General features: G+C 34.7%; 59 protein-coding genes (2 of these 59 cut by a window edge). 39 read left to right on the top strand and 20 right to left on the bottom strand.

Annotation, left to right across the window (positions count from 1 at the left end):
• From ACMGGO_RS16245 to ACMGGO_RS16225, 5 genes are all read right to left on the bottom strand, one after another.
• A protein-coding gene (locus tag ACMGGO_RS16245) for a response regulator transcription factor (RefSeq protein ID WP_115673491.1) crosses the window boundary here: on the bottom strand, nt 1–31 show its 5' portion. The gene continues 689 nt to the left of window position 1, outside the view; 31 of the gene's 720 nt are visible here — the first part of the coding sequence; its start codon is at nt 29–31; the stop codon falls past the left edge of the window.
• Between the two features lie 32 nt (nt 32–63).
• Nucleotides 64–762, bottom strand: coding sequence for an ABC transporter permease (locus ACMGGO_RS16240; protein WP_420282055.1), 699 nt, complete (start codon nt 760–762; stop codon nt 64–66).
• 18 nt (nt 763–780) lie between these two features.
• Nucleotides 781–1,653 carry an ABC transporter ATP-binding protein gene (locus ACMGGO_RS16235; RefSeq protein ID WP_328012145.1) on the bottom strand — a complete coding sequence of 291 codons (873 nt, stop codon included), beginning with the start codon at nt 1,651–1,653 and terminating at the stop codon, nt 781–783.
• A 159-nt stretch (nt 1,654–1,812) separates the two neighbouring features.
• A complete protein-coding gene (locus ACMGGO_RS16230; RefSeq protein WP_328012143.1) occupies nt 1,813–2,829 on the bottom strand; it encodes an ABC transporter permease in 1,017 nt (338 codons plus the stop codon).
• A complete protein-coding gene (locus ACMGGO_RS16225) occupies nt 2,826–3,554 on the bottom strand; it encodes an ABC transporter ATP-binding protein (RefSeq protein ID WP_420282054.1) in 729 nt (242 codons plus the stop codon). Before ACMGGO_RS16225 ends, ACMGGO_RS16230 begins: the two co-directional genes overlap by 4 nt.
• Nucleotides 3,555–4,889: 1,335 nt before the next feature.
• On the opposite strand from ACMGGO_RS16225, the gene ACMGGO_RS16220 reads away from it, so the two are divergent.
• The 9 genes from ACMGGO_RS16220 to ACMGGO_RS16180 all read left to right on the top strand — a co-directional run bounded on the left by ACMGGO_RS16220 (nt 4,890) and on the right by ACMGGO_RS16180 (nt 13,146).
• Nucleotides 4,890–5,804: a 5-dehydro-4-deoxyglucarate dehydratase gene (locus ACMGGO_RS16220; protein ID WP_112117602.1), complete on the top strand. Its 915-nt coding sequence runs from the start codon at nt 4,890–4,892 to the stop codon at nt 5,802–5,804.
• A complete protein-coding gene (locus ACMGGO_RS16215) occupies nt 5,801–7,231 on the top strand; it encodes an aldehyde dehydrogenase family protein (RefSeq protein ID WP_313871575.1) in 1,431 nt (476 codons plus the stop codon). The genes ACMGGO_RS16220 and ACMGGO_RS16215 overlap by 4 nt, the downstream gene beginning before the upstream one ends.
• 9 nt (nt 7,232–7,240) lie before the next feature.
• The gene (locus ACMGGO_RS16210) at nt 7,241–7,717 is read left to right on the top strand and encodes a RidA family protein (RefSeq protein WP_328016431.1); all 477 of its coding nucleotides are present in this window, start codon (nt 7,241–7,243) and stop codon (nt 7,715–7,717) included.
• Entirely contained in the window at nt 7,714–8,715 is a 1,002-nt protein-coding gene (locus tag ACMGGO_RS16205; protein WP_112117605.1) for an aminopeptidase, read from the top strand. The genes ACMGGO_RS16210 and ACMGGO_RS16205 overlap by 4 nt, the downstream gene beginning before the upstream one ends.
• Nucleotides 8,716–8,782: 67 nt before the next feature.
• Nucleotides 8,783–9,799, top strand: coding sequence for a TRAP transporter substrate-binding protein DctP (dctP, locus tag ACMGGO_RS16200; RefSeq protein ID WP_112117606.1), 1,017 nt, complete (start codon nt 8,783–8,785; stop codon nt 9,797–9,799).
• A 10-nt stretch (nt 9,800–9,809) separates the two neighbouring features.
• Nucleotides 9,810–10,286 carry a TRAP transporter small permease gene (locus tag ACMGGO_RS16195; protein WP_112117607.1) on the top strand — a complete coding sequence of 159 codons (477 nt, stop codon included), beginning with the start codon at nt 9,810–9,812 and terminating at the stop codon, nt 10,284–10,286.
• Nucleotides 10,287–10,290: 4 nt separating this feature from the next.
• On the top strand, nt 10,291–11,598 hold the full coding sequence (locus ACMGGO_RS16190) for a TRAP transporter large permease (RefSeq protein ID WP_420282053.1): 1,308 nt from the start codon (nt 10,291–10,293) through the stop codon (nt 11,596–11,598).
• Between the two features lie 25 nt (nt 11,599–11,623).
• The gene (locus tag ACMGGO_RS16185; RefSeq protein ID WP_233436316.1) at nt 11,624–12,298 is read left to right on the top strand and encodes a FadR/GntR family transcriptional regulator; all 675 of its coding nucleotides are present in this window, start codon (nt 11,624–11,626) and stop codon (nt 12,296–12,298) included.
• Between the two features lie 251 nt (nt 12,299–12,549).
• Complete coding sequence (locus tag ACMGGO_RS16180) at nt 12,550–13,146, top strand: TetR/AcrR family transcriptional regulator C-terminal domain-containing protein (RefSeq protein ID WP_420282052.1); 597 nt, start codon at nt 12,550–12,552, stop codon at nt 13,144–13,146.
• Nucleotides 13,147–13,186: 40 nt separating this feature from the next.
• On the opposite strand, the gene ACMGGO_RS16175 is transcribed toward ACMGGO_RS16180, so the two are convergent.
• The 4 genes from ACMGGO_RS16175 to ACMGGO_RS16160 form a co-directional block, all read right to left on the bottom strand.
• On the bottom strand, nt 13,187–13,984 hold the full coding sequence (locus tag ACMGGO_RS16175) for an ABC transporter permease subunit (RefSeq protein WP_175400711.1): 798 nt from the start codon (nt 13,982–13,984) through the stop codon (nt 13,187–13,189).
• Nucleotides 13,985–13,986: 2 nt separating this feature from the next.
• Entirely contained in the window at nt 13,987–14,868 is an 882-nt protein-coding gene (locus ACMGGO_RS16170; protein ID WP_233436359.1) for an ABC transporter ATP-binding protein, read from the bottom strand.
• Between the two features lie 21 nt (nt 14,869–14,889).
• Nucleotides 14,890–15,525, bottom strand: a complete 636-nt coding sequence (locus ACMGGO_RS16165; RefSeq protein WP_374805601.1) for a TetR/AcrR family transcriptional regulator — start codon at nt 15,523–15,525, stop codon at nt 14,890–14,892.
• A 137-nt stretch (nt 15,526–15,662) separates the two neighbouring features.
• On the bottom strand, nt 15,663–16,562 hold the full coding sequence (locus ACMGGO_RS16160; protein WP_048391199.1) for a hypothetical protein: 900 nt from the start codon (nt 16,560–16,562) through the stop codon (nt 15,663–15,665).
• A gap of 285 nt (nt 16,563–16,847) precedes the next feature.
• Here ACMGGO_RS16160 and ACMGGO_RS16155 point away from each other — a divergent pair, with 285 nt between their 5' ends.
• The 5 genes from ACMGGO_RS16155 (at nt 16,848) to ACMGGO_RS16135 (ending at nt 21,074) form a co-directional block, all read left to right on the top strand.
• A complete protein-coding gene (locus tag ACMGGO_RS16155; protein ID WP_420282051.1) occupies nt 16,848–17,213 on the top strand; it encodes a hypothetical protein in 366 nt (121 codons plus the stop codon).
• 451 nt (nt 17,214–17,664) lie between these two features.
• Nucleotides 17,665–18,237, top strand: coding sequence for a class I SAM-dependent methyltransferase (locus tag ACMGGO_RS16150; protein ID WP_054550638.1), 573 nt, complete (start codon nt 17,665–17,667; stop codon nt 18,235–18,237).
• Nucleotides 18,237–18,824, top strand: coding sequence for a DedA family protein (locus ACMGGO_RS16145; RefSeq protein ID WP_420282050.1), 588 nt, complete (start codon nt 18,237–18,239; stop codon nt 18,822–18,824). The genes ACMGGO_RS16150 and ACMGGO_RS16145 overlap by 1 nt, the downstream gene beginning before the upstream one ends.
• 53 nt (nt 18,825–18,877) lie before the next feature.
• Complete coding sequence (locus ACMGGO_RS16140) at nt 18,878–19,579, top strand: response regulator transcription factor (RefSeq protein WP_048391196.1); 702 nt, start codon at nt 18,878–18,880, stop codon at nt 19,577–19,579.
• Nucleotides 19,563–21,074 carry a sensor histidine kinase gene (locus ACMGGO_RS16135; protein WP_054550640.1) on the top strand — a complete coding sequence of 504 codons (1,512 nt, stop codon included), beginning with the start codon at nt 19,563–19,565 and terminating at the stop codon, nt 21,072–21,074. Before ACMGGO_RS16140 ends, ACMGGO_RS16135 begins: the two co-directional genes overlap by 17 nt.
• Before the next feature lie 4 nt (nt 21,075–21,078).
• On the opposite strand, the gene ACMGGO_RS16130 is transcribed toward ACMGGO_RS16135, so the two are convergent.
• Complete coding sequence (locus tag ACMGGO_RS16130; RefSeq protein ID WP_048391191.1) at nt 21,079–21,384, bottom strand: hypothetical protein; 306 nt, start codon at nt 21,382–21,384, stop codon at nt 21,079–21,081.
• A gap of 279 nt (nt 21,385–21,663) precedes the next feature.
• Here ACMGGO_RS16130 and ACMGGO_RS16125 point away from each other — a divergent pair, with 279 nt between their 5' ends.
• Complete coding sequence (locus ACMGGO_RS16125) at nt 21,664–23,265, top strand: Na/Pi cotransporter family protein (RefSeq protein ID WP_181574679.1); 1,602 nt, start codon at nt 21,664–21,666, stop codon at nt 23,263–23,265.
• An 85-nt stretch (nt 23,266–23,350) separates the two neighbouring features.
• On the opposite strand, the gene ACMGGO_RS16120 is transcribed toward ACMGGO_RS16125, so the two are convergent.
• Nucleotides 23,351–24,229: a LysR family transcriptional regulator gene (locus tag ACMGGO_RS16120; protein WP_112117615.1), complete on the bottom strand. Its 879-nt coding sequence runs from the start codon at nt 24,227–24,229 to the stop codon at nt 23,351–23,353.
• 100 nt (nt 24,230–24,329) lie between these two features.
• On the opposite strand from ACMGGO_RS16120, the gene ACMGGO_RS16115 reads away from it, so the two are divergent.
• Complete coding sequence (locus tag ACMGGO_RS16115) at nt 24,330–25,493, top strand: YbfB/YjiJ family MFS transporter (protein ID WP_420282049.1); 1,164 nt, start codon at nt 24,330–24,332, stop codon at nt 25,491–25,493.
• Nucleotides 25,494–25,534: 41 nt separating this feature from the next.
• Here ACMGGO_RS16115 and ACMGGO_RS16110 read toward each other — a convergent pair whose 3' ends face one another.
• Together ACMGGO_RS16110 and ACMGGO_RS16105 are read right to left on the bottom strand one after the other, a co-directional pair.
• Nucleotides 25,535–26,395, bottom strand: a complete 861-nt coding sequence (locus tag ACMGGO_RS16110; protein WP_048391185.1) for a YitT family protein — start codon at nt 26,393–26,395, stop codon at nt 25,535–25,537.
• A 32-nt stretch (nt 26,396–26,427) separates the two neighbouring features.
• On the bottom strand, nt 26,428–26,967 hold the full coding sequence (locus tag ACMGGO_RS16105) for a transcriptional regulator (RefSeq protein ID WP_048391183.1): 540 nt from the start codon (nt 26,965–26,967) through the stop codon (nt 26,428–26,430).
• Nucleotides 26,968–27,150: 183 nt separating this feature from the next.
• On the opposite strand from ACMGGO_RS16105, the gene ACMGGO_RS16100 reads away from it, so the two are divergent.
• From ACMGGO_RS16100 to ACMGGO_RS16085, 4 genes are read left to right on the top strand one after another with little or no spacing between them, the layout of a single operon-like run.
• Entirely contained in the window at nt 27,151–27,402 is a 252-nt protein-coding gene (locus ACMGGO_RS16100; protein ID WP_016994843.1) for a PLD nuclease N-terminal domain-containing protein, read from the top strand.
• Nucleotides 27,386–28,288: an ABC transporter ATP-binding protein gene (locus ACMGGO_RS16095; RefSeq protein WP_257961710.1), complete on the top strand. Its 903-nt coding sequence runs from the start codon at nt 27,386–27,388 to the stop codon at nt 28,286–28,288. The genes ACMGGO_RS16100 and ACMGGO_RS16095 overlap by 17 nt, the downstream gene beginning before the upstream one ends.
• Before the next feature lie 6 nt (nt 28,289–28,294).
• On the top strand, nt 28,295–29,074 hold the full coding sequence (locus tag ACMGGO_RS16090) for an ABC transporter permease (protein WP_048391181.1): 780 nt from the start codon (nt 28,295–28,297) through the stop codon (nt 29,072–29,074).
• 21 nt (nt 29,075–29,095) lie between these two features.
• Complete coding sequence (locus ACMGGO_RS16085; RefSeq protein ID WP_066036643.1) at nt 29,096–29,494, top strand: GntR family transcriptional regulator; 399 nt, start codon at nt 29,096–29,098, stop codon at nt 29,492–29,494.
• Nucleotides 29,495–29,534: 40 nt separating this feature from the next.
• Here the strand turns inward: ACMGGO_RS16085 and ACMGGO_RS16080 are convergent, their stop codons facing one another.
• Nucleotides 29,535–30,932, bottom strand: a complete 1,398-nt coding sequence (locus ACMGGO_RS16080; protein ID WP_066036644.1) for a hypothetical protein — start codon at nt 30,930–30,932, stop codon at nt 29,535–29,537.
• 285 nt (nt 30,933–31,217) lie between these two features.
• On the opposite strand from ACMGGO_RS16080, the gene ACMGGO_RS16075 reads away from it, so the two are divergent.
• From ACMGGO_RS16075 to ACMGGO_RS16060, 4 genes are all read left to right on the top strand, one after another.
• Nucleotides 31,218–31,823 carry a TetR/AcrR family transcriptional regulator gene (locus ACMGGO_RS16075; RefSeq protein WP_420282048.1) on the top strand — a complete coding sequence of 202 codons (606 nt, stop codon included), beginning with the start codon at nt 31,218–31,220 and terminating at the stop codon, nt 31,821–31,823.
• 91 nt (nt 31,824–31,914) lie between these two features.
• The gene (locus ACMGGO_RS16070; protein ID WP_066036645.1) at nt 31,915–32,892 is read left to right on the top strand and encodes a serine hydrolase domain-containing protein; all 978 of its coding nucleotides are present in this window, start codon (nt 31,915–31,917) and stop codon (nt 32,890–32,892) included.
• 548 nt (nt 32,893–33,440) lie between these two features.
• Nucleotides 33,441–34,079: a GntR family transcriptional regulator gene (locus ACMGGO_RS16065; RefSeq protein WP_048391171.1), complete on the top strand. Its 639-nt coding sequence runs from the start codon at nt 33,441–33,443 to the stop codon at nt 34,077–34,079.
• A 19-nt stretch (nt 34,080–34,098) separates the two neighbouring features.
• Nucleotides 34,099–35,148, top strand: a complete 1,050-nt coding sequence (locus ACMGGO_RS16060; protein WP_054550650.1) for a 2,3-butanediol dehydrogenase — start codon at nt 34,099–34,101, stop codon at nt 35,146–35,148.
• Nucleotides 35,149–35,267: 119 nt separating this feature from the next.
• Here ACMGGO_RS16060 and yiaA read toward each other — a convergent pair whose 3' ends face one another.
• Both yiaA and ACMGGO_RS16050 read right to left on the bottom strand, forming a co-directional pair.
• Nucleotides 35,268–35,738, bottom strand: coding sequence for an inner membrane protein YiaA (gene yiaA, locus ACMGGO_RS16055; RefSeq protein ID WP_048391167.1), 471 nt, complete (start codon nt 35,736–35,738; stop codon nt 35,268–35,270).
• Between the two features lie 431 nt (nt 35,739–36,169).
• Nucleotides 36,170–37,588 (bottom strand): PLP-dependent aminotransferase family protein, encoded by a 1,419-nt coding sequence (locus ACMGGO_RS16050; protein ID WP_259949955.1) that lies wholly within the window; start codon nt 37,586–37,588, stop codon nt 36,170–36,172.
• A 113-nt stretch (nt 37,589–37,701) separates the two neighbouring features.
• On the opposite strand from ACMGGO_RS16050, the gene ACMGGO_RS16045 reads away from it, so the two are divergent.
• The 5 genes from ACMGGO_RS16045 to ACMGGO_RS16025 all read left to right on the top strand — a co-directional run bounded on the left by ACMGGO_RS16045 (nt 37,702) and on the right by ACMGGO_RS16025 (nt 42,278).
• A complete protein-coding gene (locus tag ACMGGO_RS16045; RefSeq protein ID WP_066036647.1) occupies nt 37,702–38,625 on the top strand; it encodes a DMT family transporter in 924 nt (307 codons plus the stop codon).
• 29 nt (nt 38,626–38,654) lie between these two features.
• A complete protein-coding gene (locus ACMGGO_RS16040) occupies nt 38,655–39,308 on the top strand; it encodes an MBL fold metallo-hydrolase (RefSeq protein ID WP_066036648.1) in 654 nt (217 codons plus the stop codon).
• 226 nt (nt 39,309–39,534) lie between these two features.
• Complete coding sequence (locus ACMGGO_RS16035; protein WP_048391161.1) at nt 39,535–39,744, top strand: hypothetical protein; 210 nt, start codon at nt 39,535–39,537, stop codon at nt 39,742–39,744.
• 385 nt (nt 39,745–40,129) lie between these two features.
• Nucleotides 40,130–41,062: an EamA family transporter gene (locus ACMGGO_RS16030; protein ID WP_054550654.1), complete on the top strand. Its 933-nt coding sequence runs from the start codon at nt 40,130–40,132 to the stop codon at nt 41,060–41,062.
• A 274-nt stretch (nt 41,063–41,336) separates the two neighbouring features.
• On the top strand, nt 41,337–42,278 hold the full coding sequence (locus tag ACMGGO_RS16025; RefSeq protein WP_420282330.1) for an alpha/beta fold hydrolase: 942 nt from the start codon (nt 41,337–41,339) through the stop codon (nt 42,276–42,278).
• 189 nt (nt 42,279–42,467) lie between these two features.
• Here the strand turns inward: ACMGGO_RS16025 and ACMGGO_RS16020 are convergent, their stop codons facing one another.
• Nucleotides 42,468–43,088, bottom strand: coding sequence for a flavin reductase (locus ACMGGO_RS16020; RefSeq protein WP_420282047.1), 621 nt, complete (start codon nt 43,086–43,088; stop codon nt 42,468–42,470).
• A 72-nt stretch (nt 43,089–43,160) separates the two neighbouring features.
• Between ACMGGO_RS16020 and ACMGGO_RS16015 the strand changes: the two genes are divergently transcribed.
• The 4 genes from ACMGGO_RS16015 (at nt 43,161) to ACMGGO_RS16000 (ending at nt 45,945) form a co-directional block, all read left to right on the top strand.
• On the top strand, nt 43,161–43,430 hold the full coding sequence (locus tag ACMGGO_RS16015) for an opine metallophore biosynthesis dehydrogenase (protein ID WP_305210566.1): 270 nt from the start codon (nt 43,161–43,163) through the stop codon (nt 43,428–43,430).
• Between the two features lie 265 nt (nt 43,431–43,695).
• Complete coding sequence (locus ACMGGO_RS16010) at nt 43,696–44,523, top strand: helix-turn-helix transcriptional regulator (RefSeq protein ID WP_048391153.1); 828 nt, start codon at nt 43,696–43,698, stop codon at nt 44,521–44,523.
• A gap of 82 nt (nt 44,524–44,605) precedes the next feature.
• Nucleotides 44,606–45,592: an ABC transporter substrate-binding protein gene (locus ACMGGO_RS16005; protein ID WP_103117685.1), complete on the top strand. Its 987-nt coding sequence runs from the start codon at nt 44,606–44,608 to the stop codon at nt 45,590–45,592.
• A gap of 41 nt (nt 45,593–45,633) precedes the next feature.
• A complete protein-coding gene (locus tag ACMGGO_RS16000) occupies nt 45,634–45,945 on the top strand; it encodes a cupin domain-containing protein (RefSeq protein ID WP_048391149.1) in 312 nt (103 codons plus the stop codon).
• A 93-nt stretch (nt 45,946–46,038) separates the two neighbouring features.
• Here the strand turns inward: ACMGGO_RS16000 and ACMGGO_RS15995 are convergent, their stop codons facing one another.
• Nucleotides 46,039–46,779, bottom strand: coding sequence for an SDR family oxidoreductase (locus ACMGGO_RS15995; RefSeq protein ID WP_420282046.1), 741 nt, complete (start codon nt 46,777–46,779; stop codon nt 46,039–46,041).
• Between the two features lie 133 nt (nt 46,780–46,912).
• Here ACMGGO_RS15995 and ACMGGO_RS15990 point away from each other — a divergent pair, with 133 nt between their 5' ends.
• On the top strand, nt 46,913–47,449 hold the full coding sequence (locus ACMGGO_RS15990) for a TetR/AcrR family transcriptional regulator (RefSeq protein WP_048391146.1): 537 nt from the start codon (nt 46,913–46,915) through the stop codon (nt 47,447–47,449).
• Between the two features lie 676 nt (nt 47,450–48,125).
• Nucleotides 48,126–50,597, top strand: a complete 2,472-nt coding sequence (locus ACMGGO_RS15985; RefSeq protein ID WP_420282045.1) for an S-layer homology domain-containing protein — start codon at nt 48,126–48,128, stop codon at nt 50,595–50,597.
• A gap of 757 nt (nt 50,598–51,354) precedes the next feature.
• On the opposite strand, the gene ACMGGO_RS15980 is transcribed toward ACMGGO_RS15985, so the two are convergent.
• Both ACMGGO_RS15980 and ACMGGO_RS15975 read right to left on the bottom strand, forming a co-directional pair.
• Nucleotides 51,355–52,482 (bottom strand): acyltransferase, encoded by a 1,128-nt coding sequence (locus ACMGGO_RS15980; RefSeq protein WP_281216762.1) that lies wholly within the window; start codon nt 52,480–52,482, stop codon nt 51,355–51,357.
• Between the two features lie 288 nt (nt 52,483–52,770).
• Entirely contained in the window at nt 52,771–53,763 is a 993-nt protein-coding gene (locus ACMGGO_RS15975; protein WP_420282044.1) for an NADPH:quinone oxidoreductase family protein, read from the bottom strand.
• Between the two features lie 126 nt (nt 53,764–53,889).
• On the opposite strand from ACMGGO_RS15975, the gene ACMGGO_RS15970 reads away from it, so the two are divergent.
• From ACMGGO_RS15970 to ACMGGO_RS15955, 4 genes are all read left to right on the top strand, one after another.
• Nucleotides 53,890–54,477: a TetR/AcrR family transcriptional regulator gene (locus ACMGGO_RS15970; RefSeq protein ID WP_420282043.1), complete on the top strand. Its 588-nt coding sequence runs from the start codon at nt 53,890–53,892 to the stop codon at nt 54,475–54,477.
• Between the two features lie 375 nt (nt 54,478–54,852).
• Nucleotides 54,853–55,758: an arginase gene (gene rocF, locus ACMGGO_RS15965; protein WP_048389666.1), complete on the top strand. Its 906-nt coding sequence runs from the start codon at nt 54,853–54,855 to the stop codon at nt 55,756–55,758.
• A gap of 268 nt (nt 55,759–56,026) precedes the next feature.
• Nucleotides 56,027–57,454, top strand: coding sequence for an amino acid permease (locus tag ACMGGO_RS15960; protein WP_004232450.1), 1,428 nt, complete (start codon nt 56,027–56,029; stop codon nt 57,452–57,454).
• A gap of 202 nt (nt 57,455–57,656) precedes the next feature.
• Nucleotides 57,657–57,671, top strand: partial view of a DUF817 domain-containing protein gene (locus ACMGGO_RS15955; RefSeq protein WP_066038245.1) — the start only. Its footprint extends 786 nt past the window's final position; the window shows 15 of its 801 coding nt (coding positions 1–15); it begins with the start codon at nt 57,657–57,659; the stop codon falls past the right edge of the window.

The raw sequence follows: 57,671 nt of genomic DNA, 5'->3' as shown, positions 1-57,671 counted from the left end.
CAATTAGTACTTTGATGTTCCCGTTGCTCATACATACTATCTCTCCTTAGTAAGATGTCTAAATCATTTTCTTCGGTTGACTAGGAAAAAAAACAAACCAATGATAAGGAATGCATAAATTATAATCCATGTGTATTGCCAATAAAAAACGTTGGGTATAACTTCAATTTGATCGCCCACACTCATCATTTTTAATGAAAAATGAAGAGGGGGAAGTAACCAAAGAAGTCCAGTTAGAATAGAATCTTTTAAAGTAGCGATCACGACAGAAATAATAAGGATGCCTATTACACCCCACCACGTATTTCGCCTATTTTTCACGAGTTCCCTAGTAAATAAAGCAGTGAGTGCAATGGCAAGTAACGATAAACTAAAATGAGACAAGAAACCTAGTAAAATATGTAATAGTTTGGGCTTCTCAAAAAATGCCTCTATTAGGATTGGATAGATGACAGAAACACAGCTTAGGCTAAAGGCAAGCAGCCCACAAATGATGAATATCCCTAAATTGTAGTCTATTGTTTTTCTCGTATGAAGGGTAGTAATCATTTTTTGTCCTTCATCTTCAGCATGAAATAATGTAACAGTAAACCAGCCCATTAAAAAAAAGAGCACAAGAGATGTAAATGAATAACTATCTAATATTGGATTAGGGACAAAAGTATAATTAACGATAAGACATAGAATGAAGATTGTAAAAGGTGGAACGTATTGATAGGTTCTTAAATAATTTATCAATTGATAACGTACTAAACTGCTCATCTTTTTCGATTCCTCCTTTCAAAAATGAGAAGAGAATTGTTCTTTTTTGTAGTGGACAGTAGCTAAATATTTAATTGAAGCATTGTGTTGTAATAATTTCAGTAAAATTTGATCTGAATCCTTTGCTGGAACAATCGTCACTATTTCATAATGTCCATTCACTAAAAGTTGTTGTTGTTGAATCTCTATCGAAGGTATGATTTCATCGAGTAATGATAGGCTAGCAATCTCAAAAATTAATCGATGCGTTGGATTGCGATCGAAACCCTCTATCTGAATGATCGTATTCTCTTGAATAAGTAAAACGGAGTCTACAAGGTTTTCGAGTAATTTGGTTTCATGACAGGTTAAGAGGATACTGAGTCCTTTGCTTCTTACTCTAGCTAAGATTTGTTCGAAATCATTTTGTGCCTTGGCATCAAGTCCTGACAATGGTTCATCCATTATCAGTAGATCAGTTTCTTCTAGCATCGCCTGCATAATCATCACCTTTTGCTTCATCCCTTTAGAGAAATGGACAATCCTTGTATCTTTTTCCTCTTTTAGTTGAAACATATCAAGTAATTCTTCTATCTTCTGCAAAAGCTGCTTTTTAGCCATACCTCGTATACAGCCCATGTGATAAAGATATTCTTGAGGTGTAAATAAAATATGAGAAGGAGTTGTTTCTGGTACATAGCCAACTTTTAAAGACGTTTTATGCTTCACAATAGAACCACTGTCTGGTTTAATGAATGCTGCAATAATCTTGAGTAAAGTGCTTTTTCCAGAACCATTTTTCCCCACTAGAGCAATGATTTGATTGGACGCAATTGAAAACGATACATTCTCTAAAATTTTTTTCCCATTGTATTGTTTACAGATGTTTTGTACTTCCAAAATAGTAGTCATCTTCACACACCTTTATTTTTGGATAATTCTTTTCCATAAAATAATTATAATGAAAATCGACCATTCACTTCAATTAAATTGGTTATATTTCCTGTTTTTAGTTATTTCAGTTACATAAAAAAGCTCTGCTTTTTAAATAGCAGAACTTTTAAGGATTGATTACAACGAACGATATTTTTTTAAACTGATAATATTTAACATAATGAAAACAATGGCAAAACAAGCAAGAATGCTGAGATTCACTATAATATCAGAAAGTGAATAACCTTTATACATCACACCATTCAATGCGTCCGCAGCATAGTATAGAGGCATGATACGCCCAATGTTTTGAAGCCATTCCGCCATACTATCCAGCGGGAAAATACCCGAGAAGAACACTTGAGGAACAATAACAAGCGGAATAAATTGCATCATTTGAAATTCTGAAGCGGCAAAGCTAGATAGCAACGCACCTAAGGATAACGAGACAAGAGCGACCATCATATTGATGAGTAGGACAAGCCAGATGGAGCCTACATGGACAATATCGAGCACATAAATACCAAACAGGACGATAATAATTGTTTGCAGGAACGCAAATAAACCATAGCCAACCATATAGCCTGCTACAATTTCTGAACGTTTAATCGGTGTCGCTAGTAAACGCTCCAATGTTCCAGAAGTACGCTCCTTTAATAAGGCAATGCCCGTAATTAAAAAAACAAAGAAAAAAACAAAGAAGCCAATGAGCATAGGACTAAATATATCAAAAATAGCCGTATCCTGATCACCATAAACATAGTCCGTTTTCATACTGCCTATAGAGGCTTGTGTAGGCTGTAAGATTTGAGCAAGTTGCATCGTTAAAGCCTTTGCCAGAGAAGGATCATCATTTAATAAAGTTAACTTACTAACATTTTGCTCTACTGCTAGCCAACCATTATACTCTTTATCTTGTAGCTGTTTTTTTGAAAAATCATTGTCCACGATAATGGTAAAATCAGTCTCTTTTAATTTGTCGATCAATGGGGCGGGCGCATTAGAGACCACAAGTGTGACGGAAGCCTCTTCACTATTGAAAATAAAATACATTAAGGATAAGACAAGAAGTGGGGCTAAAAATAATAAAGCAAGTGTCCGTCTATCTCTTTTCATTTGTTGGATGATTCTTGTGATGATAGCACCTATTCTCATTGAACGTCACCTCCAGCTTTTACAAACACCTCATCAAAGTCTTTTGCTTGATATTGTTCTTTTAACTCTTGTGGGGTACCCTGTGCAATAATATGTCCACTTCTCAGCATGGCCAATTGATCACATCTTTCCGCTTCATCCATCGCATGCGTCGTCACTAAAATGGTTTTTTGTTCTTGATCTTTTAAACGAATAAGTTCTTGCCAAATTTCCTTTTTTAAGACAGGATCTATCCCCACCGTTGGTTCATCCAAAATGAGTAGTTTAGGATTTTGAATAAGGGCAATAGCAAGAGATAATCGACGTTTCATTCCCCCCGAATAATTTTCTACTTTTTGTCGTAAGTCATCTGTTAAACGAACGAGGCTTGCCGCATAGGCTACTCTTTCTATTCGTTCCGCTTTAGATAGTGAATAAAGCTTTGCAAAAAAATGTAGATTTTCTTCTCCCGTTAAATCTGTATAAAGTGCATCTGATTGTGCCATATAGCCAATGTCATTTAATAATTGTTTATGAGGAACATTCAAATCTAATACTTGAATAGTACCACTATCAGGTTTCAGCATGCCCATAATCATTTTGATTAGTGTTGTTTTACCACAGCCTGACGGACCGAGTAAGCCCATTAACTGTCCCTTAGGAACATCCAAAGAAAGGGGAGCAATAACTTGCTTATGTTGAAATCGTTTTTCGAGAGACTTAATAGAGATTACCTGGTTGCCCATATGGTCCTCACTCCTTCACTGAACACAATGTCGATTTGATAAAAATTTTACGGTAGCATGTGAGCAAATACAATCAACAGTTTGCCAGCAAGTGTTAAGTAAATGGAGGGAAATATGTGTCTGTGCATGAAAAAATGAATTTTGATTAAATAATTCTAAATAAGTATTTTATATTACAAAATTTATCGAAAAGTGATGATATGTGATCTATCTCATTTAGTACCTCATTTTGATTCTTTCAAGTGATGTGTACTATGAGAGGTTCAGTGTATACAAATTCAATGGTACACGTCGCCTGTTATGATAGGGACAGAAAAGGTATTCTAATAGATGCATTTAAAAACAAGTAAGTAAATTGTACAATAGCTAAAATTGTTTAAAGTAAGTTTCAATCGCCCAGCATTCATTATAATGATCTAGTATTTTGGGTGGCAATTTTGTATTAGTACTTAATAACAATGCATACGTTTATGTTGCTTTTCTTTGTTCACAGGCCAGTGCAATACGATAACGCCAGATTCAATATCATTTAATACCTTCATATCAATTCGCACGGTATTGTTCTTGGCCGATCATCACTAGATCAGTATCTTGTTCGTTCCTCTATATAATTGGCAAATTGTTTTACCTGTAGGGGAACGCCTGCTTGATAAATGATGAGTTTCGTTTTAAGTGCAACGATGACATGTATGCCACATGTTAATGACGTCTCAGCGATAGTATGTAATGTTTATCAGCTATTTCACAATAAATCGGTTAGTTGTTCATAAGAGACAAGCTTTTATTAAATCTATAAACCGTTGGATTTTACTAGCCGTTTTTCTTTTTAAAGAGACGACAATTACTTTGAAAGACTTTTGTGACAGACTGTATAACAGTTGTATCCTTGAACAAAAGTGAAACCACATCCCTTAAGAGGTAAAGTAATACGGGATTGGGAATGTAAAAAGGTAACTAACTATCATGAATGTTGTTATGTGACAAGCTATATAATCAGATAGACGACCATTGGTAATTGGTTGTATAAAAACTTACATTCTATCCAAATGGAATCATTCTGTCTTTTTATTTTACTTGATGGTAATTAATTAAAAGAAGTTTACTCATCCTAAGTAAAACGAAATATGGATTTGGAAGTTAAACAATTTCCGAATTCTTTTTTTTTTGGAGTTATTATTTTAATAGCATCACTTCTTTAAAATTAAATTTATAGACAGCTTGAATATTAAATTAAATAGATAAGTAAAAAGTAGGGTTATAATAATCAGAATATTTTTAAATTATTATTGACTTAATTTATAATTGTATTACAATTAGAAAAAAGGAGGATGAAAGATGAAAAATAGTATTTTAAAAGGTATTTTAGGTTTCCCAGTAACACCTTTCAATAAGGATAATAGTATTGATATTATTTCTTTTAAGGAAAATATGGATTTTTTAATTGAGAATGGCATTACGACTATTTTTGTAGCATGTGGTGCAGGAGAATATAATTCTCTTACAAATTTTGAGTATGAAAAGTTGTTAGAGGTTGGTTCTAGTTACCGAGATGAAAAGATTAAAATTTTCGCTGGAATTGGTGGAAATGTCCAAGTTGCACAGGAGCAAATTTTAATTGCGGAAAAATATAATATTGATGGATTCCTAATGATGCCACCGTATTTGATTTCACCGTCAAGAGAAGGTCTAAAATTATATTTAGAAAATTTAATTCAAGCAACTAGTTTAGATGTAATAATTTATCATCGAGATAATTGTAGGGTTGATATACAAATGCTGAATGAATTATCTAAATATGAAAATCTAGTTGGCTTCAAAGATGGTGTAGGGAAAATTGAAGAAGTATTAGAATATGTTCACACATTTGGAGATCGCTTTGAATGGATTAACGGTCTTCCACTAGCCGAAGTAACTATGTCAGCATATTATAAAATGGGATTTAAATCGTATTCTTCAGCAATTTCAAATTATATACCAAAAATTTCCCGATTACATTTTGATGCTATTATTAATGGTGATTCTGAAAAAGAAAAACATATTTATGAAAATTTTATTTTACCAATTCATCGAATTAGAACAGCTGAAAAAGGATATGCAGTATCTCTAATCAAAGCTGGTATAAATATTATTAATCCATCAATAGGATTAAATGTTCGAGGTCCAATTAGCTCAGTTAAGGACAAGCATTATCAACAATTAAAAGAGGTTGTTGAAGCTGCTAATATTTATGTAAGTAAGGTGAGTGTATGATCAAACAAAATTATCTAAATGGACAATGGGTGACAAGCGACTCAAAAGAAACTTTATATAATGTTAATCCATCGAATATTAAGGAAGTGCTTGGCGAATATCAAAATTCTAATGAAGCAGATGTAAATGCTGCATTCAATTTTGCAAATGAGGCGAAGAAAAAGTGGAGAAGGTTGTCGTATTTACAAAGAGCAGAATATTTATATAAAACTGCTCAAATTTTATTAGAAAAAGCAGATGAAATAGCCGCTTTACTTTCAAAAGAAGTCGGTAAAACAATTGATGAATCAAAGGGTGAAGTAATTAGAGGGGTAAATATTTTAAGATACTTTGCAGGGGAAGGATATCGAGCAATAGGGGAGAATATTCCCCCTTCAGATGCAGATGGTACAATGTATACTATGAGGGAACCATTAGGGGTTGTTGGTATCATTTCACCTTGGAATTTCCCTTGTGCAATTCCATTATGGAAAACTGCACCAGCTCTAATCTTTGGCAACACCGTAGTTCTGAAGCCAGCAAAGGAAGCATCATTAACTGCTATTAAAATTGTAGAGTGTTTTGATGAAGCGGGTTTACCTGAAGGAGTACTAAATTTAGTTACTGGTGAGGGGAGGGTAATAGGGGATTTAATACTTAACAATCAGCATTTAAATGCCATTTCTTTTACAGGTTCAAATGGTGTTGGTAAACATATCGGTAAAATTTGTAACGAGAGAGGCATTAAGTGCCAGCTTGAAATGGGAGGAAAGAACCCAATAGTAGTTTCAGAAAAAGCTAATCTTGAGCTAGCTGTAACTGGAATTTTAAACGGTGCATTTAAATTTACAGGTCAGAAATGTACTGCTTGTAGTAGAGTTTATGTACAATCATCAATTTATGAAAAAGTAAAATCATCTATATTGACAAAGATAAAAAATATTAATGTGGGTGATGCTATAAATCCAAATAGTTGGATGGGTCCGAGTAGTAACTTAAATCAATATGAAACTGTAAAAAAATATGTAACAGAAGCTATTTCGAATGGAAATACCTTACTTGTAGGAGGAAACTTTGAAGATACAAAAGGATATTTTTCTGAACCAACAATTTTTGAAATCTATAATAACAAAGAAAAAATAGTACAAGAAGAAATCTTTGGTCCTGTTTTAGCACTAATGAAATTTGAAAATCTAAACGATGCAATAGAACTTTGTAATGATAGTATTTATGGGTTAAGCGCTTCACTTTATTCAGAAAACATTAATGAAATTCTGATGTTTATCCGTGATATTGAATGTGGTATGGTCCGAATTAATTCAGAAACTTCAGGAGTTGAATTACAAGCTCCGTTTGGAGGAATGAAGGAATCTAGTTCCCATTCACGCGAACAAGGACGAGCAGCCGTTGAATTCTATACGTCAATAAAAACTGTTTTTGTAAAGTGAGGACCACAAATGAACATAGAAGCTAAAATTAAACAATTGGGATTTGACTTAACAAATTATAAGCGGGATGGTAACAAAAAATTTGCAGCTATTATTACTGACATAGATACAATATATGTATCAGGGCATGCTGCAAAATATAAAAATGAATTACTTTTTCCTGGTATTGTTGGCAGAGAAGTAACAGTGTCTCAAGCCAAAGAAGCGATGGTCTGTGCTTTATTTAATTGTTTAGCTACAGTAAAAGATGAGATTAAATCATTAGATAACATTAAATCATTTCTTCATATTAAATGTTATGTAGCAATTGAAGACTCTTTATATAATGAATTACCTGAAATTTCGGATTATTTGACAGATAAATTGTATGAAATTTTCGAGGAAAAAGGTACTCATACTAGAACAACAGTTGGTGTCAATGTTTTACCAGGAAATACGTCAGTAGAAGTAGAAATGATATTAAAAATTTTGGAGGAGATTGAATGATTGAAGTAAAAAACCAATTAACGACGATTCAATTTGAAGAGGATGTGCCAGTAGGTATAAGACAATTATTTACTAGTGTTACGAATTTACAGCCAAACGAAAAAGTATTAATCATTACTGACGATAATAAATTAGAAATTGGTCAATTTGTCTATAAATTTGCTAAACGCTATTTTGATACTTCAATGATTATTATGGAGGCAAGAAGTGGGCATGGTGAGGAACCATCAGAACCAGTTCGAGGTGCATTGGAAAATTGTGATGTTGCATTTGGCGCAACCACTATGTCACTGTATCATTCAAAAGCAAGATTAGATACTAGTAAGAAGAATAGATTACGCTGGGTAGGATTACAAGATTATGCATTACACATGTTTGAAAAAGGTGGATTAACAGCAGATTTTAATGAAGTTGAAAGAGTCATTAATAGGGTATCAGAACATTATCAAGGAAAAACATTTAAATTAACCTCAACAGGAGGGACAAACCTAGTTTGTAGCATAGAAGGGAGAAAACCAGTTTTTGATTATGGAACATCCAAAACTCCAGGTTCTGCTTCATTTCCACCAAATGCTGAAGTAGCTTTAGGTCCTGTAGAAGATACTGCTAACGGGTTAATCGTAATTGACGGAAGTATTCCACATCCGAGGTTGAATTTAATTAAGGATCCAATTTATTGTGAAGTAAAAGATGGTTATATTATAGAAATTTCTGGTGGGAAGGAAGCAGAAATTTTAAAAGAAATGTTAGATTCTTATAATGATCCATCTGTTTATAATATTGCAGAACTAGGTTTAGGTTTAAATGACAAAAATTATCTATGTGGTCATATGGCTCCTGATGAAGGTTCTTTTGGTAATATTCATATAGGCATAGGAAAAAATTTGAATTTTGGTGGCGTAATTGACTCCCCTTTACATTTAGATATGGTTATGAAAGAAATAACAATTGAAATCGATGGTAAACTCATTATGGAAAAAGGTGAACTGAGAGTTTAATTTGTATTTGTTAATAAGGCACAATGTGAATCATTGTGCCTTTATTTTATAACTAGGAGGATATTTGATGGGTGGAATAAAGAAATTTCACATATTTGTAAGCGCTTTATTAGTAGTATGTGTGTTATTAGTAGCTTGTTCAAATGAAAAAGCAATAGAAAATTCAAAGGGACCAATAATTATCCGAGTAGCAACTGTCCAACCGGACAATCATTCAATCACAATCGCTTTAAATAAAATGAAAAAATATATTGAATCCAAAAGTAATAATAAATATGAAGTTCGAATTTTTGGAAATGGCGTCATGGGAGGAAATAGTGAAACTTTAGAATTATTACAGTTTGATACATTAGATTTGGTAGCAACAAGTGGCAGTAATTTGGAGTTATATTCTGATGCTTATAAAATTTTTGGAATTCCATACTTATTTAAAGATGAGAGAAGTTTTCGGAAAGTTATGCAAAATGAGGACTTCGTAAACAAAATTTATAATTCCACATTAAATGCAAATATAAAAGGGGTTCAATGGTTTGCGAATGGTGTAAACAATTTTTATTCCCCAAAGAAAATTGAAAATGCAGAAGACTTAAAAGGTTTAAAAGTTCGTGTCCAAGCAAGTGAAGCAAATGTGAATATGGTTAGAGGTTTTGATGCAGCAGCAGTTGTTCTAGCATATGGAGAAGTATATACGGCATTACAAAACAAAGTTATAGATGTAGGAACGAATCCAGAAACAGCTTTAGTACAAATGAAACATGGAGAAGTGGCAAAATATTATTCAAAAACAGAGCACCAAATTTTCACAGATATCCTTATTGCAAACACAAAATTTTTGGATCGTATTAAAGAGGACGAAGATCTTTTCAAGAATGCCTATAAATTAGTTAATGAAGTTCAAGTGAAAGAATGGGATAAACAAATCCAAAATTTACGTGCAGAAGCTATTGAAATGGGTGTTGAATTTATCGATGTAGATAAGACTTCATTTATAGAAGCTCAAAAACCGGTTAGAGACAAGCTTCTAGCCTCAAGTGAAGAACTCCAAAATTTATTTAAGTTGGTACAAAAGATTCAAGGTGAATAGGAGGTAATTTATGAAGATAAATAATGTAATTAACAAAATAATGTCTTATGTTTTAGGTGTATTATTTATTTTTATGACACTTTTAGCTACATATCAAGTTGTTGCAAGATATGTTTTCAATGCTCCAAGCACAATTTCAGAGGACCTACTTAGTTATTCGTTTGTTTGGCTTTCTTTAATAGGTGCTACTGTGCTATTTACAGATAAAGGGCATATGAATATTGATTTTCTTTATGACAAAATGAGTTCTAAAATACAAAACCTTTTTGACATTATTACTAATATACTAGTGTTAGTTACTAGTATATTAATATTCATTTATGGAGGGGTTAAGCTAATCGACGTTGGTAGTTTGCAAATATCACCTACTTTAAATATACCTTTAAGTTACGTATATTCTATTTTTCCCATTATGGGCGTAATTTTGTTAATCATATGTATTTGTAATATTTACGAGACTATCACAAAAAAATTAAAACAGGGGTGATAATGTGACAATTTCGATTATAACTTCCATAATAATTTTACTATCATTACTAATATTATTGTTAATTGGTACGCCAATTGCAGTAGCAATATTAATTTCATCTTTACTGGGGATAATTCAATCTATAGGATTCAATGGTGCATTACCAGCTTCAACTTTAAAAGTTTTTCAAGGAATAAATATTTTTACCTTATTAGCAATTCCATTCTTCATACTAGCAGGAAATATTATGAGCAAAGGTGGGATTGCTGAAAGGCTCATTAATTTTGCATCTGTATTAACTGGTAAGATACCTGGTTCGTTAGCTCATACAAATATTGTTGCAAATATGTTATTTGGTTCTGTATCTGGTTCTGGAACAGCAGCAGCTTCGGCAATGGGTTCAGTGCTTGGACCAGTACAAAAAGAAAAGGGTTATGATGAAGATTTTTCGGCAGCTGTAAATGTTTCTACTGCGCCAACTGGTTTATTGATTCCACCAAGTACAGCATTAATTACATATGCCTTGGCTAGTGGAGGTACTTCGGTTGCTGCGTTGTTTTTAGGGGGAGTAGTACCTGGCATATTATGGGGAATTAGCTGTATTATAGTTGCCTATTTTATTGCTAGAAAAAAAGGCTATGTTCAAATACAAAAACATTCGGGGAGTGAAATATTATCAGTATTTATTAAAGCTATACCTAGTTTAATGCTAATAATTATTATAATTGGTGGGATAATTTCAGGGATTTTTACTGCAACAGAAGCTTCGGTTATGGCTGTTATTTATAGTGTTATTTTGTCACTTTTCTTTTATAAGACGATTAATTTAAACGAATTATTTAACATTTTTATTGATAGTGCAAAGTTATCTGCTGTAATTATGTTTTTAGTAGGTACATCTGGCGTATTAGCATGGGTGATGTCATATACTCAAATTCCAGCACTGTTATCAAATATAATGTTAGGAATATCAGAGAACCCACTAATTATCTTAATTTGTATCAACATTTTGCTTTTAATTGTTGGTATGTTTATGGATCTGACACCAGCAATTTTAATTTTCACTCCAATTCTGTTGCCTATTTGTGTTTCTTTAGGTATGTCTCCTTTGCAATTTGGTATAATGATGACATTCAACTTATCAATCGGTACAATTACCCCTCCGGTAGGAAATATTTTATTTGTAGGATTGAAAATAAGTGGCAGAAAATTAGAGAAAGTATTGCCTTATATGGTGAAATTTTATGTTGCAATATTTGTTGTACTAATGCTTGTAACATTTATTCCAGCACTATCGGAATGGCTCCCTTCACTTGTAGGATATAAGTAAGGAATACTGGAAAGGAGTATTAAATTTGAATTTATCGAATGTCACAAGAAATACATTAGCAAAACAGGTCTCCAATGAAATTGTTAAATTAATCGAAAAAGGAGATGTTAAGCCAGGTGAAAAACTATTAACAGAACTTGAATTAATGGAGATACTCGGAGTAAGTAGACCTGTAATTAGAGAGGCATTAAGTTCTTTAGAAGCGTTAGAGATTATCAATAAAAGTCCACGAGGAGGAACATTTGTCAACAAGAGAGTTGGTAGCTCGCCTTTCAAAACAATGCTTTCTATAAATTCTTTAAACCATGAAGCTTTATTTGAAGCTAGAATGGTATTAGAATTGGGTTTTGTAACCGTTGCTGCAAATAAAATTTCTCAAGTTGATTTAGATAAATTAGCCCTCACAATTAAAAATATTGAAGAATCTATTGAAGATAGCTATGGTGAACAAGACAAGGAATTTCATAGAATTATTGCTTTAAGTGTAGATAATCCGATTTTAGAAGGGATGATAGAATCGTTATTAGCTGCACATGAAGAAATTGATAATTTGATTAAAACAAGAGACAGAGAGATTACAGTTAAGCATCACATAAAAATATTTGAAGCGTTGTGTGCTCGAGATCCTGTTCAAGCATATTTAGCTATGTGGGAACATTTAAATTTTGTTAAAAACAAAGTTCTAAAAACCAAGCAATAATATAGTCAATATACGATTGAAATAGCATAAAAGACTGTTTAGAATATATATTCTAAACAGCCTTTTATGCTTTAATATGAAAAAATACATGTCGTTTTTGCAAATTGTATATAGAAAATGCTGAATATATCTTTGTTAAAGTATCGAGAAGATAAGTATTGGATATGATGGTAAATTTAATATCCTCTTTGAAAAATGGGTAATATTGTTTTTGATTGACAACCTTATTCTCTTGGTAAATGGAGGAAAATATGTCTGTGCATGAAAAAATGAATTTTGAAACGAAGCAAGCCATTAAAAATGTTTTTATCCAACAAGTAGAGGAGGTAGGCTTTGAGCGTGTGACTGTAAAGAATTTAGCGTTTGTAGCTGAAATTAATCGTGGCACGTTTTACTTACATTATTCAGATAAATATGATGTGATGGAGGATTTGCAGCAAGAGCTATTAATGGAGTTAGAGCGCTATGTCAAACATGTTCAGCCGTTGGATGCTTTTCAAACGTTAAAAATGGGGCAACTCTATCAGCCATTTATCAAGGTGATAACGTGTATAAAAGAGCATGCACCAGCTTTTCGTATGTTATTAGGAGAGCAGGGGAGCCCTAGCTTTACACAAAAGGTGAAAATGATCTTTGGGAGTCATATTTTGGACAGATTATCGCTTATACGCAAGGAAGCACAAGATCCAGAGTTTCAACAATACTTACAAGCCTTTATTGCATCTGCCATTTTAGGGGTCATTCAGGAGTGGTTGGACAAGGGGAACGAGAACTTAACGGTAGAAGAAATGGTCGCTCTACATTTTCGATTAATACGTTTTTTAGGAAATATAGTAGGTACTATTTAATGAAAACCGCTACAGCACTGGATCTGTAGCGGCTAGAAATTTAGAGATGTAAATCTCGTTTTACAAAAAAACGAATTGCTAGACTATAGCAAAGCAAGCCAATGAGGAAAAGTGTACCTAGCATCCACCAGCAAGAGCTATTTTGTTGGATTAATTGAACGGAATCGAACAATGAATAGATTGTAATGTATTGTAATTTGTCTAGTGAACCACCCATATTGCTCAGTGCCTCAATCAGATAAAAGGCAATGGGAATGCCAGCACTATAGGCATAGGATGTTCTTAAATCTTTCGTGCTGCAAGACATAAGAAAACAGAATCCACTAATGGCAAAGTGCAATAAAAATAGCCCGAAATTTAACAGCAGTAGGGCCGTTATGTCCAGCTCATTAGGGAATAATATTTCTGCAAAGACAATCATGACCAACGTAGTAACAGCAAGGAGTGTAAAAAGGCTGATGATCAAAAATAGTGCTTGTGTAAAGACAATTTTAAAACGTGTATTCGGTGTAGCGATTAAGTATGCCATCGAACCATTATCAATATAGCCCATGATGAGCTTATTGGCTAACATGATAGAAAATACCAAAGGAAGAATCATTAATAAAAATCCATATAAATAGGTGGAGAGAAATTCTATCAAGGTATCGCCAATGCTGGTCATACCAAAGGCTGCCATCATCTCAGGCATTGTTTCTGTTAATTTTTTTAGTGTATCCGTCATTTCTGGGTTATACATATAAATTACACTGACAATATATAGCATTAGTACTCCGATAATTATGGTGAATAGTTTAAGAGAGGCAAATAACTCATGCTTGAATAAGGTAAAATTCATGATTAAGCACCTCCACTTTCGTAATAATGCATAAAAATATCTTCTAGTGACTGGGAAATAACGTCTAAGTCTATAATTTTATAGTTAGATAGCGTATGGAGAAATGCTTGAAGGTCTCCCATTATAGTAATCATAACTTTTGTAGAAGAGATACGTTCAAGTACATATTCCTCATCAAGGAAGCGAGTGAGCTCTTGCTCATCTTGAAACTCAAGCATGTATTTTTTAGACTTACGTTTCTTTAAATCTGTAATGGTTTCAGTCGCCACGATTTTACCTGCATTAATAATCGCTACACGATCACAAGTTTTCTCTACTTCTTCAATCATATGAGAGGACATGAAAATGGTCGTTCCTTTGTCCTTTTCAGCTAAAATGAATTCAATAAATTTGGTTTGCATGAGCGGGTCTAAACCACTAGTAGGTTCATCTAGAATGACAATTTCGGGATGATGCATGAAGGCACAAACTAAACCAACCTTCTGCTTCATACCTTTCGACATTTTTTTTATGAGCCCAGAAGCATCTAATTCAAAGAAATGCATTAATTCCTCGGCATGGGTGTAATCATTCATCCCTCTTAACTTAGCAATAAAGTGAATAAATTGCTTACCCGTCATTTTATCAATAAACGCAATTTCTCCAGGTAAATAGCCAACAACTTGTTGGATGGTTGCAGATGCCTCCCGACAATTTAAACCGTTAATGAAACAAGAGCCCTCAGTTGGCTGTAAAAAACCCATTAAATGGCGTATGGTTGTGGATTTTCCTGCCCCATTTGGTCCTAAAAAACCGAACACTTCACCCTTTGGAATTTGTAGATGAACATTTTGTATACTATAAAAATCGCCAAACTTTTTAGTTAAATGGTTTACTTCAATCATGGACACGTCACTCACCCCATTTTATTGATACAATAATGTTTTCAAAAATAGAAAATATTCACTAGCCTCTTCCATGCATTGCTCGATTAATTCATTAAAGAGCTCTTGATTATCTACATGCGCTTTTAATCTTTCCTCATAACGATGACTGATACCATCTGTTACCCATTGAATAGTATCAATTGCCTTTTTGATATCCAAATTTTCTCGGAATAAACTAGTATCAATTCCTTCGAATGCAGTTACATAAGCATTTTTTTGAAAAGCGGCATTGTAATGATTTAGTTCATCTCGTACCTCAGAGCTTGTTTCAGCATAGGCCTTTTTCAAAAAATCAAACAGCGCATGATATTGCTTCATGAGATCAATTTTAATTTTCATGATCTGTTCATAACGCTTAAAAATATCAGACTCTGCTAAATCAATTTGGCGATTAAGTGCCTCGGAGAATTTAGTAGTTGTATAGTCATATAAGAAAAGATATAAATTTTTTTTACTACCAAAATAGTGATATAAAATGCCTTTTGATATATTGGCATTGCTCACAATTTTGTTTGTTGAAGCGGTAGCATAGTTATTGAGCGAAAATTCCCTTAAGGCAGCATTAATAATTGCTTGGCGCTTTTCTTCGGTTAAATTCATAAAAGCTTGATACAATTTTTTACTCCTTTCCGTCATATTTTATGCCATTATATAGAAATTGACTACTGTGGTCAATGTGATTTGGGAAAATAAAAAAGAACATGATTGTGACCATTTCCAATAGTCTCACTCATGCTCTCCATTGCTTCAGTTTACTTATCATAATAATTGTTCAACGCAATTTCTAAACGTTCTTCTAAATGCTTTGAAATATAGCTTAGAACGAATTGCTCTTTGTCCATTTCAATTTGTGCGGACTTGAAAAATTTGGTGAAAAAACCGACTTTATGATTTTGGGAATATTGCTGTAATGCTTCTGTACGTAATGTAGAAACGATTTCATTTTCTATATGACGCTCTCTAATCTTTTGGACAATGTCCTTCACGCTATTTTCTTGCAGCTCGGTAATTTGATTTTGTAGATGCTCATTTTCCTGCTTTAGCTCCAACGTTTCTTTTTGAATTTCTTCCACTTGAAGGACAGAATCGGTCGAAAGACGTTGAATGTTTTTGTCAAGAAAGTCCTGATTAATGTTAACTTGTAATGTCCCTTGCTCTTCATTCGGCAAAATCTGAAAAAGACCTGTTTGAATCATTTGCTGTAGGACGTTTCCAAGCAAATCGATTTTATGTGATAAATCCTCAGAATCCATGGTCGTTGCGGTAATTTGGTGTTTCAGCAACTGACCGTTATCATCAATACCTAGCAATAATTTAATCCCCCTTACACGATACTCATCCTTCAATAATAAAATCATGCGCAATCTCAATATAGCAGGTAGGTTTAAACGAATATTGCTATTTGTATTGGGCGAAGCATTGTCAAAAATATACTGTTCAAACGGTTTTAAATAGTAGCGAAGCATGGCGTCTGTAATATCAAACCAGCCCGCGACTTCTGCAATTGTATAGTGTTTCGATTCATCGATCTCTGCTAAATACCCATCATTATAGAGGTTTTCCTCTAAAGGTGTATGTTGCAGTGCCACAAACAATGGGTCATCTTGCACAATTTCAAGTACCATTTCTTTTGCATCATTTACTTTAAGCATCCTTACACACCCCACTTTATTTTTCCCATGACTAAATGTTCCCTATATAGGTTTCTATTCGATTGGCAGCAATTGTATGCCTATTTTATGTAGGAAATAGTCATTAGAACGAAGTACCTTTTAATCTTTTATGAATCTTAAGGGAAATTGTACTGATGTTCAGGAGGAAGTTAATACAGAAGAATTACCATCCTATACATTTTATTTATTATAGATAAAAGAATATAATTAGTGTAAAATTACACTTAAATATTCATATTATATTTTTGTGGAGGTGTAGCTGAATTGAAAAGATTTATTCAAAGTATGTTGTCGCTATTTCCATTCCCGTTTTTATTTCATTTTTACGAGTATAATAGCCACCTCTCAAACCAAGAGGCTAGCTTCTTATTTCCGTTATTTCTTTTTTTCATTATTGGAGTTGGCACAGTATCTAGAAATGATCATCTACCTTTGTTCATTGTCCTAAATTTTTTGATGACTGCTTTGTCTTTAATGTTAGGCCATTTTTTTATAGATGATGATGGAAGTTGGTTTAAGCCTTTTGGAAGAGATGTAGCCATTATCTTTGTTTCATTTTTTTATGTTTTAGGGCAATTAATTATAAGAGGGATTAGAAAAGGAATCATGAGACATAGAGTAAAAGATTAAAATTACAATAAGTCGTATAAGAAAGAACCATGCCTTTATAAGAAAAGAGGGGAATATGATCATTACTATTGATACAGCTAAAAATGAAGATTATATTGCGATCAATCATCTTGGGGAAACGGTTACTTGAACGTTATAAAGAATGGGGAGGAGGCTACATCTATAGAATTAATGTGTGTGAGTTCAATACCAATGAAATTGAATTTTAATAGCATTTAGGGATGAAGAGTGTAAAAAGAAAAATGAAGATGAATATAGAAATCAAGCAATTAAGTCACTCATGAATGAAAATGAGCGACTTTTTTGTTTCACCGTATGAGATCGTGTTGATCTACTAACTAAATAATGTCAATTATTAAGAAAAAGTTAAGAATTCTCCTTGCAAATCTTTAAGAAAGTCTCTTTATAGTTAAAACCATCAATAAAGAAAGCAAAGCGAGGAGACAACTAAATGCAGCTCATCACCTTCCTTACTGAATTTATAAAGCATCCAAAAACAATAGGCGCTATATCACCTAGTTCTAAGAAATTAGCGCATAAAATGGTGCAACCTATTTGCTTTGAGACCGCTCAATGCATTATAGAGCTTGGCCCTGGGATGGGGGCCTTTACAAAGGAGCTTGTGAAAAGAAAAAAGCCAGCTACATTGCTTGTTCTCATTGAACATAATGCGATTTTTTGTGAGAAACTGCGTAGGCAATTTGCTCATGTAGCCAATGTTGTAGTGATCCATGGTTCAGCAGAAAATTTGAAGCAATATTTGACAGATTTGAATATCGAAAAAATAGATTATGTTATTTCTGGACTGCCATTTACATCGTTAAAGGCGGAAGTATCGTGTTGTATTTTAAGAAATGTGAGGGATTGTTTGTACAATGGAAAATTCATTACTTTCCAATATTCACTTGTGAAAAAATCATTTTTCCAAACCTATTTTCAGAATATTTCACATGAGAAAGTATGGATTAATATGCCACCAGCCTATGTATTGAGCTGTAGGCTAGGAAATACGAGGGTCAGCTAATGGAGCTAAAGGATCTTTTATTATTTATTGAACAATATGGCTATTTTGCTTTGTTTTTTAGTTTATGGCTAGGGATCATAGGCATGCCGCTACCAGATGAAATGATTGTCATGAGTGGTGGTTTTCTATCGTTGCTAGGAAAATTGGTCATATGGAAATCTTTCTTACTTACTTATTTAGGCGTTGTTTCAGGGCTTTCTCTAGGATTTATACTTGGAAAACTATTTGGTCATCGTGTACTCGATAAACTTGTGAAAAAGAAAAAGGCAAAGTACTTAACCAAATCACAAGAATTGTTAGATCAATATGGACACTTTGCATTAGTCCTGAGTTACTTTATTCCAATTGTTCGACATATCCTCCCTTACTTGGTGGGAATGAATAATATGCCTTTTAAAACATATGCCTTATTTTCCTATACAACAGGCTTTGTCTGGACATTGATTTATTTTACACTAGGTTTATTATTTGGCAGTCAAATTGAATATATTTCTTTGATTGCTACGAAATATGGTATGTACTTTGGGTTATTCATCGTGACTGTTAGCTGTATTTATTATTTTTATATACGGAAAATAAAAAAATAGCTAAAATGGAGGAGCATTATGAATGGAAAATATTTGATTAATGGTGGGATTAGATGAGTAATGAAACAATTTTAATTGTAGATGATGAAAAAGAGATAAGAAATCTGATAGGCATTTATTTGAAAAATGAGGGGTTTCATGTGTTAGAGGCATGTGATGGAGAAGAGGGCTTACAGTTAGTAAAGAAGCATAAAGTACATTTAATTGTATTGGATTTAATGATGCCTAAAGTAAATGGCATTGAAATGTGTATGAAGGTAAGAGAAATAGCAGAAATGCCTATTATTATGCTAACTGCCAAATCTCAAGATATGGATAAGATTAGTGGTTTAACGATAGGTGCTGATGATTATGTGACTAAGCCCTTTAATCCGTTAGAGCTAATTGCCCGCATTAAATCACAGCTCCGTCGCTATCTGAAAATGAGTGGCTTACATAGCAGCAATAGAGAGGAGCTGGAAGTTGGCGATTTACGTATCAATACAGCGACACATGAAGTTTTTGTTAACAATGAAAGAGTAAAGCTGACACCTAGGGAGTTTGCTATTTTGGAATTGCTTGTTAGTAACCCTGGCATTGTCATGAGTGCAGAGCAAATCTATGAAAAAGTTTGGAAAGAGGAAGCATTTCAATCGGAAAATACTGTAATGGTACATATTCGAAAAATTAGAGAGCGAATTGAGGCAAATCCAAGGAATCCACAATATATTAAAACCGTATGGGGAGTAGGGTATAAAGTTGAAAAAGTTCTTTAGGCTTTTAAAGTTCCCAAGGTTTCTGAAGCAAATTGGTGCGAAAATAAAAAATAATATTCAACGTAGCATTCGTATTCAACTATTTACAACGTTTTTATTATGTGCACTTGGCAGTTTTTTAGTGGCACGTGCAGTAGTGCCATTTTTTGAGAATAACAATGAGACAGTGATTGTGGATTATAGTGGTAGTATGAAGATGATGTATTATCATGCACAGGATACAGCAGCATTGGCAACCCAAGAAAATAGTGTTGAAGCACTAAGAGAATTGATCGATCAAGAAAATGGAAAAATAGAAAATGAGGACAATGCATTCAAAATTGTCGTCACAGATGAGGCAGGTAAGATCTTATATAAAACAAAGCAGGTAAAAGAGCAACAAATCGATTTGCATGAAGAAATAAGGCATGTCATGGGCTTTACAATGAATCAACCTTTTGAAAATGCCTATCATATGATCGAAACTTCTCGTGAAGAGTTTACTACATTAGTGCCACTAACTTTACAAGATAAAAATTATTACTTCTTTGTTAGTGGGCTTCCACAAGGAGAAGCCATCACAAGTACGAATGAAGGTCCCATACCTTTTTTCATTGGTGTTATGTTGTTTATCGTATCATTTTTCTTGATAACAAAACGCAAAATGAATCAAATTGAGGCATTAGCAGAGGGGGTTATGGAAATCGCAAAAGGAAATTTAGCCTTTCGTATTGAGAAAAAAGGCCAAGATGAAATTGCTTCACTAACGGATAATGTTAATCAAATGGCAGAAGAAATTATGACAAGTATCGAGATGGAGAGGAAAATTGAGCAACAAAAAAACGAGCTTATTACAAATGTTTCACATGACCTTAGAACACCTCTTACCTCAATCATGGGTTATTTGCGTTTATTAAGAGAAGAGAAGTATGAGACAAAAGAGCAATATGACGAATATTTGAAAATAGCCTTTTCTAAATCCGAACAATTAAAAAATTTAATAGACGATTTATTTGAATATACTAAGCTCACGAATGATAAAAATACTTTAATGCGACAACAAGTTTGTGTAAATGAGCTGCTCGAACAACTAATGGAGGAATTAGTACCGTTAGCAGAGGAGAAACAACGTATTTTTATAAAACATTTTCCAGAGAATCGAATTTTTGCTGCGCTGGATTCGGAAAAGATTGTACGAGTATTTGATAATCTTCTCATCAATGCGATCAATTATAGTACTGCTGAAGGAAAAATTATGGTTTCCCTTGAAGGACAAGCAAACCATGTGCGTATTTGTGTAGCGAATCAAAGTGATGCCTTTACATCGGTGGAGCTTGCTAGTTTATTTGAGAGATTTTATAAAAAAGATCAATCGAGAACAAATGTAACCGAGGGCTCAGGGCTTGGACTAGCGATTGCGAAAAGCATAGTGGAGCTTCACGGAGGAACGATTCACGCAAAATACAAAAACGAGACACTGTACTTTATTATCACATTGCCGTTAGCAGCTTCATAACTGACTACAATGGAAGAATAGTAATGGCATGTTGTGTTTGTGTATGATGTGACAGCATGTCTTGCAGGGTTGCTAGGGTAGCTGTGTTTCTGATTAATAATTGGATTTCAGTATGCTTGTATTGTCGTTGAAAGTCCATAATATAATCTGCAATGATATGTAAATTATATTGATTTTTAATCTCTACCTCAACGAAAAATGGCAGTGTTAAATCTGGCAGCTTAATACTGCCACCACGTCGAATCCAAATTGCTTCCTGCACATAGTAGCGGATCGGTAATTGGCGGTTACTAGCTATAAAAATATCCATAGAAAACTCCCTTCAGTGTCTAAGTACAGCCTAATGGAAATGCATTCAGTCGTCAAAAGAAAACATGTGAAAATCTGATTGAAGATTTTTTCATGTTTTTTTTGTTTGTTTTTTGTTGAATTTGATTTGAATATGTCCGTTTTTTGGACTAATTGTAAAGGGCGTGTAAACATTAATTTAATCCATTGTAAATGATATGTACAGCTAGCTTAAAACTATTAATAATAAAGTCTGACAACAAGGAAAGGGTTGAATGGATTGGCTATCAATGTACAGGAGATGATTTTCCAATTTCTTGGAGGGTTAGGCTTATTTCTTTTCGCTATTAAATTTATGGGAGATGGCTTGCAGAAGGCTGCAGGTGATCGACTAAGAGATATTTTAGATAAATTTACAACAAACCCATTGATGGGTGTACTAGTTGGTATTGTTGTTACAGTTCTCATACAATCAAGTTCAGGTACGACCGTTATAACTGTTGGACTAGTGAGCGCAGGACTTATGAAATTGCGTCAAGCAATAGGCGTTATTATGGGAGCTAATATTGGGACAACCATCACAGCATTTATTATAGGAATAGATGTAGGTGCTTACGCATATCCAATTATGGCAGTGGGCGCGATATGCTTATTTTTCTTTAAGAAGAGTTTCATTCAAAATATGGGACAAGTATTATTCGGGTTTGCAGGTTTATTTATTGGTTTAGAGCTTATGAGTGGTGGAATGAAGCCGCTTAGAGATTGGCAACCATTTTTAGATTTGACTGTACAAATGTCTGATGTGCCGATTTTAGGGGTATTAGTAGGAACGATATTCACCCTGATTGTTCAATCTTCCTCAGCTACAGTAGGGATTTTACAAGGGCTTTATGCTGAAGATTTAATAACTTTACACGGGGCATTACCTGTCTTGTTTGGAGATAATATTGGTACAACGATTACAGCAATTCTAGCTGCTTTAGGTGCTTCTATTGCAGCAAAGCGAGCAGCTGCCACACATTTATTATTTAATGTAGTGGGTACAATTATCTTTATGCTCATATTGGGATTATTTACGAACTATGTGGAATGGATTGCAGGGGTGCTCAATTTAGAGCCGAAAATGCAAATAGCCTTTGCACATGGAACGTTTAATGTCATCAATACAATCATTCAGTTACCATTCATAGGTGTTTGGGCTTATGTCGTAACGAAACTAATTCCAGGCGAAGATTCAGTTATTGAATACAAACCAAAATTTTTGGATAAAAATTTGATTATCAAATCACCATCAGTGGCATTAGGTCAAGCAAAGATGGAAGTAGTGCGCATGGGCGAGTATAGTATTCAAGGTCTAGAAGAAACGTTAACGATTTTGAAAACGGATGATGCTAAGTTAATCGGCAAGGTCGGCCAATTGGAGGAAGCCATTAATAATTTAGACCGCAAATCAACGGAATATTTAGTGGAGCTATCAAAACAATCTCTATCAACCCATGATTCCCAAGTGCATCATGCTTTATTTGAAAATATTCGGGATATCGAACGAATTGGTGATCATGTAGAAAATATAATTGAGCTTCTGCAATACAAGGATAGTAATCGTGTTCGTTTAAGTCAACAAGCGATGCAGGAGTTAGAAGATATGTTTGTTTTTACATTAGAAACTGTGAAAATGTCTATTGAATCCCTTGATAAGCGTGATCTTTCCTTAGCACAGCAAGTGATAGAAAAAGAAAATGAAATTGATAATATGGAGAGACGTTTACGTAAGTTGCATATTAAGCGATTAAATGAAGGAGTTTGCTCAGGTTCAGCAGGTATTGTATTTGCGGATATTGTGAGTAATTTAGAAAGAATTGGTGATCATGCTTCTAACATAGCGGAAACCGTTATTGCCTAATAATAAGCTGTTCAGTGGAGATAATCTGCTGAACAGCTTTTTTATTAGGGGAAGGATAGAATTGTTAAAATGACAGATAGAACCCTCAAACTGTCGGATAGTCATAAGCTTCTATGGCTTCTAAAAAATAAGTTAGGATGGGGGATTGTACTTCGTCCTTACGATAAATAAACCATGTAGGAATATGTGCTTGCTTGTTCTTTATCTTGTGCAATGTTAATGCTTGTGTTGCCATATATTTTTCCGCAATGGCAAGTGGTAGTAAGGTAATACCTAACCCAGCAGCAACACAGCCAATAATACCGTCAAGCGTACCAAGCTCCATTCGATTTTGTGGTCGAACCCCTTCTTCATGTAACCAATGTTCCAAGATGGCTCGATAGGAACAGCCGTGGCGGAATGTAATCACAGTGCTTCCCTCTAAATCCTGTAGATGCTTAATAGGTTTATGCTTGCTAGAAGTAAGAATAACAAGCTCTTCACAGACAAACTCTTTCATCATTATATTTTCTTTATAAACAGGTCCGGTAACAAATGCGCCATCTAGTTCATAGTTTTCTACCCGTTCAATATTGTACTGAGAAGGGCTTGTTAATATGGTGATATCCACTTGTTCATGTGCTTGATGAAATGTGCTTAACAGAGTTGGTAAATGTAATGCAGCAGTTGTTTCCATCGAACCAATTCGTAAAACGCCTCGTTGTTCCTCCGTTTCATGTATGATCTCAAAGGTTTTTTCATAGAGATGAAGCATTTTTAGGACTAACTCGTAGAATTGTTCTCCTTTTGGTGTTAGCCGTATCCCTCGATGTCCACGATAAAAAAAGGTTGTTTCGTAGATTGCCTCAAGACTTTGTATTTTCATAGAGATATTGGATTGTGTGTAATTAAGTGCTGTGGCAGCTTTAGAAAAGCTACCTGTTTGGACGACTGTTCGAAAAATCGTTAAATCATTAATATTCATATGCCCTCCAGCTATCAATTTTATTGATACTTATTATAAAGAATTAGATCTATTTTTGATACCTAGATATTCGATATAGTGAAATAGAAGGAGTGATGATATGCACAAGCAAACCGTACGCTATTTAATCGGGGGTATTTTTGCTTTAGTTATTGCTATGGGCATCGGCCGTTTTTCGTATACGGTTATTTTACCTTATATGCAAGAAACTTTTGAATTTAGCCGAGCAACAGCAGGTTACTTAGCAACAAGTAATTACTTAGGTTATTTGGTTGGAGCCTGGGTGGCAGGTCGTTTACCAATAGGGAATAAACGTATTCTCTTTTTGCAAATTACCCTTGTTATCAGCATTTTAACAACAGCCTTCATGGGCTTTACAAATGTAATCATCATTTGGTATTTATTACGATTTATCTCGGGTGTTGTGAGTGCTTTTATTTTTGTTGTTATAACAAGCCTTATACTAGACCAGTTAGCCAGCAGTAGTCATATGCATCTATCGGGGCTGTTCTATAGTGGGGTGGGAATAGGGATTGCATTAAGTGCGGTAATTGTTTCACCAATCCAAGCTGTTTTCCATTGGAATGGAACTTGGATCGTATTAGCTTTATTTAGTATTGTATTGTTTGTCTTGATTGTACTATTCATTAAGCCTATTACACCAAGTAAACAACTAGTGGAAAGCCAGGTAATTTCACAGAAAACGCCTCCTCAGTCTTGGATGAAATGGTTAATCATCGCTTATAGCTTAGAGGGGCTTGGCTACATTGTCACAGGCACATTTATTGTATCAATTGCACAGGAGTCGACAAGCTTTCATGGAGATGCAGCCTTTGTATGGTTTGTTGTGGGTGTTGCAGCAATTCCCTCATGTATCGTTTGGTCTAAGCTAGCACAGCGTTATGGCTATGTGAAAATTTTACTCATCTCTATGCTACTGCAAGCTTTAGGTATTGTTTTACCTGCGCTAGCTACAAATTCGATGACCCTTTATGCTAGTGCCTTCATTTTTGGGGCAACCTTTATGGGAATTACAACTGTTTGTACAACATTAGCGAGGAAACTTGCACCAGTTAATAGTCATCAAATGATAGGTTATTTAACGGCTGGCTATGCGCTCGGACAAATGATTGGTCCATCCATTGCAGGCACACTTGCAAGTTACACAAATAGCTATCAGTATGCCTTAGTTGGGGCTTCCTTAGTAGTAATGCTGGGAGGCTTATGTTTAATAGGAGGCGTAAAATATGATAGAAGCAACTAAAAAAAGTAAGTAAGGTATAGTGCGCCTTACTTACTTTGAAATTAATGGATATCTCGTTTCTTAAAGTTACCACCACGAACTTCTGACACATCAGAAATGACTACAAAAGCGCCTTCGTCGATGTCTTTAATAATCGAAACTAATTTATTTTCTTCCATACGGTTAATGACACAGTTTAAGATTTCTGTTGGTTCATTGGAGAAACCACCACGTCCATGTGTATAGGTAACACCACGTCCTAAGCGGGCTTGGATAGCGTCTCCAATCTCCTCGGATTTTCCACTAACAACACGAACTTCTTTTGATTTTTCTAAACCAACTTGGATAATATCGATAACATTTTTGGCAATATAGTAAGTTAACGCTGAGTAGAGAGCACTCTCTAAGCCAAAGATAAAGCTTGCCCCTAAGAAAATAAAGGCATTGATAAATAATATAATATCGCCGACTGAAAATGGAATTTTACGAGATAATAGTACAGCTAAAACCTCTGAGCCATCTAAAGCGCCACCATTTCGTAGGACAATTCCAATACCCACACCAAGGAGCATACCACCAGATAAGACAATTAGGAGGGGATCATTTGGGCCTAAAATGGTTTTAACGTCATGTAAAAGCACTGTAGAAATCGATAAAGCTGCAATACCAGCACTACTCATTAAGGCAAAGGTTTTTCCAACTTGCTTGTAGCCTATATAAATGAACGGAATATTTAATACAAAGAGCAGTACGCCTAACGGGATACCAAAGAGGTGTGCACCCATAATACTAAGACCTGTTACACCGCCATCAATGACAGCATTCGGAATTAACACGGCCTCTAGTCCGTATGCAGCTATAACTGCCCCAATAATGATCATAATTAATTTTCGTATATTTTCTAGTGACTTTCCTTTTTTCATAAATCTTCTCCATTTCTTTACGTCAATAGTACCTAAGGCTTTGGAATAATATTTAAAGCAATTGTTTTAGTCTCCAAACCTTTATTTGAATCGGTCATATTATAGTATTTAGTTAATAAATCGTTTAATTCATTTTCAAAGTTTTTGAATTGATCGTCCGTTAACGTTAAGTCGATTAAAGAAAAAGTTGCTAAATCTGTTGTGCTTTCTTTTTCATCAAGTGAATGCAAATAATTTTGATATTGAGATAGTAAAGCCAATTGATAGTAGGAAATATAATTTAATTTTTGCTTGGTTGTGAGTTGAGTCCAATCCTCCTTACTAAGTTTTGCTGCTCCTTCATTTAATGCATAAAACTTCTCTGTAACAGAACGAACTTTTCGCTCTTTCACAATTTTTATGATATTTTCATCGACTAAAATTTGGATATGACGATATAGAGTGGCTTGTGGTACATCTTTAATGACAGAAATCATCTCCAATGTGCTTAAACCCTCTTCTTTATTGTGCATCAGAGCTTGTAAAATTTTCATTCTCACAGGGTGCATTAATACCTCTGCTTTATTACGCATAAACCGATCCTCCTACCAGAAAATGAGATAGTATCAAGGGAAGCATTCAAATGTTATCAATTTGAGAACATTATCAAAAAATATACTATAGCGTTTTTTTAAAGATGTACAGTAAAAAGGTAATGAAATTTTTTCATTCTTTTGTTATCATTATTGATAATGATAATGAAGGGGGTTATAAAAATGAAATTACACTATGGTTTTGAAGACTTAAATCAAATTGATTGGGCAAGCATACTACCAATTCTTTTACCATTTGTACTCGTAGGTTTTTTACTTATCACTGTTGCACTAATAGATTTATATAAACACAGAGATAGCAGAGAAAACATACTAATGTGGGCCATTATTATTTTGTTCTTTAATACAATTGGTTCTGTTCTATATTTCGTGATGGGAAGAAAGGATGTCAATAAACGTGCGCTTAGAAATTAATAATATTACGAAAAAATTTAAACAGAAAACGGCAGTAAGTAGTTTTTCAATGGTTATAGATTCGAATGAATGTGTAGGACTTATTGGACCAAACGGGGCAGGGAAATCTACATTAATTCAGATCATTGCTGATATTCTTTATGCAGATGAAGGGGACATTGTACTTGATGGGCAAAAAATTTCAAAGATGAAAAATCATATTGGTTATTTACCACAGTACCCTAATTTCTTCTCGTGGATGACAGCCTCTGAAACTTTAGCCTTTATGGGGACACTTTCGGGTATTTCGAAAAATCAATTACAAAAAGACATCCCAATTCTTCTGGAAAAGGTGGGCTTAGGAAAAGAGGCACATGCTCATGTTGGAACATTTTCAGGAGGTATGAAACAGCGTCTTGGAATCGCACAAGCTTTATTACACAAGCCAGCTTTCATCATTATGGATGAACCAGTTTCAGCCCTAGATCCAATTGGTAGACGTGAAGTGCTGAATCTATTAAAAGACATAAAAAAAGAAACGACCATACTACTTTCTACACATATTTTAGGCGATGCGGAGGAAGTTTGTGAGCGCTTTGTGGTCATTAAAAATGGTTACAAAATAGAAGATGCAACAAAATTAGAGTTACTTAATCGCTATCAAGATTCAGCTATCTTTTTAGCGGTTCAAAAGAAAGATGTTAAGTGGCTAACAACGATTGAACATTTACCTTATGTAAAGAGAATCGAAAATTGTGGGGATGGTTTTAAAGTATATGTCAATCATTTGGAAGAGGACGCCCATCGATTGCTACAGTACGGATTGGATTCAAATGTACTATTTACAAAGTTTGATCTTGGCCTTCAAGAAAGCTTAGAAGAAATATTTTTAGAATTGGTGGTGTAATTTGAAGTGAATACGTTTATAGCACTAAGTAAAAAAGAAATGAATCAAATGACAAAGGAATATAAAGTCGTTTGGCTACCAATCGTCTATATCCTCCTAGGTTTAACTCAGCCGATTATGATGTATTTCTTGCCTGCTATTTTACAATCAATGGGTGGTATAGAAGGGATTATAATTGATCCAACAATGGCAAAGCCAGGAGGAGAAGAAGTGCTTGCTTCAACCCTTAATTCGCAATTTGATCAATTAGGTATAATCATCCTTGCTATTGCAACGATGGGTATTATTCAAGGAGAAAAAGCGAATGGAATGATGGCCTTCATTTTAACAAGGCCAGTATCAATCACATCCTACTTAAACAGTAAACTCCTTACTCATTATATTTTAGCCGTCCTATGTATTTCGCTTGGCTATGCAATGTCCCTTGGCTATACATCTTATTTATTTACCTCTGTACCGATAATGCGCGCATTGATAGCTTTAGCATTTTATTGTATTTGGCTGTTGTTCATCATTACATTTGTTGCCATGATGAGTACATTTTTTAATAGTACACCATTTATTGCTTTAATTAGTATTGGTGTCTTATTTATTTGTCGTTTTTGTGCTGGCTTACATCCATTCTTAGATGTCATAAATCCAGCTAGTAATAGTTTGTATGCTACAACGATAATAATGACAGGTGACATAGAAAAATGGTATAGCTTTAATATTATTGTCACACTGTTACTTGTACTATTCATGATGGCTATCATGCATCATTTTATTGCCAAAAAGAAATTTTAATATGGAGGAAATCCTCGACAAATGAATGTAAAAGTAAATCGAAGAAGCAAAATTCCATATTATCAACAACTCACACAGCAGTTGCTTTTATCCATAGCGACTGGAAGCTTAAAAAAAGGGGACAATTTGCCTTCAATTCGCCAGCTAGCAGCACAAACAAACCTCAATCTGCATACAGTTCATAAAAGCTACAAAGAGCTTCAAAAAAAGGGGATCATCACCATTAAGCCTCAGTCTAGAGCATTTATTATCGTAGATCCTAATAAAGCAACGACTATTTCATGTCACCAAATAGCTATGAAAGTGGAGCAATTATTGATAGAGGCTTATATTTTAGGTATGAAAAAATCTCAACTAAAAGAAATGTTTTATGACATTTTACAAAAGTATTATACGGAGAGTGAAAGAGATGGCTACTGATAACCTAGTGTCCATCTCTTACTATTTTTATTAAATTAAATTAAATTAAAAATACAGCAACTATCGTTGTCACAATCAGTCCAATGACTACAGGAATTAAATTTCGTCTTGCCAGCTCAAATGGGCTGACATTACAAATAGCAGCTGCTGGGATTAATGCCCAAGGAATTAGTGTACCGCCACCAACCCAAATCGCTGTGATTTGCCCTAAAGCTGTTAAAGTTGCTGTTCCATCACCAATAGCATTCCCGAATAGACTACCAACCGAACCTGCTAAAGAAATTCCAGAGAAGCCCGAACCATCTAACCCCGTAATTGCGCCAACAACTGCTAGTGTGACAACAGCAATTTCCTTTGTTAACGGAACTATTGCTGCAAGACCGACACCCAGATCATTGACAATACCGTGTGAAGTAGCGGGGAGGTGATCTCCAAGAATTTGTGTAAAGCCAGCATCTCCAAGATAGAAGAAAGCAGCAATTGGAATTACGGGTCCAAAGACTTTAAAGCCGAATTGAAATCCTTGAATCAAATAACTTGTTGTCTTTTCTAATCCCGCTGATTTATGAGCAACCATACTAAGCAACAATAAAATAAAAACAGAGGTTCCACCGATTAAAGCCGTTGCATCACCGCCCGTTAAATTGAATACTGACATAGCGATAACGTCTAAGATAAAGGCAATAGGAATAAGTACGGCGAAGAATCGTTTTTGCCCAATTGACAGTAAGTTTTCCGCAGTTTCTTGTTCACCATCCTCCTCCTCATTGTTGCCAGTATTTAAAAGTAGCGTTCCTCGTTTCATATCACGTCTTAAAAAAATATAAGCAACAATTGTCGTTACAACGCCCATTGTGATAACAAGCGGAATACTGGCTGAAACAACATCTCCAACAGGGATACCAGCAGCATCAGCCGTTAATTTTGGAGCCCCTTGAATGACAAAATCACTCGATAATGCAATACCATGCCCAAATAAGTTCATCGCCATGGCAACCCCCAGTGCTGGGAGGCCCGCCCGAATCGCAACAGGCAAGAGCACGGCTCCTAATAGCGCTACTGCAGGTGATGGCCAGAAAAACCAAGAAATAAACATCATTAATAGTCCAATCGTCCAATAAGCGAGTGCGGGTGTTTTAATGATCTTTGTGAAAGGGGCCACCATAACCTCATTAATACCTGAAGACATCATTACCCGACTCATCGCCACAATAATCGAAATAATAAGAATTGTTGATAGCAGCTCAGTTATAGCATAAATAAAGCTGTTAAACACACCACTTATGGACGAGGTAAAATCACCAGTTGCAACAATCGCTAGCATAAAGATGCCTACTACACAAATGAGGGTGGTATCGCGACGTTTAACCATAAATCCGATGATGAGCACAATAAAAACCACGTAAATCCAATGGAGAGCTGTGAATTCAATCCCCATACGTTTCCCCCTCAATATTCTGATTCTATAGAATATGAAGAGAAAAAAAGATGGTGATGATTTTAAAAAATTTTGATCCTGGTGAAAAGCAGTCTGAATTAATGGGTAATTAAAATAAATTATTTGATGTAGATCAAGTAATCATAAAAGGAGAGGAATTAGAGCTTGCCATTAAAAATGAAAGTTGAATTAAACGAGTAAAGGTGAAGCAATAATCAGCTCTATTGACTTTATCGTCTTAACAATTTATTATATAGACCAGTCATTATAATTTCGGAGGGGAAAATGTCTAGAAATCAAGAAAGTAAAATGAAAATTTTATCAACCGCGTCAACACTGTTTCAAAAACAAGGGTACCATGCTACTGGATTAAATCAAATTATTAAAGAGTCGGGTTGTCCAAAAGGTTCGCTTTATTATTATTTTCCTGAAGGCAAGGAGCAATTAGCGACAGAGGCAATTAATCGAACAAAAGATTTTGCTGCTCAAGAGTTGAGAAATTTATTTTCACAGCATGATGATGTAATAAAAGCTTTAGAGTGTTTTTTTGGTCAATGTTTAAGTTTCAATCCAAAAATTGCACATGATGGAATTCCACTAGGACTTATTTCTTTGGAAACTTGGCATATGAGTGAGCAACTTCGTTTAGCATGCAAGAATGCCTATGAAGAACTTATCATGATATTAAGAGAAAAGTTTATCCAATCAAATTGGCCCCCTGAGGAAGCTACAGAAATGGCGTATTTAGTCTTTAGCATGATAGAAGGTGGCAGTATTTTCGTACTCACTTACAAATCAAATGAGTCACTTAAAAGAATCTGTAAAAGTATCATAGAATTAATAAAGTTAAAGCAAAAGGAAATTCGCAGAAATCTTAGAAATGAGCTTTAAGATCTCGTAAAGTTCGAAAGGAGGAAGTTGGTAAATGCCATTGGATAACATTTCAAGTAACTTATAGTACAAAATAAGGAGTGCTTGATATTTGCTAAAATCATATATTCATTCATTTTTAAACTCAAAAGAAGAGGGGTTTAGTGGAAATATCTTAGTGGTTGATCAAGGAGAAACAATATATAAAGAATCATTTGGAAAAGCTAATTATGAATGGGATATACCAAATACAGCTATTACAAAGTTCCGTATTGGATCTGTAACTAAAATCTTTACTACCATTGCAATTTTAATGCTAGTTGAAGAGCAAAAGTTACAGTTACATAATACTGTAGATAATTTTATTCCTAATTTTCCAAAAGGTAACCAAATTATGATCGAACATCTATTAACGCATACATCTGGCATTGGTAATATTACTGATCAACCTGATTTTTTATTAAAATCTTATCAACTACAATCACCAGATGATTTAATAAATTGGATTATTTCTTGTTCATTCAAATCTATACCAGGGAAAGAGTTTAATTATTCTAATTCAGGATACATTGTATTAGGTAAGATTATAGAAATGACAAGTGGTTTAAGTTATGAAGAGTTTCTTAAACAAAAGATTCTTCAGCCTCTATCTATGTTAAATACTGGTCTTGATTATAACGTGGCTATTCAAAAGTATAAAGCAAGCGGTTATGAGTTAGAAAAAAATAATATTTATCATGCTAGTTTCATCAATATGTCTAACACCTATTCTGCTGGTGGGTTATTTTCTACAGTAGAAGATTTACAATTACTTGATGATGCAATAAAAAATAATTGTTTACTATCGAAAAATATAACAACTCAGATGCTTTCATCAGGTCGTTTTGGCCACGGATATGGCTGGAACATTACTAAGACAAAAAAGAATAATACGCTCATTTTTCATCATGGAGGGATTAATGGTTTTACTTCCTCCTATTTAAGGTTGATAGAAAGTGACGCAACAATTATTGTTTTAAGTAACATATCTACATTGTTAACATCAACTGTTGCCAATCAAATTGTTAGTTATATAGAGAATAGAGACTAGGGGTACAGACTCTTTTTCATATGAGAAGAAACATGATAACGGCTTAGGAGTTATTCCTAAGTCTTTTTGAAATAGTATAATTAAAAGGTTGCATTCGGTACGCAAAGTGCTGGTAAGCCCATATAAATTGCAACAGAGAAGATTAGTGGTTCATATAGCGCAACAGTTGTTAATGGATATACATCGTCAACTCATAACAAATCACTTTAAGATGATTGGCATACAAATTGTTAGACAATAACTAGCAATTTGTGTGCATTTTTTATGGGTTAGTATTGAGTAACTCATATCGCAAATTATCTCCATATACCGATCTGATCAACTTAACACCATCTTTTTTGCATTTATAAATTTTCTCTTAAAAGGTACTTCATATTATTTAGTTACCTACCCAAAACAAGATATTTGAAAGAAATGAGTTTATAGATTAAAATACTTTTATAGATTATCGATAATCTATAATCCATAATATATAACGCTTTTAGCTAATCACCCTATACACTGAACTATGTTAAAATAAAAGGATATAAATTTATTGGAGTGGTTTAATGGGGTTTGATGAAAATTCAATTTCAAAAAAAACAATTTCTGAGCAAATAGCTGAACGATTATTATTCCGCATATTTTCTGGTTACTATGAACAAGGTCAGCGCTTAATAGAGGCAGAAATTGCAAAGGAGTTACAAGTAAGTCATGCACCTGTTCGTGAGGCTCTATATCTTTTACAAAAAGATGGTGTAGTTGAAAAAGTACAACATAAAGGTGTAAGAGTGAAGATTATAACGGATCAGGAATTAAAGGATTATTTGGAAGCGCTTTATCATCTATTGGATATTGCACTAACCAAGTGTGAATCTAAATGGACTGCCGATTTGCAAAATGAACTATTATTTCGATTTGAAGCTATGAAACAAAGAAAGTCTGCTGAAAATATTTATGAATATGTTGTTTCGTTTGCCCACTTGTTACAATTGTTTTTTGATGTTACAGGAAATATTGCTATGCTACGATTCTTTAAAGAAACAATATTTGTTACAAATGTAGCTGCACAAACAAAATGGAAGATGAATCTAGTTGAATCCTATCATATGTCCATCAATACTTTTATCAAGTGTATAGAAGTGTCGGATTTTGATCATGCACGAGTAGCTATTAAGGATGTTATTTTATGGTACCAATTTAAATAATTTTATGGGGGTAACATAAATGAAAGCTGCAGTTTGGCATGGTGTGAAAGATATTAGAGTTGAAGAGGTTGAATTACGCGCTTTAAGAGAAGAAGAAGTGAAAGTAAAAGTAGCGTGGGCTGGTATTTGTGGAAGTGATTTGCATGAATACGAAGAAGGTCCGGTTTTCGTACCAGTTAATGAAAAAGCTGATTTAACAGGTGAAGTTGCCCCACTTACAATGGGACATGAATTTGCTGGTATCATCGAAGAAGTTGGCTCTAAGGTTACTGACTTTAAGGCTGGGGACCGAGTTGTCATCAATCCTACATTAACATATAGAAATAAACATGAAGAAGTCGATCGTTATGATGGATTTAACTTTATTGGTTTACATGGAAACGGTGGATTTGCGGAATATGTTAATGTCCCTGTAACGAATATACATCGTTTAGCAGATAACTTAACATTACAAGATGGTGCACTGGTAGAACCAATGGCTGTTGCTGTACAAGCTGTTAAAGATGCTGGGGTTACATTAGGTGATTCTGTTGCTGTATTTGGAGCTGGACCAATTGGATTATTAACAGTAATCGCTGCAAAAGCATCAGGTGCTAGTAAAGTTATAGTATTAGATTTATCCGATGATCGATTAGAAAAGGCAAAAGAATTAGGTGCAACCCATGCTATTAATTCAGGTAAAGAAAATCCTGTACAAGCAGTTCGTGCGATTGTTGCAGATGGGGTTGATGTATCCTTTGAGGTGGCAGGAGTTGCTCCTACCTTTAAACAAGCAATTGATGTAACAAAACCTCGTGGTAACATGATGATTGTTTCGATTTTTGCAAGACCAATCGAATGGAATCCAATGCAACTTACAAACACAGGTGTTAATGTATTATCATCCATTGTTTATACACCGTCAATTTTCCAAAGAACAATTGATGCAATGAGCGCTGGTCAACTAAATCCACAAGGGATCATCACAAGTCAAATTGACCTAGATGAGATTGTTGAAAAAGGATTCAAAACGTTAACAAATGACAAAACACAATCTAAAATTTTAGTCGAAATAAGCGGAGAAAAATAAAATTGAGAGGAGTATGGCTGATGACAGCCATGCTCTTTTTTTATAGTCTGGAGGAGTATGGAGCTTAAGAAAAAATGACAAAAGGAATCGAGAATGAACTTCTCGACTCTTTCAGTAACTCAATCTCTTTCTCTAGCTCTCTGTGTGTCTCTAATATTCTTTTGAACCGTGATGGATGCAAATAAACTTAGAACAAATGACATACCATAGAACCCTTTTTCGCTTAAAACAATACTTCCAGCATTATATAACCCAATGCCCATTAATGAAATAGATACAATAAGTGCAACCCAGCTAATACCATAATAAATACTAGTAACTGGTATTCCCTCTTCTTTATCTCTTACTGCTTTTTGTAAGGATATTGCTGAATAGAGTCCAAATATTAAAACAGCTAGGTAATATCCTTTTTCGTTTAGTTGCATCGTTGCATTAAACAAGCCTATAAAATATGCCGTAACACCTACTAACAATGCGCCCCAGGAAGCCCCCTTGAAAGCAGCAGTTGGTTCCCCCTCTTTTCTTTCTACTTTAACTTTCGGATTAGGCTGCTTTTCCTTATCTAATGAAGACTCATTTTGATTAGACAATATCTTTCTCCTCCTTCTATCACTGTATAAAAACATTCTATCATTCTACAGGGAGGTTATGAGAATAGAAATTTTTCTAAATCTCGCTCTTCAATAATAATTTGGCTGTTATTTTTACTGGAATATAGAGTTAATATGGCTTTCTCAAATCTGAAGGCACTCTTATCATTCCTTGGTAAAAATGTGTTCTACACCGAGAACAATTTTTTGCTGTGATTTGCTGTAATTCTTTTGAACAGATAAGAGCTAGATGTATAACTTTTTTTCATATTATTCAAATAAACAGCTGAATATGTTAGGTGTATATGTCTGCCTGTTATTGCTATGTCTACCGCTTATTACGATTTGTGCCACCGATGAAAAAATAATTGAAATGGTCGAAAAAGCTGTGAATACCACCGTTTATAGATGAAATTAAATCGCTAGTCCGATCACTTAGAAAGTGATTGCGCCACTGTAACCAACTTTTTTACTCCTTCTCTTAGCTGTTTTTCATTTGCATAGGAATAGCTTAAACGTATCCAGGAGGATAGTTGTTTTAATGGATCACAAACTTGACCTGGCACAAAGGAGATCGATTGTTCGATGCTTCTAGATAATAATAATTCAGTTGGAAGATCGTCTGGGAGCTGTACCCATAAATTTAGACCGCCTTTTGGACTGTTCCATCGCCAGCCTGTTACAGCTAGTTCTTCCTCCATAATTTCCTTTCGAATCTGTAGGGCAATTCGGATTTTCTCCAAATGTTGTTGCAATCTTAGTGAGGAGAAGTAATGGAGAAAAATTTTTTGATTGAGAAGTGGTGAGCCATTATCAGCTAGCGATTTTTCTGTTAATAGTGATTTCATTAATGATGATGGACAAATAACAGTTGCAATTCTCAAACCAGGAGAGATGTATTTGCAAAAGCTTCGGATATAAATGACTGTCCCAACACTATCAAATGTATAAATTGGAGGTGGTGGGGCTTGGTCAAAATAAATGTCGTGATAGGCATCGTCTTCTATTATTAGAAACCGATAGTGCTCAGCTAATTCCACTAATCTTTTGCGCTGCTCGACAGAAATCGTATAACCAGTTGGATTATGGAAGGTAGGGTTGAGATAAAATAGGCGTGGCTTGTATTTTTTAATATAGTATTCGACCTGTTCTAAATCGTAGCCCTCAGGGTGGATATCCACCGTAACTATCTGTGCTCCTTGTGCTTTAAAAATATCAATCGCAGCACTATAGCTTGGACGTTCAAATAAAACGACGTCTCTTGGCTTAATAAAAGCTTGAGCAATTAAGTGAATGGCTTGCTGTGAGCCAGATGTTATTAACAGTTCATCTGGACTCAAATGTGTTTTATAGTGGTTGATAAAATATTGGGTCAGTGTCTCACGTAGCTCTAAATCACCCTGTACCGTTGAGTAGGTTGCCAGTACTTTCGGATATAGGTCAAACACTTCCTTCACGTAATTTGAAAAATAGTGATTAGGCAAAAGATTAGGATCAATCAATGCCTGAGAAAAATGATAGGAAACAGATGGCTGATGGATTTCGGATAAATGATTTTTTTTTACGTATGCTGAAACAATGGGATTGTCCTGATCTAAACATTCAATATATTTTGTTACAATTGATTGGACAAAATAGCCTGATTTATCTTTTACATAAACTTTGTCATGCTGTTTTAATAGTTGATAAGCTTTTAATACCGTTAGCCGATGGACATTCATTTCAGATGCTAATTGCCGGACGGAGGGAAGCTTTTCATGTTCTTTCCATTCTTTACGCTCTATTCGGTGCAGTACATCATCATAGACTTTCTTAAAAAGATAATCTTCATTTTGATTTGCTTTGCCCACATCGATTCCTCCTATTCAAACCGATTGTACCACGAACCAAATTGATCTGTTCTATCCTTTTTAATCTGTTCTATCCTACTTCTTTTATGATAGAAAAAGAGGAGGAGTTTGATATGGTAATGATTAATTATTTCTTTATGTGTTTGATTTTTGGGACAACATTTTTAGCAATTAAAGTTGGTGTTGATGCAGGAGTTCCTCCGTTTTTATCAGCTGGTCTTCGTTTTTTCATTGCCGGTTTACTACTATTTAGTTTTATGGTTTGGCGCGAAAAAACGACAATCCGGTTATTATTTCGAAAAGAAATGTTTTTTACAGGAGTGGCCTTAACCTTTGGAACGTTTGCCACATTATATTGGGCAGAACAGTATGTGACATCTGGAATCGCAGCTGTCTTATCTGCTACAGGTCCAATGATGATTATTGTTATTCAGACATTTATATTGAAGCAAAAAGGAGACCGAAAATCATTTATTGGTTGTGTTGTCGGAGTCATTGGTGTTACGTTCTTAATCTTACCTAGTTTTGCAATTGAGATTAGTCCCTTCTGGATGGTTGGTTGTTTCGCTATTATTTTAGGTGAAGTTTTCTATGCATCTGGAACAATTTATACGAAGCATGTCATCCAAAAATTTGGAACAACATCTCCAATTGCTTTAAATGCAGCACAAATGATGCATGGAGGGATTTTATTAATCATTTTGTCACTTTTTACTGAGAACATTCAGCTTCATTATCTTTTAAGTCCAGCTTCAATTGGTTCTCTTTTTTATTTGATTATTTTTGGTTCAATGATTGGTCACAGCATTTATTATTGGCTTGTGTCACGAACAAATCCTGTTTTTCCGTCCACATGGCTGTATATCTCACCAGTAATTGCCGTTATATTAGGTGTTACCTTCTATCATGAATATATTTCGTGGTTAACAGGAATAGGTACGCTGACGATTATTGTTGGAACGATTCTAGTCAATTTTGAAACATTGAGAGAGTTGCTTTGGCGGAAGAGGACTGTTCTTCAGGATGTAAAAGAATAATAAAATCTAATCATAAAGGGGAAGAAATGATGAAAATTTCTAGGGGAGTAGAGATTCTGGAGCTTAAATTTAACGGAGCCTTCATTCATCCAACGCTTTTATGGGATCAGGAGATGGCTGTTTTAATTGATACTGGATGTTCAGGTCAAATGGAAGATTTACGTAAGGCAATGGAAGATGTAGGCGTGTCGTTCAACCAATTAAAAGTTGTGATTTTGACACATCAGGATATCGATCATATAGGCAGTCTTCCTGAAATATTGCAAAATTGCGGTAGTCATATAAAAATTTATGCGCATAAACTAGATAAGCCTTATATTCAAGGGGATTTACCGCTTTTGAAAGACGGGCACATAGAGAATCCACCCAAGGGGAAAGTGGATGAGACCTTGAAAGACGGTCAAGAACTACCATATTGTGGGGGAATACGAGTTATCCATACGCCAGGACATACGCCTGGCCATATTAGTTTATATTTGAAGCAAAGTAAAACGCTTGTTGCCGGCGATTCGATGTATAGTGTAAATGGTATATTGGGAGGGATACATGTTCCAACCACTTTAGATATAGAGGTTGCTCAACAATCTTTAAAAAAATATGTAGACCTAGACATTGAATCGGTGATTTGTTATCACGGAGGATTATGCACGGTGGATATTAAAGAGCAGATTCAAAAGCTTTGAATCTTAAAAATAATGATTAAAGATGAAATTTCCTTAGAAAACCAAATGTTTAGAGGCTCGCTCGAACCGTAACAGGCAAGAGTACAGCCCTCCAACGCTTGTAAAACTTCTGTTTTATTGTGAGCCAGCTCATGTTATAATGAGGCACTTAAGATACTTAAGCTCTTTTTTTAACGGATGCCAAGAAAAGCCTCCGCGGAACGATTAAATATGGAGGTGTAAGGAAATGAATAAACGTTGGACGATTGGTGAAATTCAGAAATTTGTTGAGAACAATTCAGAAAGTAAGTTGCTAACGACTGAATACCATGGTTTTTCTCAAAAGCTACTATTTAAATGTGCATGTGGTACTAACTTTGAAAAAACATTTACGAAATTTAAAAATAAAAACCAACGAAAATGTGATGTATGCCAACCGCCAAAAGAGTCACGTTAAACGTTTGCGGCCATTCTAATACTATTAGTGAACATTAAAAACATCTCACTTCTATGTTCTTTATAGAGGGGGGTGTTTTTTTGATTGGATTATTACAGTATAAAATTTATGCTGAAGGAAATTGAGAAAAAACATTCAATTTAACATTCTTTATTAATGAAATACAAAGATAAAAGCCAAACCCTTGATACATGTGGGTTTTGGCTTTTTTATCATTTTTAAAAATTAGGTTTTCCTCTACGAGAGGATTCATTATTAACGAAAAAAAGATTGTAAAATAACAATCTGTGATATATATTGGAGATTATGATTTTTTTCGACATCTCAAAATCATAAACAAAATTTCATCAATAGACAAGTTTTGAGAGGGAAGTGAATAATCAAGATGTACCTTTATCCCCTATTAGTAGTGATTGCAGCTAGTAGTTTTGGTATCGTTTCAACTATTATAAAACTGGCAATGCGTAGTGGCTTTTCTGTATCTGAGGCAGTTACAAGTCAGTTTTTCATCGGCTTTTGTATAGCAGTATGTATTTCCTTAGTTACAAATAGATCAAATTTTAGCTTTAAAGGCGTTAAAATCCTTCTGTTTGCAGGCATGTTAACAGGGTTAACAAATATTTTATATGGTCATTCTTTAAACTTTTTGCCTGCTTCCTTGGCAGTAGTATTACTGTTCCAATTTACATGGATTGGTATGCTGATTTCTTGTATCACAAAACGGCAATTTCCAAGTAGAATTGAATTCATCTCTTTAATTATATTAGTAGCTGGAACCATACCAGCTGCAGGCATAATTGATGTTGATTTGTCTCAAATACCTTTTCAAGGGTGGTTATGGGGTTTAGCAGCTGCTCTTTGTTACTCCTTATTTTTATATGTAAACGGAAAGACAACCGCAAGTATGACAACCTCTAATCGCTTAGTATTGGTTTCTTTCTTCGCTTTCATGACGACTGCGGCTTTTCAGTCTCCAGAAATTATTTGGAATGGCACTTTGTTTAACGAAGGACTGTGGATTTATGGTTTAGCATTGGGGTTATTTGGCATGATTATACCAGTTTTCTTATTCACAATTGCAGTGCCTAAAGTGGGATTAGGTATGTCATCCATATTGAGTGCTGTTGAATTGCCAATCGCGGTGATGGTATCAGTTATCCTCTTAAGCGAAACGGTTACAACTTTGCAAATAGCAGGTATTGTCATAATCGTTATCGGTATCAGTTTACCAACTTTGCTTGATAAAGATGGATTATTAAAAAATGTAAAAGCTAAATACAGAAAATCTGACAAAGTAGCAAAAGGATCTTCGATTTGAAGATCCTTTTTTTCATGTCAATTAAGCAATGTCATAGCAAAAGAATCATTAGGTCATTTCTGTATTTATTTAATGACGTACTATTTTTTTGTTCATACGCTGTTCATATTGTTGTCATAGGCAGTACACCTTCATTGTATAAGCTATCCTTAGCGGTTTATGAAAGTAGCCGAGATAGATTGATAGGGAGAAGAAAGTATGAAAGGGAGGTGTGGCACGAGAAGAAAGGAAAACACAGTTATCGCTTGCTGTTCTATACCCTCGTGCCAAAATAATGAAAAAAACGATAACCTTTATAAGTAGAATAGTAGTAGGTTTAATTATAGCCATATTACTTTTATTAGCGGTTGTTTTCCTTGTTGATATTGTTTGTAGCAAAATGGAGCAAGGAAAACTAGAAACTTATGGTCAGTCTGTCACCGTAGAGGGGAAAAAAATGAATGTCCTTATCCAGGGAGAAGGAGAAGAAACCGTCGTACTCTTACCTGGTTATGGAACAGCAGCACCAGCACTTGATTTTCAACTACTAGTAGATGAATTATCTCCATTTTACAAGGTTGTGGTCATTGAGCCTTTTGGTTATGGATTAAGTGCTCTTACCGAAAAAGAAAGAAGCACCGAGAATATTGTTAGTGAAATCCATGAAGCATTACAGCGCCTTCAAATTGAGCGTTATATTCTAATGGGTCACTCCATTTCAGGCCTTTACGGATTGGATTATGTGAACAAATATCCAAACGAAGTAAGTGCATTTGTCGGGCTGGATAGTAGTGTTCCGACAATAAGTGAAAGAAAGATTGAACCTTCAGTAATAACTACTTTAAAACTACTAAAAAAATCAGGTTTAGCTAGATTGCAGGTGAAGCTTAGTGATGACCCATATGTCGAACTACCCTATGATGAGAAAACAAAAGAACAACTGAAAATTCTTAAGCACAAAAATATGTATAATCTCAGCCAGTTAAATGAAGCTGAAATGATGTATGCTAACTTTAAAGCGGCTGAAAGTTTAATGTTCCCTAAAAATCTTCCAGTTATTTTGTTTATACAAGAGAAGCATCCAGTAACGGACAGATGGGTACCAGAGCATAAAAAACAAATAGCTAATTCTGTCCATGGGAAAGTGAAGACATTTGAAGGGGATCATTTCTTATATCGTACAAAAGCAAAAGAAATCGTTGAAGACTTTAGAGAATTTATGAAAGAGATAAAGTGAATGTTCTAAGAAAGATTTTTCATTTCTAAATGGAAAAAACAGATTTAATTATTGTATTGCTTAATAGTGAAGTATTTAGTGCGTATGAGCAGCAAGCATATTATTATAGACCTAATTATTAACAAATAACCAGGCGCTCAAATGAGAACCTGGTCTTTTTTTGTGAACCATATGTTTTAATCCCAATGTTTAGATCTCAGAGCGGAAGTTATTTCCAAGGCTGCTACCCAAACCAAAATAATGACGAAAATTATAAATTAGTGGACTCCATTTATTTGGATCAATATGATTTTCGTCAATAATTATTTCTTCGTGGGCATGTACTTGTGTCGTTTGGGTCTCAACGATAGCAAAATTAGGAGAATAATCTGGAATACGTATATGTTTTACCTTTGCTTCGATTTGAATAGGACACTCCATAATTCGAGTAGGAATAACCGTTGTAGACCCAATAGGTGTTAAGCAACTAATATCACATTTCTCTTTTCTAAATGTAAAACCGATCTGTTTCTTAAAATCTGGAACTGGATTTTTTCCTGTGTAAGGAGCTAACTGTTCCACGTTTTCCCAGATAGAGGGGTCTGGGATATTTATGACACATTCAGGATGATGTTCTAAGTTTTCAATTGCCTTTCCTCCAAGACCAATCCCTAAGATAATGCAATCTCCTAATACCCAAGAAGAAGATAAAGGGCTAATATTTACTGTTCCATCCTCATTTAACGTACTTAGTAAAATTACAGGAAATCCATAATATAAAATTTTAGGATTTATTATTTTGGTATTTGGCATTTGTTTCATTATTTTCATTTTTGGTTCCTCCCATAAATGTTTTCACTGTCAGACTCATTGTAAAATATAAACATTTCGACGTTCATCGAAGTGTTGATTACAAAATTGATACTTCAATCTATAATGTTGAGCAAAGGTATAGTTTCAAGTCTCCCTATTGCGAAAGTCCTGAAAGTAACCAGTCCGACGCTTGATCATTTTGTACAAACTTATGAAGAAAAATTGTTACAAGTAGTAGCTTTATCTGAGAATCAAAGGCTTTCAGAAGCCTTCCAAATAAAATCCTTTTCACAAGAAATAGGAGATGATTTGCAAGAAATTGCTTTTAGGAAGAGGATAAAAGATAGAGAAATGAAATGAGTGAGGTTGATGGATCTTTGGGTATAAGAGGGAGGCTTCAACTTAATTGACAATGATAATCGTTATCGATAAGGTAGGGATAGGCGAGAGCCGTCATCCCTACCTTTTTATATTTTTGGTAATGAATAAGATGAAAACTATAATTCAACCCAACTACCGAGGACTACACCTTGAAAAAGCAGTAACTTATTGTGGTACGTGCAGTTTGCTGTATGACAAATATTGGTTTTCCAAACAAATTATTATTGAAATGAGGTATATAAGTATGAAAATCGACGTAAATCAGCTTGCAGAGCATTTAGCAAACACTCCTTTCCAAGTAAAAGGAATCTATCGATATTCTAGAAATACAGGTGTACCTTCCGCGGATTATACAGATTCTTTTCCAGGATTTGTTTTTCCCCTTTCTGGAAAAATAGAATTTCAATTTAATGGCACCCCTTACATCTTTTCTCCAGGAAAAGTTGTACACGGGGGAGCGAAGATGAAACTAAATCAAAAAAATTTTGATGATGCAAATTGGGAATATATTCTGGTTTTGTACAGGATATGTACGGAGAATTTAGCAGAGACAAGTTTTTCACATCAGCATTTTGAATTACCGATAGGACAATCTCCTCGTCTAATCGAGTTAATTATGCGTCTATGGCATGTATATAATCAGCGTGGAGGTATATCAATGTTTCAGACAGAAATGCTATTCCGTGATGTACTGAATGAAGCATTATTATGTGTGGCTAATCGACAAAATAGCTGTGCGTCTCACACTCTATTCGAACGAATAACTACTTATATTCATGAAAACTATTATCAAAGCCTTTCCATTACCTCTCTTGCCGAACAATATAACGTTAATCGAAATCGACTATCCTATATATTTAGAAAGCATGCAGGGATGGGTCCAGCAGAATATTTATTAAACTATCGTATAAACATGGCTCAAAAAATGCTATTTACAAGTGATGTGCCTGTACAACAAATTGCAGAAACGGTGGGAATTACTGATCCCTTTTATTTTAGTAGAGTATTCAAGAAGCAATATGGTATCTCTCCTACTGAATATCGAGATAAGTTCATCAATAATCCATGCTAAGTTCACCAAGCTTCCATTCTCCGCCAAACATGACTTTACTATACTAAGTGTATATCAGAGATTTTATGTTGGAGGAATTTCAATGCAAAAGATTAAAGGACTGCTATTTTTAATGCTACTACTAGCAGGTATATTGGGAGGTTGTCATAAATCGCCTGCTGAAAATAAGGGGTTAACTACAGGAGACATATCTTCATCAGCAGTTAATGTAGAAGAAACTGCTTGGCCTAGAACCATTAAAGACGCCCTAGGTAAAGAATTTGTCATCGAGAAAGAACCAGAAAAAATTGTTTCATTATGGTATTTTTACCCTGAAATTTTAGTTGCATTAGGTGAGCCACCTGCAGCTTCTACTGATAAAGAATATTTATCCACTTTGTCTTATTTAAACGGTAAGCTAGATTCAACAGAGGAATTAGGCGATAAATTGTCTCCTAGTATTGAAAAAACGCTATCGATTGGTCCTGATTATATTTTAGCAACAGAACATCATGAAAAATTGTATGAATCCCTAGAAAAAATCGCCCCAGTCATTACGTTGCAATCACAGGACATCTACGAAGACTGGCAATATGGACTTCGTACAGTAGCCGAGATTATCGGAAAAGACGATGAGGCGGAAAAAGTAATTGATAAAATGATGAAAGATATCTCAACAGGACGTGAAGCATTAAAGTCAATTCAAGGAGAGTCTGTAGCGCTTATTTTGTCTTGGGACGGAAAAACGTTTAATGTTCTTGGTGAAGATAACCCTGTTTATACACTTGCTTTCGATAAAGAAAAGGGCTTGGGTCTAACACCAGATCATACATTTAAGGGGAATAATAATCAATTCGCTGCATTTGAAGGCATCTCAACTATTCAAGCAGACCATATTTTCCTTATCGGTGATATTACAAAAAAGGAAGCATTAATGAGTGAGTTAAATCAAAGCAATGTCTGGAATAATATGAATGCCGTAAAAAAAGATAATATTCATTTAATGGATACTTCCGCTATTACTGGAGGTCCATTAGCTATCGAGTACGCTTTGCAAAATATAACAGAAGCCTTACAAAAGGACGAATAATAGGAAAAAACTTTTCCAAAAGTAAATAAGGAGAGATGAATATGCAAGATCAAGTTATCAATATAAATGAGAAATTATCCGAATTAAAGGAGCTTTGGTCACCGAAAATTATTGGTGAAATACACGATTTTCAATTCAAAGTGGTGAAGATTGCTGGAGATTTTATATGGCATGAACATCAAGGGGCTGATAAGGTATTTATTGTGCTCGAAGGGGAGATGTTTATTGCTTTTCGGGATGGTCAGGTGAAAATATCCAAAGGTGAGATGTTTATTGTTCCTGGAGGAGCGGAACACATGCCCTTTGCTGAAAAGGAATGCCATATTATGCTTGTGGAGCCTAAGGTCATGTAGGCATTACCAGAATAACAAAAAAAGATAAATGATTTTTTATCTTACCCCTTTAGATTAATCTAAAGGGGTATTTACCTTGGGAACAGTTCGTTATTAAGCTAAACCACCATTTACGAAGATTGCTTGTCCATTTACCCAACGTGCGGGACCTGCTAAAAAAGAAACAACTTCTGAAATATCTCTAGGTTCCCCTAGTCTTTCTAATGGTACAGCATTTGCTAAATTATGAATCTGTTTTTCATCTTTTCCATGGAAGAACAAAGGTGTTGCCGTTGGTCCAGGAGCTATTGCATTAACAGTTATATCTTTTCCTCTTAATTCACGAGCTAGAATCATTGAAATAGATTCAACAGCTGCTTTACTTGCTACATAAGCACCATAGTTTGGAAATTGGCTACGAGTAACAGAGGTAGAGAAATTAATTATGGAGCCACCTCTCCTTACTCGTTGTGCAGCTAATTGTGAGATAACAAATGTACCTCTGATGTTTGTGCGATGCATTTTATCTAAATCATTTAAATTCAAATCTGCAATTGGACTAAGTAACATGATTCCTGCTGTATTTATCACGACATCTATACCACCAAAAGCGTTTTCTACTTGATCAAAAGCCATACTCATTTCTATTTCATTTGCTACATCACCTCCCACACTTATAGCATGTCCTTTATCAGCTAATATTTCTTCAACTAATTCGTTAGCCTTTGATTCACTTGAAGAAAAGTGAACGCCAACTGCATAACCTTCTTGTGCTAATTTTGCTACAACAGTACGTCCTATCCCTCCAGATCCGCCTAATACCAAAGCAACACGTTTATACATTTCTTTCACCATAAAATTCATCCTCCATAACCTGTTATTAAAAGTTACAATTTTTTAATTTTGTAACTTTGTTATTGTATATTACACATGTTATAGTTACATTGTCAACAAAATGTAACTATGAGAAGCGAAAGGAGTATATTTAATGGCTATTCTTTCAGAAGAGAAGATTTTTTCTACGGCTGAAGCAATTATTTTAAGCAAAGGTATAAATAAAACAACATTATCAGATATTGCAAAGATGCTAGGCGTAACACATGCTGCGCTTTATAAACACTATAAGAATAAGGATGATTTGCTCCAAAAGCTTGCCCTTAAGTGGTTGGATAATACTTCTAAAGATTTGTTTGAATGGAGTCCTAAAAAAGGCGTTGATGCGGAAATCGCTTTACATGATTGGCTATGGCTTCTTCATGTCACAAAAAGAAATCTGTATCAAAATCATCAAAAAATGTTTCTGTTGTATACAAATTATATAGAAACAAATAAAGATTTAATTAAAGATCATCTCCAGCATCTTGCTAAAAAAGTTGAAGAAATTAGTGGTTGGGAAAATAAGGGGATGGCAGTTATTGTAGCTTTTACTTACTTCCATAATCCTTATTTTGCTGAACGGTGGAATCAGGGGGACCATCTACATTTGTTTGAACAGGTTTGGTCTGTTGTTAGTAGATCTCATTAAGTCTTGATCTTTCAAAGTAAGTACTGCTTGTTGTGCTTTTATGATCAAAATTATAAAACGGATTGGGAAATAAGTATTTCCCCAATCCGTTTCTTTTTATTATTAGATTCAGCTAAGGCAATCTATTTCTATAGGGGAGATAGGATAATGGGGTAAATGAAGAATTTGCAATCAAAGCATTCAGATACTCAATTGAATATTTCTAACGAGGCATAAATGGATAATAGAATCGTAGATGTAATTTCAGAAGGATAAAAATTTATGATTCAGTATATCATTATATCGAAAAAATAATGAAATCGGATTAGATTAAAAAAGGAATTATTTGTAAATTTAATTGAAACAGCTACTTTTGCCGTTAAAGGTTATAGTATTTCTAAATTATAGAAATTTTTTATGAAAAGATTCCCTATATAACCAATGCAGTATTAAAATTACCTTATTTTTAGCGTTTATTTATTGGTAATGAAGTTATATTATTGTCTTGTAAAGCAAATTACAGTTTGATTGGGATATTTAATCATGAAAAATTTAGAAGATTGCTTTACATATAATTGGTTGAATTATTATTTGTGGGAACGATTTATACATATTTTTATAATTTTATAATTAAATAGCGCGATAATATTGTTCTCACAGAATAATATAATTTATTAAAATTCTGGAGGAATATACTATGACAAAACAAAACAAAGGTCGTAAATTTTTCGCAACTACAGCTACAGCAGCACTTGTAGCATCAGCAATCGTACCAGTAGCATCAGCTGCGGAATTTCAAGATGCAGCTAGCATTTCATCTTGGGCAAAAGAAGCTGTTCAATTTTTAACTGATAAAGGCTACATCCAAGGCGATGAAAAAGGAAACTTCAACCCAGCTGGTACACTTACTCGTGCAGAAGCGGCTGAAATTTTATCAAAAGCATTAGATTTAAAAGCTACTGGTACTGAAGATTTTTCTGATGTTAGTGAAAATGATTGGTTCTATAATGCAGTACTTGCAACTTCACCAGAATTATTTGATGGTATGGGCAATGGTAAATTTGAGCCAAAAGCTCAATTAACAAGAGAACAAGCTGCTAAAGTCATCGTTCAAGGCTACCAATTAACAGGTAAAGCAGATCTTAGCCAATTTGCAGATGCTTCTAAAGCTTCTAAATGGGCTGTATCTTACTTAGAAACAGCTGTAGAAAATGGTGTAATCAATGGTAAAGGCTCTTTATTAGCACCACAAGATAAAATTAGCCGCGAAGAATTCGCTACAATGGTAAAACGTACGATTGATGCAGTTCAAGAAGTAACACCAGCTGTAGAAGCTGTAAAAGGGCTTAATGCAAAAGAACTTGAAGTGAAATTCAACACAGCTGTTGATGCAAAAGATGCAGCAATCACAACAAAATATGCTGTTGAAGGTGTAGCAATCACTAACGCAGTAGTATCTGAAGACGGTATGACAGTTACGTTAACAACTGATAAAGAAGTAAAATTAACAAATGGTAAAGTAACTGTAAAACCAATTAAAACAAAAGCAGATGCTAAAGTTCTAACTGAAGAGTTCAACAAATTAATCACATTTGCAGATACGACTCCTGTAAGCGTTAATTCTGTAGAAGCTAAAGGTACTACAGCTGTTATCACTTTCGACGAGCCAGTACAAAGTGAAGGAACAATCAGCTTAAATGGTACAGAACTATCAAAAGAGCGCTATACTTTATCTGGTAAGAAATTAACAATTACTGGATTAACAGCAGAACAATCTTACAAAGTAGACATTGTTGGTGCAACTGACTTCGCTAATAATATCGCAAATCCTATCGCAGTTAACTTCACAGTTTTGAAAGCAGACGTTGATAATTCAAAACCAACTGTTTCTACAGCAGTGAATGGTACAGAAATTACGTTTGATTTCTCTGAAGAATTAATGAAACAAAATCTTAATACAGATGCAGAGACTAAAGAATATGCAAAAGTAACAGTAGGATCAACTGTATTCTATTTAACAGATGCTGATATTAAAGATACAGAGGATAAAACTGTATTTACTATTGATGCTAAATCTGCTTTAGGTACAGCTACATTCATTAATACAAACATTAAAGTAGAAGGACAAAAAGATTTAGCTGGTAATGCAGGTGATGCATTTGAGTTCAATGCTATTCTTTCAAAAGATTTAACACCTGCTACACTTGTTTCTGCTGCTACTAAAATGTTAGTAGCTGATGATGTAAATGCTACTACAGACGTTGATGCATTATACCTTACTTTTAGTGAGCCAGTAAAAGTAGAAGGAAAATTAACTGTTAAAACACAAAATGGTATTGCTTACACTACTGGAAAAGAAACAGCAGTAAAAGCAGATGCAGGTTTCGATGTAGATGGTAACGGTAAAATCGAGGGTGCAGAGAAAAACACTGTAAAAGTTGACATTGATCTAGATAGCAATTCAACATACACTTTCGAGTTATCTGCTAAAGCAGTAACAGATTTAGCTGGCAATGTAACTGCTGATACTGTTACTTTCAATGTAACAACAGGCGTATTTGAAGCTACACCTGAAACACCAACAGATTCATTAGTATTCGGCGCTACTCCAGTTGTTGTAACTGACAATAACGTATTCACAGTTGAGTATGCTAAAGATGTGACTGCAACAGCTACAAATGCTGCTAACTACACACTTGGAGGAAAAGAACTTCCTGCAGGTACGCAACTTCAGTTTGTAGATGGTACTAAGAAAGTAAGATTCACTTTACCAGAAGGTTCTATCACAGCTAATGGTAATTATGTACTTGAAGCTAGCAATGTAGTAGATACAAAAGGTAACACGCTTAAAGGTGGAAAAGTGACAACTCAAGTAGCACTTAAAGAAAATATTGTTCCTGTTGCTACTAAAGTAACTGCAGTAGATAGCAAAACATTTACAGTAGATTTCTCTGAAAATATTGCTGATCAAGCTGCTCCAACAGGTGTTACTGTTAAAATTGCAGGATCGACTGTAGAACTTGCTTCTATTACAGTAGCTGGTGGTAAACTTACTGCGACAACTAAAGCTGACTATGCATTAACTGACAGCATTGTAGTTGAATTCAAATCAACAAACCTAGTTGATGCTAATAACAACAAAGTAAAAGACGGTTCTATTGCAAAATAATTAAATCGTTCATTGAAAAGCCCTGTGGAGATTTCCACAGGGCTTTTTTAGTGTTTAAATATGGATCATGCTAATAGGAGAGAAAGACCTGCGAGAGGTTGATTTCCGTTCCGCCAGCGGTCCTTTCCAGGGGGCGTCCGATGAGCCGCTGTGTTCGCTCCAGGGTCTCCTCTGAGACGCTAAATCCCCTAGGAGTGACGCTGGCTCCACTCCAATCAACCATTCTGCAAAAGTGTTTTTTCCTTATTTTTCATACTAGCAGTAGTGATCAAAATAGCCCATGATTTGCATGATTAGAAAAAGGATAGGTTTTTATTTTCAATGTAGAGAAGTGATGCGTGATAACACCTCTTCATAAAACCTTCACTTTATTTGCAAACCTTTGCTAATAAGGTAACACTTTTGTGGGGGAGGGGAGGGCTACTTGACTCCCGTGGGATAGCAAGACAGGCAAAACGCTAAACGGAGTGGTATCGGAGGAAGCAATTCGGCGCTCGCCCACAGGAAAGTAAGTAGCCTGCAACGGAAATTCATTTTCACTTTTTACAAAAATTTTATTGATTGTTTTTTAACACTATGAAACCCCTTGGTAGATTTCCACAGGGCCTTTTTAATTAGTTTCTTCTTATTTAATAATGCACCTCAGAAGAAACATTAGTATTTCAGTAACGGTAAGCACAAAATAACAGGTTCTCAACTAAATATACACAGCCAGTTGACGGAAACAAATCGACGACTGGCTGTGCATAATGAACGGCTATTTGTAAGGGAATTTACTCGGGATAGGACCAAAGGCAATCCAATGGTACTTAAAGAATCTGCCCATCAATAGCACGACCATCCATGGAACGAAGAGTGCAAAGATAAAGCCCCCAATGCTCCAAAGATGATACAGAATACTATTACCACCAGTACTTAATTGTCTATAAAGGAAAAGGAAAAATGGATGCAATAGATAGACGCCAAATGATACTGTTCCTAGATTGATTAAGCCATTTACAAAAGCATGGTTCCATTTATCATAGATCCAGAAAGAAAGCTGTAATAAGACAATACAGGCTGTTAAAGATTGTAGCTGAAAAACTAGCTCAAATATTGTGCTGTTCACTATATAGGTTTGTGATGTATAAACAAAGTAATATAAATAAACATTATATATAGTAGAAATTAGCCAAATACACCACACAAAAAGTATCTTGATAGGAAAATTTTCTTTTTTTAGTTGAAGCCATCCTTTGTATTTTTCAAAATAAATTCCTAAAAATGCCCCTGCTAAGAAATAAAAGAGATAGGAAAAAGCGATACTCCCTCTATAGGGATACTGCCATAACTCAGCGTTTAATAGAATAAAGACCCATTGAAGAACGAACCCAATCCAAATTAAATAAGGAGATAGTGCTGGTTTTTTCTTTAAAATATATAGGAATAATGGGAACATAAGATAGAATTGAACAATAATAAAAATATAGTATAGATGCGTATACGCTTTGCCTAATAAAAGTTTTTCTAGAAATTCGATACTAAATAGAGAACGCCATGTGTCTACTAAATCATGTGTCACATAAAATTGCATTGCTGCATAATAAAAAATAGAAAAAAAGAGATAAGGAATGAGTATTTGGGTCACTCTTTTTTTATAAAAATGAATGATAAGCTCCTTTGTTAAATCCTTTTGTATATAATTGTAAAATAATACAAAGCCACTTAAAAAAATAAAAGCAGGGACAGCGAATTTAGGGGAGATATTGAAAAATACATAAAATGGATATAATTTTGAGTCACTAGATAAAGCCGTTACAGGTGTACTAGTAGAATGAATAAGAAGAACAGCTAGAATGGCTAAAGCCCGTGTAATAGCTAATTCATTAATATGTGCTCGCTTCATACGATCATCTCCAAAGTATTAATTATAGTATTGAATTCCCGGAATACTGCCTACATACTCTATTGGTATGCTTGTTAGTACAAATTTAGACAAGCTTTGTTGCCTAAATTTGTCTAAAGGAAACAAGTGGGTTGTTCATGAGCTACTATAAAGCGCTTTTATGTCAGGGAGATGTCAACAATAAAAAAAGCTACCACGCTCGCTTTGCGTAGTAGCTGTATGTTGTTATTTGCCATCTAGAATTATTTTCTGGGAAATAGAATAAAGAAGGAAGCTTAATTAAACTCCTTATAATGCAACAAGGATTCTACCTCTTGCTTGACCCTTCAGTAAAATAGGTAAAACATCAGGAAGTTGTTGTAGTGTTACCTCTTGCTGAATAAAATTATTAAGGTTTGCTGGTTTGAAATCAGTCGCTAGTCGATGCCAAATGTTCAATCGAATGTCCATTGGGCAATAAACAGAATCAATTCCAAGTAAACTCACGCCTCTTAAAATGAAGGGAAATACACTTGTAGGAAGCTGTGTACCTGCCGTTAAACCACTACATGCAACAGCCCCACCATATTGAATTTGGCTTAATAATGAGGCAAGTGGCTCTCCACCAACAGAATCAACAGCAGCAGCCCATTTTTGTTTGCCTAATGCTTTAATTTTTCCATCATAAACCTCTTCACGATTTACTATTGTAGTAGCCCCGAGTGATTGTAAATATTCATGTTCAGATTCTTTTCCTGTGCTCGCTTCAACTTGATAACCCAGTGTTGAAAGAATAGATACAGCAAAGCTACCTACACCTCCTGTAGCCCCTGTCACAAGAATTTTCCCCTTTTCAGGATGAATACCATTTTCCTCTAACTTTTGAACAGATAATGCAGCTGTAAATCCTGCAGTACCAATTACCATAGCCTCTTTAAGGGAAAGTCCTTTTGGAAGCGGTACAATCCATTGCGCTGGGATGCGGGCATATTCACTAAAGCCACCAAAATGGGAAACACCTATTTCATAGCTAGTCGCAATGACCTCGTCACCAATTTTAAAGCGAGAATCCTCAGAAGAAACAACAGTCCCAGCTAAATCAATGCCAGGAACAAAAGGATAAGACGTAACGATTTTACCATCAGGAATAGAGGCAAGACTATCTTTATAATTAATACCTGAATAACTAACTTTAATTAATACCTCACCCTTTGGTAGATCTTCTAAAGTTAACTTGTTCACTTTCACTGTAAATGCATCATCTTTATTGACTACTAACGCACTAAAATTTTCTGCCGTCATCGTAAACGTCCCCCTACAATTTTATTCCATTAAACAGTATCAAAATTATTCTGACCGGTCAACATAAAATTGGATTGTTGCTACTCTTCATGTATAATAACTTCTATCAAGTCATCGGAGGCTCCTATGAAAAAGAAAGAGGAAGAACGTAAAAAACAGATTATGAAAGCAGCCTTTAACGCTGTTTCACAATTAGGTTATGATAAGGTTACACTACAAGACATAGCCAATCATGCCAGTGTCTCAAAAGGGGTAGTTCATTACTACTTTACAAGCAAACAAAACATTTTATTAGAATTACTTGAATCCACTACGAACAAAATCTACAGCTATGAAATACAGGAAATAGGCAAGCATCAAACAGCTATAGACAAGCTTCATGCCTACTTAAATGCTGTATTTGTATCGCCTATAGAAAATAGAAAATTTTACAGGGTTTATTTAGACTTTTTAGCTCAGGCAAATAGCAATGAAGAGTACAAAAGAATTAACTTAAAATTTTATGAGAATTGCTGGAGAATTGGACAAGAAATTATTGAATTAGGAAAAAGAGAAGGTGTCTTTAGTTCAGACATTGATTCCTTAACCTATGCAAAAATGATGAGGGCAATGATTGATGGTTCATTAATTCAGTGGTTAACCTGCGATTTAGAAGAACAACATAAATTTTATAAAGAAACCTGTTTGAATAGTATTGTGCGATTATTAAAATAGGCAATTGAAAAGCCTTATTACTATTGTAGTAAGGCTTTTTTTTGCCGTAAAAAAGAAGAATAATTGAATGATTTTGGAAAATGTTTATTAACATATTGCATTTATAGATAAAATTACCGTCAAAATTTTCGGAAAAAACTATAAAAAAAGAACAGTTTTAATATTTTGTTTAGTAATTTTTTACAAAAATACGCATTAAAAAGGAAAAAAATGTTTTGTTATGCATTGAAATAGCGTTTATGCAATCGTTTATACAAGAATAAATCTATGTTTTTAATAATTTAAACTGTATAAAAATTTAAAATAATGTCGAGTTGAGTCAATGTTGCAATTTCTTTATACTGTGAAAGTAATTATTGGAGAGGAGAAAACATCATGAATAAAGAAGTGACAATTATTGGGGTGCCCATGGATTTAGGTCAAACAAGAAGAGGCGTAGACATGGGACCAAGTGCTATCAGATATGCGGGGGTAACTGAACGACTTGAGAGACTTGGTTATTCGATTTACGACGAAGGGGATTTAACTATTGACTTCGTACACGAAGATAAAGACGCAGAAGGAAAGACAAACTTAAAAAATTTAAAAACTGTCACAGAAAGTAACGAGAAGCTAGGCCAAAAAGTAGACCATGAAATTTCTTTAAACCGTTTTCCTTTAGTTTTAGGTGGAGACCATAGTATTGCTATTGGAACATTAGCAGGAGTTTCCAAGCATTATGAGAATCTAGGTGTCATTTGGTATGATGCCCATGGCGATTTAAATACTGGTGAAACATCTCCTTCAGGAAATATCCATGGCATGTCTTTAGCTGTAAGCTTGGGCCTTGGACATCCAGCACTTACAAATATCGGAGGCTATGCTCCAAAGGTAAAGCCTGAAAACGTTGTTATCATTGGTGCTCGAGATTTAGATCCTGGAGAAAAAAAGCTTATTAAGGAAATTGGTATTAAAGTATACACGATGCATGAAATTGATCGTTTAGGAATGACGAAAGTAATGTCAGAAACGATTGACTATTTAAAGGAGCGCACAGACGGTGTTCACCTATCATTAGATTTAGATGGACTGGATCCAAATGATGCACCAGGTGTAGGCACGCCAGTAGCAGGTGGTATTAGCTATCGTGAAAGTCATTTAGCTATGGAAATGCTGTCAGAAGCAAATATTATTACTTCAGCAGAATTTGTTGAGACAAACCCTGTATTAGATCAATACAATAAAACGGCTATTGCTGCGGTAGCTTTAATCAGCTCACTATTTGGCGATACATTACTTTAAGCCATGAATAGAAGTCATTTTGTATCCCAGAAGGAAGAACTTTTCTTAAAAAATTAGGTCGCGACAACCAACTATAAGAAAATAGCTCTCCCTATAGTAAGTTTACAATACAATTTAGCTATTCAATAGCCTTTATTTTGTCAGAAAATTGACAGTTCATAAAATATATAAAACAGTTTATCTATTAACATTCAAATTTTAGATTGTTATCTGTTTTGTACGAAAAAAAGAAAGTGCTTACACAGATAATGAATGTAAGGAGTTTTTTATGGCAGCAGAACAATATGAATTAAAAAGAAGTATGAAAGCAAGACACTTATTTATGATTTCACTTGGCGGATGTATTGGAACTGGTTTCTTTCTTGGATCAGGCTACACGATTAACCAAGCTGGGCCAACTGGTGCCATCCTAGCTTACTTAGTAGGCGGAGCAGTTATGTATTTAACAATGCTATGTTTGGGTGAATTGTCTGTTGCTATGCCGGTATCAGGTTCATTCCAAACGTACACAACGAAATTTATCGGTCCTGCTACTGGTTTTGCCGTTGGATGGCTATACTGGCTAGGTTGGGCAGTAACTGTTGCTCTTGAGTTTTTAGGGGCTGGACAACTAATGCAAAGATGGTTTCCTGATTCACCAGTATGGATGTGGTGCCTAATATTTGCAGCACTACTCTTTGTATTGAATGGTTTATCAGCAAAAGCATTTGGTGAAGCAGAATTTGTCTTCTCCAGCATTAAGATATTGGCAATTATTATGTTCCTTGCGGTTGGTGGAGCAGCTATGTTTGGGCTAATCGATATGAAAGATGGAACAAATGCCCCTTTCCTTACTCATTTTTATGAGGGTGGATTGTTTCCTAATGGTGTAACAGCACTGCTTATTACAATGATTACCGTGAATTTTTCATTCCAGGGTACAGAATTGATTGGTATTGCTGCTGGGGAGAGTGAAAATCCTGAAAAGACTATCCCTAAATCTATTAAGCAAACTGTTTGGCGTACGCTGTTCTTCTTTGTGTTATCCGTATTTGTACTTGCAGCAATGATACCAATGGATAAAGCAGGGGTGGTGGAAAGTCCATTTGTAGTCGTATTAGATAGCATAGGTATTCCATATGCAGCAGATATTATGAATTTTGTTATCCTAACAGCCTTATTATCTGTCGCAAACTCGGGTCTTTATGCTGCAACACGTATGCTGTTTTCACTATCTGTCGAAAAGATGGCAAGTCCCGTTTTAGGGAAAGTTAATAAAAGAGGTATCCCAATGAATGCATTACTAATCACACTCGCTGTAGCAGGTCTGTCTTTACTGTCAAGTGTATTTGCTGCTAATACAGTCTTTGTGTGGTTATTATCTCTAGCAGGCTTAGGTGCACAAATTGGTTGGATTGCGATTACAGCATCTCAAATTGCATTTAGACGCTCCTATATACGCCAAGGAGGAAAAGTAGAGGATTTAAAATTCAAAGCGCCGCTGTATCCAGTGATCCCTATTTTAGGTTTATTAGCGAACTGTATTGTTATGGCAAGCTTGGCTTTTGATCCAGCTCAACGTTTAGCACTCTACTGTGGTGGAGCATTCTTCATTGGTTGTTATATCGTTTATTATTTAAAAGTGAAAAAAGTGACGAATTTAGAAATAAACCAACAAGAAGTCCAATTAAAATTAAATCAAAAAATATATCTTTAATATCAAAGAGTAGCTACTTACATGGCTACTCTTTTCTTCATAGATAAGCAACAACAAAGACGTATTTAACAAAGAATAGTTCCAGTAATAAGAGAAAAATTTATTGTTTTTCGATAAATAAATATTGAAATAAGATAATTTATCGTTTATTCTTCATACAAGAAGCAATTTAATTATGAACAAGTTCATTTGAGGTGGATTCATGTTGAAGAATTTT

Origin of the sequence: Lysinibacillus sp. BNK-21, assembly GCF_048684915.1 — a bacterium.
GTDB lineage: Bacteria > Bacillota > Bacilli > Bacillales_A > Planococcaceae > Lysinibacillus > Lysinibacillus capsici.
Note: the sequence above shows the minus strand (reverse complement) of the source record. Positions and strands in the feature narration are given on the sequence as shown.

Bases quoted from the DNA above. Each gene is read 5' to 3' on its own strand.
- ACMGGO_RS16065 (WP_048391171.1), top strand. From the start codon at position 33,441: ATGGGGTTTGATGAAAATTCAATTTCAAAAAAAACAATTTCTGAGCAA.
- ACMGGO_RS16085 (WP_066036643.1), top strand. From the start codon at position 29,096: ATGAATGTAAAAGTAAATCGAAGAAGCAAAATTCCATATTATCAACAA.
- ACMGGO_RS16215 (WP_313871575.1), top strand. From the start codon at position 5,801: ATGATCAAACAAAATTATCTAAATGGACAATGGGTGACAAGCGACTCA.
- dctP (WP_112117606.1), top strand. From the start codon at position 8,783: ATGGGTGGAATAAAGAAATTTCACATATTTGTAAGCGCTTTATTAGTA.
- ACMGGO_RS16225 (WP_420282054.1), bottom strand. From the start codon at position 3,554: ATGGGCAACCAGGTAATCTCTATTAAGTCTCTCGAAAAACGATTTCAA.
- ACMGGO_RS16120 (WP_112117615.1), bottom strand. From the start codon at position 24,229: ATGAATATTAATGATTTAACGATTTTTCGAACAGTCGTCCAAACAGGT.
- ACMGGO_RS16010 (WP_048391153.1), top strand. From the start codon at position 43,696: ATGAAAATCGACGTAAATCAGCTTGCAGAGCATTTAGCAAACACTCCT.
- ACMGGO_RS15975 (WP_420282044.1), bottom strand. From the start codon at position 53,763: ATGACGGCAGAAAATTTTAGTGCGTTAGTAGTCAATAAAGATGATGCA.
- ACMGGO_RS16060 (WP_054550650.1), top strand. From the start codon at position 34,099: ATGAAAGCTGCAGTTTGGCATGGTGTGAAAGATATTAGAGTTGAAGAG.
- ACMGGO_RS16005 (WP_103117685.1), top strand. From the start codon at position 44,606: ATGCAAAAGATTAAAGGACTGCTATTTTTAATGCTACTACTAGCAGGT.
- ACMGGO_RS15960 (WP_004232450.1), top strand. From the start codon at position 56,027: ATGGCAGCAGAACAATATGAATTAAAAAGAAGTATGAAAGCAAGACAC.
- ACMGGO_RS16230 (WP_328012143.1), bottom strand. From the start codon at position 2,829: ATGAGAATAGGTGCTATCATCACAAGAATCATCCAACAAATGAAAAGA.
- ACMGGO_RS16195 (WP_112117607.1), top strand. From the start codon at position 9,810: ATGAAGATAAATAATGTAATTAACAAAATAATGTCTTATGTTTTAGGT.
- ACMGGO_RS16040 (WP_066036648.1), top strand. From the start codon at position 38,655: ATGAAAATTTCTAGGGGAGTAGAGATTCTGGAGCTTAAATTTAACGGA.
- ACMGGO_RS16170 (WP_233436359.1), bottom strand. From the start codon at position 14,868: ATGATTGAAGTAAACCATTTAACTAAAAAGTTTGGCGATTTTTATAGT.
- ACMGGO_RS15990 (WP_048391146.1), top strand. From the start codon at position 46,913: ATGGCTATTCTTTCAGAAGAGAAGATTTTTTCTACGGCTGAAGCAATT.
- ACMGGO_RS16210 (WP_328016431.1), top strand. From the start codon at position 7,241: ATGAACATAGAAGCTAAAATTAAACAATTGGGATTTGACTTAACAAAT.
- ACMGGO_RS16075 (WP_420282048.1), top strand. From the start codon at position 31,218: ATGTCTAGAAATCAAGAAAGTAAAATGAAAATTTTATCAACCGCGTCA.
- ACMGGO_RS16030 (WP_054550654.1), top strand. From the start codon at position 40,130: ATGTACCTTTATCCCCTATTAGTAGTGATTGCAGCTAGTAGTTTTGGT.
- ACMGGO_RS16160 (WP_048391199.1), bottom strand. From the start codon at position 16,562: ATGCTTAAAGTAAATGATGCAAAAGAAATGGTACTTGAAATTGTGCAA.
- ACMGGO_RS16110 (WP_048391185.1), bottom strand. From the start codon at position 26,395: ATGAAAAAAGGAAAGTCACTAGAAAATATACGAAAATTAATTATGATC.
- ACMGGO_RS16130 (WP_048391191.1), bottom strand. From the start codon at position 21,384: ATGGATATTTTTATAGCTAGTAACCGCCAATTACCGATCCGCTACTAT.
- ACMGGO_RS16020 (WP_420282047.1), bottom strand. From the start codon at position 43,088: ATGAAAATAATGAAACAAATGCCAAATACCAAAATAATAAATCCTAAA.
- ACMGGO_RS16100 (WP_016994843.1), top strand. From the start codon at position 27,151: ATGAAATTACACTATGGTTTTGAAGACTTAAATCAAATTGATTGGGCA.
- ACMGGO_RS16240 (WP_420282055.1), bottom strand. From the start codon at position 762: ATGAGCAGTTTAGTACGTTATCAATTGATAAATTATTTAAGAACCTAT.
- ACMGGO_RS16045 (WP_066036647.1), top strand. From the start codon at position 37,702: ATGGTAATGATTAATTATTTCTTTATGTGTTTGATTTTTGGGACAACA.
- rocF (WP_048389666.1), top strand. From the start codon at position 54,853: ATGAATAAAGAAGTGACAATTATTGGGGTGCCCATGGATTTAGGTCAA.
- ACMGGO_RS16145 (WP_420282050.1), top strand. From the start codon at position 18,237: ATGGAGCTAAAGGATCTTTTATTATTTATTGAACAATATGGCTATTTT.
- ACMGGO_RS16000 (WP_048391149.1), top strand. From the start codon at position 45,634: ATGCAAGATCAAGTTATCAATATAAATGAGAAATTATCCGAATTAAAG.
- ACMGGO_RS16150 (WP_054550638.1), top strand. From the start codon at position 17,665: ATGCAGCTCATCACCTTCCTTACTGAATTTATAAAGCATCCAAAAACA.
- ACMGGO_RS16025 (WP_420282330.1), top strand. From the start codon at position 41,337: ATGAAAAAAACGATAACCTTTATAAGTAGAATAGTAGTAGGTTTAATT.
- ACMGGO_RS16220 (WP_112117602.1), top strand. From the start codon at position 4,890: ATGAAAAATAGTATTTTAAAAGGTATTTTAGGTTTCCCAGTAACACCT.
- ACMGGO_RS15970 (WP_420282043.1), top strand. From the start codon at position 53,890: ATGAAAAAGAAAGAGGAAGAACGTAAAAAACAGATTATGAAAGCAGCC.
- ACMGGO_RS16175 (WP_175400711.1), bottom strand. From the start codon at position 13,984: ATGAATTTTACCTTATTCAAGCATGAGTTATTTGCCTCTCTTAAACTA.
- ACMGGO_RS16235 (WP_328012145.1), bottom strand. From the start codon at position 1,653: ATGACTACTATTTTGGAAGTACAAAACATCTGTAAACAATACAATGGG.
- ACMGGO_RS15995 (WP_420282046.1), bottom strand. From the start codon at position 46,779: ATGGTGAAAGAAATGTATAAACGTGTTGCTTTGGTATTAGGCGGATCT.
- ACMGGO_RS15980 (WP_281216762.1), bottom strand. From the start codon at position 52,482: ATGAAGCGAGCACATATTAATGAATTAGCTATTACACGGGCTTTAGCC.
- ACMGGO_RS16035 (WP_048391161.1), top strand. From the start codon at position 39,535: ATGAATAAACGTTGGACGATTGGTGAAATTCAGAAATTTGTTGAGAAC.
- ACMGGO_RS16115 (WP_420282049.1), top strand. From the start codon at position 24,330: ATGCACAAGCAAACCGTACGCTATTTAATCGGGGGTATTTTTGCTTTA.
- ACMGGO_RS16080 (WP_066036644.1), bottom strand. From the start codon at position 30,932: ATGGGGATTGAATTCACAGCTCTCCATTGGATTTACGTGGTTTTTATT.
- ACMGGO_RS16105 (WP_048391183.1), bottom strand. From the start codon at position 26,967: ATGCGTAATAAAGCAGAGGTATTAATGCACCCTGTGAGAATGAAAATT.
- ACMGGO_RS16180 (WP_420282052.1), top strand. From the start codon at position 12,550: ATGTCTGTGCATGAAAAAATGAATTTTGAAACGAAGCAAGCCATTAAA.
- ACMGGO_RS15985 (WP_420282045.1), top strand. From the start codon at position 48,126: ATGACAAAACAAAACAAAGGTCGTAAATTTTTCGCAACTACAGCTACA.
- ACMGGO_RS16140 (WP_048391196.1), top strand. From the start codon at position 18,878: ATGAGTAATGAAACAATTTTAATTGTAGATGATGAAAAAGAGATAAGA.
- ACMGGO_RS16125 (WP_181574679.1), top strand. From the start codon at position 21,664: ATGATTTTCCAATTTCTTGGAGGGTTAGGCTTATTTCTTTTCGCTATT.
- ACMGGO_RS16205 (WP_112117605.1), top strand. From the start codon at position 7,714: ATGATTGAAGTAAAAAACCAATTAACGACGATTCAATTTGAAGAGGAT.